General features: G+C 70.8%; 62 protein-coding genes and 1 tRNA gene. 49 read left to right on the top strand and 14 right to left on the bottom strand.

Annotation, left to right across the window (positions count from 1 at the left end):
• Positions 1-1612 (bottom strand): FAD-binding oxidoreductase (locus VFL28_11745; protein HET7265335.1); only part of this gene is annotated, 1612 nt, incomplete at its 3' end.
• A 217-nt stretch (positions 1613-1829) separates the two neighbouring features.
• On the opposite strand from VFL28_11745, the gene VFL28_11750 reads away from it, so the two are divergent.
• The 4 genes from VFL28_11750 (at position 1830) to VFL28_11765 (ending at position 5355) form a co-directional block, all read left to right on the top strand.
• Positions 1830-2453, top strand: a complete 624-nt coding sequence (locus VFL28_11750) for a hypothetical protein (GenBank protein ID HET7265336.1) — start codon at positions 1830-1832, stop codon at positions 2451-2453.
• A gap of 173 nt (positions 2454-2626) precedes the next feature.
• Positions 2627-3547 carry an NADP-dependent oxidoreductase gene (locus VFL28_11755; protein ID HET7265337.1) on the top strand — a complete coding sequence of 307 codons (921 nt, stop codon included), beginning with the start codon at positions 2627-2629 and terminating at the stop codon, positions 3545-3547.
• 340 nt (positions 3548-3887) lie between these two features.
• Positions 3888-4610: a sortase gene (locus VFL28_11760; protein HET7265338.1), complete on the top strand. Its 723-nt coding sequence runs from the start codon at positions 3888-3890 to the stop codon at positions 4608-4610.
• Positions 4597-5355, top strand: a complete 759-nt coding sequence (locus tag VFL28_11765; GenBank protein HET7265339.1) for a hypothetical protein — start codon at positions 4597-4599, stop codon at positions 5353-5355. Before VFL28_11760 ends, VFL28_11765 begins: the two co-directional genes overlap by 14 nt.
• A 156-nt stretch (positions 5356-5511) precedes the next feature.
• On the opposite strand, the gene VFL28_11770 is transcribed toward VFL28_11765, so the two are convergent.
• A complete protein-coding gene (locus VFL28_11770) occupies positions 5512-6042 on the bottom strand; it encodes a CAP domain-containing protein (GenBank protein ID HET7265340.1) in 531 nt (176 codons plus the stop codon).
• A gap of 284 nt (positions 6043-6326) precedes the next feature.
• On the opposite strand from VFL28_11770, the gene VFL28_11775 reads away from it, so the two are divergent.
• From VFL28_11775 to VFL28_11810, 8 genes are all read left to right on the top strand, one after another.
• The gene (locus VFL28_11775) at positions 6327-7112 is read left to right on the top strand and encodes an IclR family transcriptional regulator (protein ID HET7265341.1); all 786 of its coding nucleotides are present in this window, start codon (positions 6327-6329) and stop codon (positions 7110-7112) included.
• On the top strand, positions 7109-7591 hold the full coding sequence (locus VFL28_11780) for a (2Fe-2S)-binding protein (protein ID HET7265342.1): 483 nt from the start codon (positions 7109-7111) through the stop codon (positions 7589-7591). The genes VFL28_11775 and VFL28_11780 overlap by 4 nt, the downstream gene beginning before the upstream one ends.
• Positions 7591-10008 (top strand): molybdopterin cofactor-binding domain-containing protein, encoded by a 2418-nt coding sequence (locus VFL28_11785; GenBank protein HET7265343.1) that lies wholly within the window; start codon positions 7591-7593, stop codon positions 10006-10008. Before VFL28_11780 ends, VFL28_11785 begins: the two co-directional genes overlap by 1 nt.
• Positions 10008-11027: an FAD binding domain-containing protein gene (locus VFL28_11790; protein HET7265344.1), complete on the top strand. Its 1020-nt coding sequence runs from the start codon at positions 10008-10010 to the stop codon at positions 11025-11027. The genes VFL28_11785 and VFL28_11790 overlap by 1 nt, the downstream gene beginning before the upstream one ends.
• Positions 11014-11304, top strand: a complete 291-nt coding sequence (locus tag VFL28_11795) for a hypothetical protein (protein ID HET7265345.1) — start codon at positions 11014-11016, stop codon at positions 11302-11304. Before VFL28_11790 ends, VFL28_11795 begins: the two co-directional genes overlap by 14 nt.
• 121 nt (positions 11305-11425) lie before the next feature.
• A complete protein-coding gene (locus tag VFL28_11800) occupies positions 11426-12547 on the top strand; it encodes a nitronate monooxygenase (GenBank protein HET7265346.1) in 1122 nt (373 codons plus the stop codon).
• Between the two features lie 42 nt (positions 12548-12589).
• Positions 12590-13612, top strand: coding sequence for a thiamine pyrophosphate-dependent dehydrogenase E1 component subunit alpha (locus VFL28_11805; protein HET7265347.1), 1023 nt, complete (start codon positions 12590-12592; stop codon positions 13610-13612).
• Between the two features lie 2 nt (positions 13613-13614).
• Positions 13615-14589, top strand: coding sequence for an alpha-ketoacid dehydrogenase subunit beta (locus VFL28_11810; GenBank protein HET7265348.1), 975 nt, complete (start codon positions 13615-13617; stop codon positions 14587-14589).
• A 43-nt stretch (positions 14590-14632) separates the two neighbouring features.
• Here VFL28_11810 and VFL28_11815 read toward each other — a convergent pair whose 3' ends face one another.
• The gene (locus VFL28_11815) at positions 14633-15817 is read right to left on the bottom strand and encodes an amidohydrolase/deacetylase family metallohydrolase (protein ID HET7265349.1); all 1185 of its coding nucleotides are present in this window, start codon (positions 15815-15817) and stop codon (positions 14633-14635) included.
• Positions 15818-15825: 8 nt separating this feature from the next.
• On the bottom strand, positions 15826-16416 hold the full coding sequence (locus VFL28_11820) for a gamma carbonic anhydrase family protein (protein HET7265350.1): 591 nt from the start codon (positions 16414-16416) through the stop codon (positions 15826-15828).
• Between VFL28_11820 and VFL28_11825 the strand changes: the two genes are divergently transcribed.
• Positions 16364-18154, top strand: a complete 1791-nt coding sequence (locus VFL28_11825) for a benzoate-CoA ligase family protein (protein ID HET7265351.1) — start codon at positions 16364-16366, stop codon at positions 18152-18154. The genes VFL28_11820 and VFL28_11825 overlap by 53 nt on opposite strands.
• Before the next feature lie 30 nt (positions 18155-18184).
• Positions 18185-18964: an enoyl-CoA hydratase/isomerase family protein gene (locus VFL28_11830; protein ID HET7265352.1), complete on the top strand. Its 780-nt coding sequence runs from the start codon at positions 18185-18187 to the stop codon at positions 18962-18964.
• Between the two features lie 28 nt (positions 18965-18992).
• Here the strand turns inward: VFL28_11830 and VFL28_11835 are convergent, their stop codons facing one another.
• Positions 18993-19868 carry a GNAT family N-acetyltransferase gene (locus VFL28_11835; GenBank protein ID HET7265353.1) on the bottom strand — a complete coding sequence of 292 codons (876 nt, stop codon included), beginning with the start codon at positions 19866-19868 and terminating at the stop codon, positions 18993-18995.
• Positions 19865-20749, bottom strand: a complete 885-nt coding sequence (locus VFL28_11840) for a PaaX family transcriptional regulator C-terminal domain-containing protein (GenBank protein HET7265354.1) — start codon at positions 20747-20749, stop codon at positions 19865-19867. Before VFL28_11840 ends, VFL28_11835 begins: the two co-directional genes overlap by 4 nt.
• Before the next feature lie 101 nt (positions 20750-20850).
• Between VFL28_11840 and VFL28_11845 the strand changes: the two genes are divergently transcribed.
• From VFL28_11845 to VFL28_11880, 8 genes are read left to right on the top strand one after another with little or no spacing between them, the layout of a single operon-like run.
• Positions 20851-21786, top strand: coding sequence for a Phenylacetic acid catabolic protein (locus VFL28_11845; protein HET7265355.1), 936 nt, complete (start codon positions 20851-20853; stop codon positions 21784-21786).
• Positions 21787-21788: 2 nt separating this feature from the next.
• Positions 21789-22139, top strand: a complete 351-nt coding sequence (locus tag VFL28_11850; GenBank protein HET7265356.1) for a metal-sulfur cluster assembly factor — start codon at positions 21789-21791, stop codon at positions 22137-22139.
• Entirely contained in the window at positions 22139-22366 is a 228-nt protein-coding gene (locus VFL28_11855; GenBank protein ID HET7265357.1) for a hypothetical protein, read from the top strand. Before VFL28_11850 ends, VFL28_11855 begins: the two co-directional genes overlap by 1 nt.
• Positions 22367-22372: 6 nt before the next feature.
• A complete protein-coding gene (locus VFL28_11860; GenBank protein HET7265358.1) occupies positions 22373-23143 on the top strand; it encodes a Phenylacetic acid catabolic protein in 771 nt (256 codons plus the stop codon).
• Positions 23140-23367, top strand: a complete 228-nt coding sequence (locus VFL28_11865) for a hypothetical protein (GenBank protein HET7265359.1) — start codon at positions 23140-23142, stop codon at positions 23365-23367. The genes VFL28_11860 and VFL28_11865 overlap by 4 nt, the downstream gene beginning before the upstream one ends.
• Before the next feature lie 18 nt (positions 23368-23385).
• Positions 23386-24300, top strand: coding sequence for a CoA-transferase (locus tag VFL28_11870; protein HET7265360.1), 915 nt, complete (start codon positions 23386-23388; stop codon positions 24298-24300).
• Complete coding sequence (locus VFL28_11875) at positions 24297-25070, top strand: CoA-transferase (GenBank protein HET7265361.1); 774 nt, start codon at positions 24297-24299, stop codon at positions 25068-25070. The genes VFL28_11870 and VFL28_11875 overlap by 4 nt, the downstream gene beginning before the upstream one ends.
• 46 nt (positions 25071-25116) lie before the next feature.
• Entirely contained in the window at positions 25117-26580 is a 1464-nt protein-coding gene (locus VFL28_11880; protein ID HET7265362.1) for an aldehyde dehydrogenase family protein, read from the top strand.
• A gap of 132 nt (positions 26581-26712) precedes the next feature.
• Here VFL28_11880 and VFL28_11885 read toward each other — a convergent pair whose 3' ends face one another.
• Complete coding sequence (locus VFL28_11885) at positions 26713-28470, bottom strand: adenine deaminase C-terminal domain-containing protein (GenBank protein ID HET7265363.1); 1758 nt, start codon at positions 28468-28470, stop codon at positions 26713-26715.
• Between the two features lie 128 nt (positions 28471-28598).
• On the opposite strand from VFL28_11885, the gene VFL28_11890 reads away from it, so the two are divergent.
• Positions 28599-29285 (top strand): aquaporin, encoded by a 687-nt coding sequence (locus tag VFL28_11890; protein HET7265364.1) that lies wholly within the window; start codon positions 28599-28601, stop codon positions 29283-29285.
• Here the strand turns inward: VFL28_11890 and VFL28_11895 are convergent.
• The 4 genes from VFL28_11895 to VFL28_11910 all read right to left on the bottom strand — a co-directional run bounded on the left by VFL28_11895 (position 29261) and on the right by VFL28_11910 (position 33779).
• Positions 29261-30754, bottom strand: a complete 1494-nt coding sequence (locus VFL28_11895) for a leucyl aminopeptidase (GenBank protein HET7265365.1) — start codon at positions 30752-30754, stop codon at positions 29261-29263. The genes VFL28_11890 and VFL28_11895 overlap by 25 nt on opposite strands.
• A 118-nt stretch (positions 30755-30872) precedes the next feature.
• Positions 30873-31655, bottom strand: a complete 783-nt coding sequence (locus VFL28_11900; protein HET7265366.1) for a divergent polysaccharide deacetylase family protein — start codon at positions 31653-31655, stop codon at positions 30873-30875.
• A 334-nt stretch (positions 31656-31989) separates the two neighbouring features.
• Positions 31990-32865, bottom strand: a complete 876-nt coding sequence (locus VFL28_11905; protein ID HET7265367.1) for a hypothetical protein — start codon at positions 32863-32865, stop codon at positions 31990-31992.
• Between the two features lie 17 nt (positions 32866-32882).
• Positions 32883-33779, bottom strand: a complete 897-nt coding sequence (locus VFL28_11910; protein HET7265368.1) for a hypothetical protein — start codon at positions 33777-33779, stop codon at positions 32883-32885.
• 57 nt (positions 33780-33836) lie between these two features.
• On the opposite strand from VFL28_11910, the gene VFL28_11915 reads away from it, so the two are divergent.
• The 4 genes from VFL28_11915 to VFL28_11930 all read left to right on the top strand — a co-directional run bounded on the left by VFL28_11915 (position 33837) and on the right by VFL28_11930 (position 36360).
• Positions 33837-34799 (top strand): hotdog domain-containing protein, encoded by a 963-nt coding sequence (locus VFL28_11915; protein ID HET7265369.1) that lies wholly within the window; start codon positions 33837-33839, stop codon positions 34797-34799.
• Complete coding sequence (locus VFL28_11920) at positions 34789-35247, top strand: small multi-drug export protein (protein HET7265370.1); 459 nt, start codon at positions 34789-34791, stop codon at positions 35245-35247. The genes VFL28_11915 and VFL28_11920 overlap by 11 nt, the downstream gene beginning before the upstream one ends.
• 47 nt (positions 35248-35294) lie before the next feature.
• Positions 35295-35771 (top strand): adenosylmethionine decarboxylase, encoded by a 477-nt coding sequence (speD, locus tag VFL28_11925; protein HET7265371.1) that lies wholly within the window; start codon positions 35295-35297, stop codon positions 35769-35771.
• Positions 35772-36015: 244 nt separating this feature from the next.
• Complete coding sequence (locus VFL28_11930; GenBank protein HET7265372.1) at positions 36016-36360, top strand: cupin domain-containing protein; 345 nt, start codon at positions 36016-36018, stop codon at positions 36358-36360.
• Between the two features lie 163 nt (positions 36361-36523).
• Here VFL28_11930 and VFL28_11935 read toward each other — a convergent pair whose 3' ends face one another.
• Positions 36524-36796: a YggT family protein gene (locus VFL28_11935; GenBank protein ID HET7265373.1), complete on the bottom strand. Its 273-nt coding sequence runs from the start codon at positions 36794-36796 to the stop codon at positions 36524-36526.
• Positions 36797-36798: 2 nt separating this feature from the next.
• Between VFL28_11935 and VFL28_11940 the strand changes: the two genes are divergently transcribed.
• The 11 genes from VFL28_11940 to VFL28_11990 all read left to right on the top strand — a co-directional run bounded on the left by VFL28_11940 (position 36799) and on the right by VFL28_11990 (position 46533).
• Positions 36799-38043, top strand: a complete 1245-nt coding sequence (locus VFL28_11940; protein ID HET7265374.1) for an alanyl-tRNA editing protein — start codon at positions 36799-36801, stop codon at positions 38041-38043.
• Positions 38044-38088: 45 nt separating this feature from the next.
• On the top strand, positions 38089-39294 hold the full coding sequence (locus VFL28_11945; protein HET7265375.1) for an ArgE/DapE family deacylase: 1206 nt from the start codon (positions 38089-38091) through the stop codon (positions 39292-39294).
• Positions 39269-40066 (top strand): SAM-dependent chlorinase/fluorinase, encoded by a 798-nt coding sequence (locus VFL28_11950; GenBank protein HET7265376.1) that lies wholly within the window; start codon positions 39269-39271, stop codon positions 40064-40066. Before VFL28_11945 ends, VFL28_11950 begins: the two co-directional genes overlap by 26 nt.
• A gap of 91 nt (positions 40067-40157) precedes the next feature.
• Positions 40158-41537, top strand: a complete 1380-nt coding sequence (locus VFL28_11955) for a S41 family peptidase (protein ID HET7265377.1) — start codon at positions 40158-40160, stop codon at positions 41535-41537.
• 185 nt (positions 41538-41722) lie between these two features.
• Positions 41723-42304, top strand: a complete 582-nt coding sequence (locus tag VFL28_11960; protein HET7265378.1) for a LemA family protein — start codon at positions 41723-41725, stop codon at positions 42302-42304.
• A 74-nt stretch (positions 42305-42378) separates the two neighbouring features.
• Positions 42379-43206, top strand: coding sequence for a TPM domain-containing protein (locus tag VFL28_11965; GenBank protein ID HET7265379.1), 828 nt, complete (start codon positions 42379-42381; stop codon positions 43204-43206).
• Between the two features lie 4 nt (positions 43207-43210).
• Positions 43211-43603: a TPM domain-containing protein gene (locus VFL28_11970; protein ID HET7265380.1), complete on the top strand. Its 393-nt coding sequence runs from the start codon at positions 43211-43213 to the stop codon at positions 43601-43603.
• Positions 43600-44205 (top strand): LemA family protein, encoded by a 606-nt coding sequence (locus tag VFL28_11975; GenBank protein HET7265381.1) that lies wholly within the window; start codon positions 43600-43602, stop codon positions 44203-44205. Before VFL28_11970 ends, VFL28_11975 begins: the two co-directional genes overlap by 4 nt.
• A 35-nt stretch (positions 44206-44240) precedes the next feature.
• Positions 44241-44699 (top strand): DUF4149 domain-containing protein, encoded by a 459-nt coding sequence (locus tag VFL28_11980; GenBank protein HET7265382.1) that lies wholly within the window; start codon positions 44241-44243, stop codon positions 44697-44699.
• Positions 44700-44780: 81 nt separating this feature from the next.
• Positions 44781-45524, top strand: a complete 744-nt coding sequence (lipB, locus tag VFL28_11985; protein HET7265383.1) for a lipoyl(octanoyl) transferase LipB — start codon at positions 44781-44783, stop codon at positions 45522-45524.
• Between the two features lie 52 nt (positions 45525-45576).
• Positions 45577-46533, top strand: a complete 957-nt coding sequence (locus tag VFL28_11990; protein HET7265384.1) for a M14 family metallopeptidase — start codon at positions 45577-45579, stop codon at positions 46531-46533.
• Here VFL28_11990 and VFL28_11995 read toward each other — a convergent pair.
• Both VFL28_11995 and VFL28_12000 read right to left on the bottom strand, forming a co-directional pair.
• A complete protein-coding gene (locus tag VFL28_11995) occupies positions 46469-47173 on the bottom strand; it encodes a methyltransferase domain-containing protein (protein HET7265385.1) in 705 nt (234 codons plus the stop codon). The two genes, VFL28_11990 and VFL28_11995, sit on opposite strands and share 65 nt — an antisense overlap.
• A gap of 92 nt (positions 47174-47265) precedes the next feature.
• Positions 47266-47418: a hypothetical protein gene (locus VFL28_12000; GenBank protein HET7265386.1), complete on the bottom strand. Its 153-nt coding sequence runs from the start codon at positions 47416-47418 to the stop codon at positions 47266-47268.
• Positions 47419-47963: 545 nt separating this feature from the next.
• Here VFL28_12000 and VFL28_12005 point away from each other — a divergent pair.
• The 11 genes from VFL28_12005 to VFL28_12055 all read left to right on the top strand — a co-directional run.
• On the top strand, positions 47964-49106 hold the full coding sequence (locus VFL28_12005; GenBank protein HET7265387.1) for a peptidoglycan DD-metalloendopeptidase family protein: 1143 nt from the start codon (positions 47964-47966) through the stop codon (positions 49104-49106).
• Between the two features lie 331 nt (positions 49107-49437).
• Positions 49438-49710, top strand: coding sequence for a ubiquitin-like small modifier protein 1 (locus VFL28_12010; protein ID HET7265388.1), 273 nt, complete (start codon positions 49438-49440; stop codon positions 49708-49710).
• Positions 49711-49778: 68 nt separating this feature from the next.
• Positions 49779-50591 (top strand): hypothetical protein, encoded by an 813-nt coding sequence (locus tag VFL28_12015; GenBank protein HET7265389.1) that lies wholly within the window; start codon positions 49779-49781, stop codon positions 50589-50591.
• A 3-nt stretch (positions 50592-50594) separates the two neighbouring features.
• Positions 50595-51530 carry a cysteine synthase gene (locus VFL28_12020; protein HET7265390.1) on the top strand — a complete coding sequence of 312 codons (936 nt, stop codon included), beginning with the start codon at positions 50595-50597 and terminating at the stop codon, positions 51528-51530.
• Between the two features lie 45 nt (positions 51531-51575).
• The gene (locus VFL28_12025) at positions 51576-52010 is read left to right on the top strand and encodes a M67 family metallopeptidase (GenBank protein HET7265391.1); all 435 of its coding nucleotides are present in this window, start codon (positions 51576-51578) and stop codon (positions 52008-52010) included.
• Entirely contained in the window at positions 52007-52435 is a 429-nt protein-coding gene (locus VFL28_12030) for an Rrf2 family transcriptional regulator (GenBank protein ID HET7265392.1), read from the top strand. Before VFL28_12025 ends, VFL28_12030 begins: the two co-directional genes overlap by 4 nt.
• Positions 52432-53097 (top strand): sigma-70 family RNA polymerase sigma factor, encoded by a 666-nt coding sequence (locus VFL28_12035; GenBank protein ID HET7265393.1) that lies wholly within the window; start codon positions 52432-52434, stop codon positions 53095-53097. Before VFL28_12030 ends, VFL28_12035 begins: the two co-directional genes overlap by 4 nt.
• Positions 53094-53318 carry a mycothiol system anti-sigma-R factor gene (gene rsrA / locus VFL28_12040; protein HET7265394.1) on the top strand — a complete coding sequence of 75 codons (225 nt, stop codon included), beginning with the start codon at positions 53094-53096 and terminating at the stop codon, positions 53316-53318. The genes VFL28_12035 and rsrA overlap by 4 nt, the downstream gene beginning before the upstream one ends.
• A gap of 36 nt (positions 53319-53354) precedes the next feature.
• Complete coding sequence (locus VFL28_12045) at positions 53355-54281, top strand: hypothetical protein (protein ID HET7265395.1); 927 nt, start codon at positions 53355-53357, stop codon at positions 54279-54281.
• A gap of 89 nt (positions 54282-54370) precedes the next feature.
• Positions 54371-54447, top strand: a tRNA-Met gene (locus VFL28_12050).
• A gap of 81 nt (positions 54448-54528) precedes the next feature.
• Positions 54529-54927, top strand: a 399-nt coding sequence (locus VFL28_12055) for a hypothetical protein (protein HET7265396.1), incomplete at its 3' end; no start/stop codon positions are given.

A 54927-nucleotide genomic window follows, 5' to 3' on the forward strand; every position in this document is an offset into this window, starting at 1 on the left:
CGCGGCCGGCGGCGCGGCGGCCCCCGCGCCTCGAATGCGGCGCGGCACCTGCGCGCGCTCCGGCGCCGCGGATCCCGTTCTTGCCGGGCGCGATGATCTCGTTGGGGTCGAGCGCGCGCTTGATCCGGCCGCAGACGTCCTGAAAGACCGGGTCCAGGCGCCGCATGGTGTGGTCCATGAAGGCGACGTTGGTCCGGTAGGGCAGGTAGCCGCCGTCGCAAAACGCGTCGGTCAACTCACCGTAGCAGGCCACGGCGCGCGGCATCTCGTCCGGCTGCTTGTGCAGCAGCATCATCACGTGGTGCTGATCGCGCGACGCGGCGATGAACTCCCCGATGTAGTCGAAACCGTGCTTCCAGAAGATCGGGCGGGCGATCTCCATGTGCGTGCGCGCTTCCTCGCCGAAGAGCGGCACCACCGGGGCGACGAATGCGTTGCCGCCGCCGCGCCACGACAGCCGGCTGTACTCGATCATCGACGGCACGCCGGTCATGTTGCGCACTTTGTGATCCCAATAGGGGCTCTCGCGGGCGGCGTCCACGTCGAGCAGGGTCGCCTGCGGCAGCTCGGCCGCCACGCGCCGCCGGACCGTCTCCGCCAGCTCGTTCACGACGGCCGGCGCGCCGTACAGGCAGCCGGCGATGTTCCAGATGCCGAGCATGCGGGCGCGCGCCTGCTCGCGGATCCAGTCCTCCGGCACGGGCCGCGTGCCGCCGGTGAGGTGCCGCGGATATTCCGCCTCCGCGGCCAGGGCCAGCAGCGCGTGCGCGACCACGACCGCGCTCGGCAGCAGGTGCGACACTTTGAGCGGCCGCAGGAAATCCATGATCGCGACGATGTCGTCTTCGCGGTCGCACGTCATGAGGATCGGGCGGTACGCCGGCGGCTCCGGCATCAGCCAGATGCCGAGCCGCGTCACGATACCGTAGTTGCTGGCCGTGAACAGGCCGTCTAGATACGGGCCGTAGCCCCACTTGAAGATGTGCCAGGTCCGGGAGCCCGGCAGCGCCCCGGATCCGGTCCGCAGCAGCCGCCCGTCCGGCAGCACCACCTCCATGCCGCACGAAAACAGGAAATGCTCGCCGTAGGGCGTGTAGCCGACGCCGCGCTCGACCGTATTGCCGAGCGGGCCCGCGGCGGGGGCCGTGGCCGGCGGGTCCAGCCACAGCGGCAGGTCGTTGTCCCGAAGATGCTTGTAGAGCTGCGCGTAGGTGACCCCGGGCTCGACGACCGCGTAGGCGAGTTTGTCGTTGATCTCGAGGATGCGGTTCATGCGCCCGAGGTCGAGCACCACGTTGCCGGGCTCGACCGCCATCATGCGGCCGTAGGCGATGTTCTTTCCGGTGCTGACCGGCCAGAGCGGGATGCGCAGGCGGTTCGCGATCCGGACGACGCGCTGGGTTTCCTCGACAGAGGCGGGACGCACGACGGCGGAGGGCCAGATCGGCGGCACCATGATGACGTCGTGGGCGTAGGGGACGAGCTCGGCCGGCGAGATCGAGACGTTGCGGTCGCCCACGATGGCGGTAAACTCGCGCACCGCGCGCGCGAAGGTCTTCTCGTCGATCCCTTTCGGCCGCCGCGTCCGACGTCCGTTCGATTCGGCCGCCACTCGTCACCGCCCGCCGGCCGCCGCGACGCCGTTCCAACCAACGGAACGGCATCCCTCGTGCCGGAACCCCGAAGTAATTTTTCGGGTTACGCGCGTCTTTGCGGAAACCCTCCCCCGAGCGCCGGCGTCGATCGAGCGGCGCGGCGGGGTGGACCGGCGGAGAAAGTGGGCATAGATTACTATGCACGTAGTCAAGCAGGCGTAATCGGAGGGTGGCATGCGATACCTTATCGTTGCGGGTGTGCTGGCGGCGCTCGTCGCCACCGCGGCCGTGGTGCTCGCGCAGCCGAATGGGGATCTGCCGGTCTCGGGCACGGTCGCGCCTGCGGGGACCATCAACGGCACGACCACGATCGGCGGCGTTACGGGGACGATGACCTCGAGCGTCGGCGATTGGACCTTCACCGTCGGCGGTGCGAGGTTTGCCGGCGGAACCTACTCATGCTCGGGCGATTCCTGCAGCTATACCGGAACGGTCTCGGGATCGACGCGGACTCTAAGCTTTACGACGAGCGGCACCGCGGGCACGGTGAGCCTCGCGACAGGGTTCCGGACGCACGGCGCCTGGGTTTCCACGGTGGCCCACTTTGCCGCCGCCAACCGGCCCGCTCTGACGGGGATCGGGACGAATTCCGGCCACTTTGTGTCCGGCGCGGCACGGGATCCGGCGGGCGGCCATTCGCGCGGTTTGGGCGGAAATCATAATTCCGGCGGGCCCCAGGCCGCCGACCTTGGCGGTCGTCACGCCGGCGTTGGCAACGGTCGCGCGGGCGCCGTCGGCTTGGATCACAGCGCCGCGGGTGTTGATCGCGGCGGCGGCGGTCGTGGCGACAAGCGTTAGTTGACGGTCCGCGTGTCACACTGGGGGGAGCGGCACGGCCGCTCCCCTTCCTGCTGCCGTGAGAGTCCATTGCCAGCCTCGCGACTTCACTCATCATGCACTCGCCGAATGGCCAAAAAACGCGGTTTGGGTTTTGACGCTACCGGCGAGTCGGTCAAGAGAAGGGATGAGCGATGAAAGCTGCAAGGATTCACAAATTCGGTGGGCCGGACGTGATTGTCATCGACGAATTGCCGCGGCCGGAGCCTGGCCCAGATGAGGTTCTGGTCCGTGTTGCGGCAGCCGGGGTAGGCCCCTGGGATGCGTTGATCCGCGCGCGCAAGAGTGTCGTCCATTCACCCTTGCCCCTCACTCTCGGCTCTGATCTGTCGGGAGTCGTCGAGGCCAGAGGAGCAGGGGTCAAGAAATTCAATCTGGGTGATGAGGTGTTTGGGGTCACCAACAAAGAGTTCATTGGAGCTTATGGGGAGTACGCGCTGGCATCCGCAGAAATGGTCGCCGCGAAGCCAGAATCGCTCGACTATCTCGCAGCGGCTTCTGCGCCCGTGGTCGCGGTGACGGCTTGGCAGATGCTGTTCGATTATGCCGGCGCGAAACGCGGCCAGACGGTGCTGATCCATGGAGCCGCAGGCAACGTGGGGGCATATGCGGTGCAGCTCGCTAGTCAAGCTGGTTTACATGTGTTCGTAACGGTTGGCTCCAAGGACACAGAGTACGTTGGAAAGCTTGGAGCCGCTACGGTTATCGACTACAAGGCTCAGAGTTTCGAACAGGTGGTTCCGCGTGTGGACATCGTTCTCGATCTGGTTGGCGGAAATACGAGAGATCGATCGTTCGCCATTATCAAGCCAGGCGGCATCCTCGTGTCGGTTGTGTCGGAGCCAATGCCCAACCCCAACGGCGTGCGGGCTGTCTTTTTTCTTGTCGAGGTCACGACGCAGCGGCTCGAACTGCTTGCGAAAATGTTCGACAGCGAGAAGTTGGTCTCGCAGGTTGGATCCGTCTTGCCACTGGAGCACGCTCGAGCGGCTCACGAGATGCTCGCGGGCGCGCCCCACAAGCGTGGCAAGATCGTTCTCGCAGTCACGAATTAACATTAGCCTTGGATTCAATGTCGGTCGGGGGCGCGGACCGCCCGCCCGGGCTCCGGGGTGGCGCCTGGTGCCGAAATGTCCGGTTAAAGCTTCGCTCTAAATTGCAACATTGCCGTTAGGAACTTCCCTGTAAGTGAAATAAAACTATCAGCAATACTCCGCACGGAATCTTCGGTAACCTGAAGGGCTACGCTGCCCCGCTCGGATCAACGGTGTGTGAGCGACCTCCAGCGCGGGTTCCCGAGGATACGCTGAGGGACCGTGCAGATTCACCGCACGGCCCGGGGGTGGCTTCCTTCCCGAGGGCTGGCCTCTGTGTGCCGCGCGTTTGGGAGCCGGGATGCGCCAGATCCACGGAGACGCCTCACCTAAGCAGAGAGCGACGAGGCTTGTCGCCCTTCTGTTGATGGCGGCGGGCGCGTTACTGGCTCTTGGCCCGACATTTGCCATCAACGCGTGGGACGCTCGCCTCGCCAAGCTGCAGCGGGCCGACACCGGCCGGTGGATCGCCTCGCACTTGGACCCCGCGGCGACCCGCCGGCGGCGCGATGGCGCGCGCAGGACGGTGATGTCCGGGCGAGCGGGGTACCTTCTCGAGATCCCCCGCATCGGAGTCCGCCTCGTCGTCCATTTGTTGGAGCCCGGTGTGTTCCGCGGACTCAACACACCCGACTTGTACCGCTACGGCGTCGGCCAGGTCCCGTTCACGACCGCCCTCGGCGACGTCTCCCCGGGAGCGGCCGGCACGGCGGTCATCACCGGGCACCGGACCACCTCAGGCGCCCCGTTCCGACACCTCGATCTCCTGAGGCCCGGTGATCTCATCATCCTGCGCCAAGGCGCTGCGATTCAGAGGTGGCGCATGGTCGGCGCCGCCGTGATCGCGCCGACCGACGTCGACGCGATCCGATCGCGGTCCGGGGTCCCGCGGTTGGTCCTGCTCACCTGTACGCCTCCATTCAGCGCACGTGCACGCCTCATGGTAGACGCGCGTCTTGCGCAAGCCGACGCCGCGAATACGATCGCGATCAAAGGAGGTAGGATGGCTCATGAGACTCCTTAACTCGACGCTGGCACGCTTTTTTCTCGTCGTCGCCGTCGCGACGGCACTTGCCACGCCCGCCATGGTCTATGCCGGCGCTCGTGACGGCCGTGGGGGACAGGACGCCGGCGGAGCGGCGGGGGGTGCGGCCGAATCCGTCGGCGGGGCACACGCCGGCAACGTCGATGGCCTCACCGACGGCCAAGGCGATGAGCGGATCGGCGACGTGAGATCCAACCAGACGGGGGCGGGTCCGCATACCGGCGCCAAGGGCCTCGGCGCCGGGGGCGAGGACGTGCTCCACGCCGTTGCGGTGACGGGCGGGGGCGTGACAACCGGGACCCACGCTACGACCGGGGGCCACACGACCGTCACCGGTGGCACGACCGCGGGCGGTACCGCGACGGCCGGCTTCCACACAACGGCGACACCGGCCGCCGTCGGGCCGAGCACCACGACCGGTGAAACAAGCACCGTCGGCACAGGCGAAGTAGCCGCGACCACGACCGAGACCGCTGTTGTGACGCCGCCGGCCGCGGCGGCTCCGGCAACAACGCCGCCCCTGGGGGCGCGGCAACTCGCGCCCGCCGCTCCGGCCCTGCAGCAGGTGGCGCTCGGCACGTCGCAGGCCAAGCCGCGCACGCTTCCGTTCAACGGCCTCTCGCCGGCGTGGGCGGCGCTCATCACGGACGGCCGCTGGGCCGGATCGCTATTGAGCATGCTCGGGCTGCTGCTCTTCGTTCGCGGTTTGCGGAAGCCCGCATAGTGTTCCCAGATTCCGGGGAACGAGGCATTCGCTTCGTGACCCGCGCGGGCTTCGTCCCGCGCGGGTCACGCGTGTACAGGCCTCGAAGGCGCCGCGGAGATTTCGCAACGCGCTGCGGCCGGCGGTGACGCGCCGCGGACTGTGCGAGGGAACCGCCTAGTCCGTGAAATCCTCGACGACGATTACGCCGTCGGCGCCGCCGTCCATCACGCCGATGCCGATCCGGCGGTACACCGGCGACAGAATGTTTGCGCGGTGGCCAGGGCTGTTCATCAGCAGACGGTGGGCGTCCGGAACGGTCCGGGCGTACGCGAGGTTCTCGCCGATGTGCCACGGCGAGAGGCCCGCGCCTTCAATCCGGTCGAGCGGCAGCCGGCCGTCGCGCGATTGGTGCGACAGGTACCCGTGTGCGAACATGTCCGCGCCGTGCGTGCGCGCCACCCAGCGAAGCGTGGTGTTGGCCCATAACGGCCGCAGCCCGACGGCCCGACGGGACTGATTGAGCAGGGTCAGCATCACCGTTTCCATTGCGTCCGACGCCGGAGCTTGCGCGATCCGGTAGGGTAGGGTGTAGCTCCGGGTCAGTTCCGTGCGGTTGGGTGCGGGCGCGGAGGCGATCGCGCCGGACCCCGCGATGACGACGATGACTGCAAGCAGGGCGGCGGCACATGTCCAGGTTCTGCGCATCGCTCTCTCCCCCCGATGAAGCATGCCCCGAGTCAAGTCGGTAATCTAACGGATCTATTCCCGGCTTTGCCATCGGTCGGCCGCCCGATTATTGCCGGTGTGAAGCGCCGGCGCCCTTACAACAGTTCCGCGGAACAGCTCGGCGCTGGGCGGCAACAGGATTCCCGGCGGGCTCGGTGTAGTTCTATCCTTTGAACAATGGTTCGTATGGTCGAACCGGATTTTTGAGCGGCCCTCGGCAGTCGGGCCAGGAGAGGGGACGAGTGTCGGAGACGGCCGCAGGCATGCCGCATCCTTCCGTGCCGGCCGTCGCGCGCGCGGCGGGCATGCTCCGCGCCCTCGCGGGCCGCCGCGAGGGCAGCCTGACCGATCTCGCGCGAGCGGTGGGGATCCACAAGAGCACGGCGCACGGTATCCTCGGAACGCTCAGCGCCTTCGGTTTGGTTGAGCGGGATCCCGCAACCCTGCGCTACCGCCTCGGCTCGGGGCTCGTCACGCTCGCCCGGGCGGCGCGCAATGCCGGCGATCTCGGCGCCCTGGCCGGACCCCATCTCGTGCCGCTGGGCCGTCACTGCGGCGAGACCGTCGCGGTCCACGTCCCCGACGGCGAGGGCTCCGTCATCGTCGCCAGCGAGGAGTCCTCGCGGCCGCTCAGAGTCTCGGCGCCGGTCGGGTTTCGGATGCCGCCGTACGCCGGCGCGGTGGCAAAAGTCCTCGAGGCCTTGGACGCGTCGCCGCGCGCGCTGCCCGACGCGCTGCCGGCGTACACGACCCGGTCAATCACGCAGCCCGGCCGGTGGCGCCGGGAGCTCGACAAAGTGCGCCGCGCCGGCTTCGCGCTCGACGACATGGAGTTTCAGGATGGGATCCGCGCCGCCTCCGTGCCGGTGATACTCGAGGAGGCGGGGCGGCGCGAGTTGGTCGCGGCGTACTCGATCATCGCAGCCGCGTCGCGCGTCTCGATGGCGGCCCTTCGGGATTGGGTGCCGGCGCTGACGTCTTCGGCGGGCGCGCTCGCCGAAGACGTGCGCCGGTCGCGGACCTTCGAACACGGAGGGCACCGATCGTGAAGACCGCCCTCATGCTTCGGGTGAACGGTGAGACGCGTGACCTCATCGCCCCGGTGCACAAGACGCTGCTCGAGGTGTTGCGCGAAGATCTCGGATTGACCGGCACCAAGCACGGCTGCGAACTGGGCGAGTGCGGTACCTGCACGGTGCTCGTCGACGGCGAGCCCGTGTTGAGCTGCCTCACGCTCCCGGTCGACGTCCAGGACGGCGAGATCACCACGATCGAGGGCGTCGCCTCGCCCGCCGCGCCGCACCCCCTGCAGGCGGCGTTCGCCGAGCTCGGCGCCGCCCAGTGCGGGTACTGCACCCCCGGCATCGTGCTGGCGGCCAAGGCGCTGCTCGACCGCAATCCCGCTCCGTCCCGCGAGGTGACGGCGTCGTGGCTCGCCGGCAATCTGTGCCGCTGCACCGGGTATCTGAAGATCCTCGAGGCGGTCGACCTGGCCGCCCGACGCATGCGCGACGGTGAGGGCCGCTGATGGCCGCCGACGGCGGGTTCCGTGTCATCGGCCGCCGCTGGCGGCGGGTGGACGGCCCGGCGAAGACGGCCGGCCAGACCGTCTACGCCGACGACCTCGTGCTGCCGCGGATGCTTCACGGCCGGCTGCTGCGCAGCCACCTGCCGCACGCGCGGATCCGGCGGATCGACGTGACCCGCGCCCGGGCCATGCCGGGCGTCCACGCCGTGATCACCGGCGACGACCTCCCGATCAAATTCGGCATCATGCCGAGCAGCCAGGACGAGGAGACGCTGTGCCGCGATAAGGTGCGCTACGTCGGGGATCCGATCGCCGCGGTCGCCGCGGTGGACGAGGAGACCGCGGAGCGGGCGTGCGAGGCGATCGACGTCGAGTATGAGCCGCTCACGCCGGTCATGTCGATCGAAGAGGCCGCGGCCGGCGGGGGCACCCCGGTGCAGGAGTACGGCGACGGCCCCGGTCCCCACGTCCACAAGAACGTCTCGCTCGAGTTCGGCGACATGGCGGCGGGGTTCGCCGCGGCCGAGCACGTCCGCGAAGACGTGTTCTTCTTTCAGGGCAACACGCATCTGCCGATGGAGCAGCACAGCGCGGTCGGCCAGCGCGACGCGGCCGGGCGGGTGATCCTGTGGACGTCCTCGCAGACGCCGCACTACGTGCACCGGGCGCTCAGCAAAGTGCTGGAGCTGCCGATGAGCGCGATCCGCGTCGTCGCGACGCCCGTCGGCGGAGGCTTCGGCGGCAAGAGCGATCCGTTCAGCCACGAGATCTGCGCGGCGAAGCTCGCGCTCGCGACCGGCCGGCCGGTAAAGATCACACTCACACGCGAGGAGGTGTTCTACGCGCACCGCGGCCGCCATCCGGTGCTGATGTGGATCCGCACCGGCGTCCGGCGCGACGGCCGGATCACCGCGTGCCACATCCGCACGTTCCTCGACGGCGGCGCCTACGGGTCGTACGGGGTCGCGACCACCTACTATACCGGCGCGCTGCAGACCGTGACCTACCGCATTCCGGCGTACAAGTTCGAAGGGGCGCGGTTTTGGACGAACAAGCCGCCGTGCGGTCCGAAGCGGGGCCACGGCACGCCGCAGCCGCGGTTTGGCATCGAGCTGCAGATGGACAAGCTCGCCGAGGATCTCGGGATGGATCCGGCGACGATCCGGCTCGTCAACGCCACCGCGCCGTTTACGCGGACGGTGAACCACCTGCGGATCACGAGCAACGGCCTTCGCGAGTGCATCGAGCGCGTCGCCGCGGCGAGCGGCTTTCGGGAGAAACACGGCCGGCTCCCGGCCGGGCGAGGCATCGGCCTCGCCGTCAGCACGTACCTGAGCGGCGCCGGCCTGCCGATCTACTGGAACGACATGCCGCACAGCGAAGTGCAGCTGCGCGTCGACCGCGGCGGCGGCGTGACCCTGTACTGCGGCGCGATCGACATCGGCCAGGGTAGCGACTCGGTGCTGGCCGGCGTTGCCGCGGAAGCGCTGGGCCTCGATCCGCATGAGATCAGCCTCGTGACCGCGGACACCGACCTCACGCCGATCGATCTGGGCTCCTACAGCAGCCGCGTCACCTTCATGGCCGGCAACGCCGCGCTCGCGGCGGCCACGAAGGCCCGCGATCTCCTCGTCGCGGCGGTCTCCGAGCACCTGGAACTCGAGCGGGACGAGCTCGTGGTCGGCGATCACCGCATTCACGCGGCGGCAGATCCGTCCCGGGGCGTGTCGTTTGCCGACGCCGCGGCTCTTGCCGAGGCGATGTTCGGCACGCTGACCACGGTCGGCTCCTACCGGCCGCCGCGGCTCGCCGGCCCCTTCAAGGGCTCCGGCGTCGGGCCGTCGCCCGCCTACTCGTTCTCGGCCGCGGCCGTCGAGGTGGGGGTCGACCGGGGGACCGGCGAGGTGCGGGTCGAGCGCGTCTGGATCGCGCACGATATCGGCCGCGCAATCAATGAGACGCTCGCGATCGGACAGATCGAGGGCGGCGTGTACATGGCCCTCGGCGAGGCGCTGATGGAAGAACAGATCTTCCGCAAAGGCCTGCACAAGATTCCGTCGATGCTCGAGTACAAGAGTCCGACGTTTCTCGAGATGCCTCCGGTGGAGACGATCCTCGTCAACACGGACGATCCCGAAGGGCCATTCGGCGCGAAAGAGGCCGGGCAGGGCCCGCTGCTGCCCGTGATCCCCGCGGTCGCCAACGCCGTGTACGACGCCGTCGGCGTCCGGATCGACGAGATTCCGATCTCGCCGGACAAGGTGCTGGCGGCGCTGGAGCAGCGCGCGAAGGGCGCGCCGGCGCGGATCGGACCGCGGGGGGTTCCTCCGTTCGTCTTTCGGAAGCCGCTCGCCGTCGAGCCGCCCGCCGGGTGGGAGACGCCGTGGCGAAGCGCCGCCGGCGCGGAGGGCCGCTGATGCTGCGCCTTCCTCCGTTCACGTATCTTGCGCCGCGCACGCTGGCAAAGGCGGTGGGATTTCTCTGGGAGACCGCGCCCGACGGCATGGCCGTCGCGGGCGGAACAGACCTCTATCCGAACATGAAGCGCCGGCAGTTCGAGCCGAAGACGCTGATCGGGCTGCGCGGCATTCCCGAACTCCGACGCCTCGCGGGCGATCCGGAGCGCGGAATCGCGGTCGGGGCCTGCGTGACGCTGACCCACCTCGCGGCGGCGCCCGCCGTCGCGGAGGGGTATCGCGCGCTGGCGCTCGCGGCCGGCTCGGTCAGCACGCCCCCGTTGCGCAACATGGGAACGATCGGCGGTAACCTCTGCCTGGATACGCGGTGCAACTACTACAACCAGACGTACCATTGGCGCAAGTCGATCGGTTTCTGCATGAAGAAGGACGGTGACATCTGCCTCGTTGCGCCGGGCAGCCCGCGCTGCTGGGCGGTGTCCTCGACCGACACGGCGCCGGCGGCGATCGTGCTCGGCGCGCAGCTGCGCCTCGTCGGGCCGGCCGGGGAGCGCACGGTCCCGGCCGCGGCATTCTACCGCGACGACGGAATGCAGTACCTCGCCAAGTCAGCGGACGAGCTGCTGGTGGAGGTGCTGCTGCCGCCCGCCGACGGCTGGCGGTCGACCTACTGGAAGCTGCGGCGCCGAGGTTCGTTTGACTTTCCGATCCTCGGCGTGGCCGCGGCGGTCCGGATGGAGCCGGACGGGCGCATCGCCGAGGCGCGGCTCGCGCTCAGCGGAGTCGCCTCGCACCCGGTGGAGGCGCCGGAGGCCGCCGCCTTGCTGCGCGGTCAACGGCCGACCGAGGAACTGCTCGCGCAGGCTGCGCAGGCGGCGTCCCAGCCGTCGCGTCCGCTCGACAACACCGATCTGACGATCGGATACCGGAAAAAAATGACCCGAGTCTACGTGGAGCGGGCGCTGCGTGAGCTCGCCGGCCTGCCCTATGAGGGCGCGGCCGGCGGTGGTCCGCACTGACCCAGTATTCGGGCGGCGCGTAGACGTTGACGGTGACGGTGACGAGCGGTTCGTCGCCGCTGTTGCGGATTTCGTGACGCTCTCCGGCTTCGATCAGCAGCAGCTCGCCGGTTCCGATGCCGACCGTCCGGCGTTCCACGGTGGCTTCGCGGTGGACTCCCCGGGTTTGAGCGCCATGGTGGCGGCCTGTGACCGGGGCGCGCCGGCCACCACGTCGAAGAACCCGCGCGCCGCGGCCGCCCGGACCGTCTTCATGGCTGCGTCACCCGCTCGATGAGACGTCAGTCTCGTTGCTTGCCGGCGCGCGGCACCGGCGCGGCTCGTCGGACGAGGCGGGCTTCGGCCCGTTGTCGAAGGGAGCCGCGGCCGGGCCTGCGGGCGCGGTACGGAGGTGGCGCGTGAATCGCGGCCTGCGGACACCGCTGTGCGATCTTCTGCGCATCGACTATCCGATCATTCAGTCGGGCATGGGCGGCATCGCCGGGCCCGAGCTCGTCGCCGAGGTGTCGAACGCCGGCGGACTCGGCGTGCTCGCCGGCCTCAACGTGCCGGCCGACGAACTGCGCCGGCGCATTCGCCGGGTTCGTGAGCTGACAGACCGGCCCTTCGGCGTCAACCTCTGGCTCCACACCGAGTTGCGGCCGCCGATCGATCCCGCCGCCATCCCGGCGGAGACCGTCGGCGCGGTGCAGGCGACGTTGAATCGTTTCCGCGAGCGTCTCGGCCTGCCGGCGAAGCAGGCCCGTCCGGCACGCCCTCCGGATCTGATCGACGCGCAGTTCGAGACGATCCTCGAAGAACGCGTGCCGGTGTGGAGCATCGGTCTCGGCGACCCCGGTCCGGCGATGACGCAGCGGTGCCGCGACCGCGGCGTCATCGTCATGGCGATGATCGCGCGTCTGGACGACGCAAAGGCCCTGGCGCGGTCCGGGGTCGACGTGATCGTCGCGCAGGGCAGCGAAGCGGGCGGACACCGCTCGACGTGGGTCAAGACCCCTACGGCGGAGGAGGCGGGCATCGGCCTCGTCGCGCTCGTCCCGCAGATCGTCGAGGCCGTCTCAGTCCCCGTCGTAGCCTCCGGCGGAATCGTGGACGGCCGCGGCCTCGTCGCGGCGCTCGCGCTTGGGGCGCAGGGGGTCCTGCTCGGCACGCGGTTTGTCGCCACCCGTGAATCGTCCGCGCCCGAGTTCTACAAGCGGGCGCTGCTCGACCGTGACGCCGGCGCGACGGTCGTGACGGACACGTTCACGGGGCTGTACGCCCGCGCGATCGGCAACCGGTACGTCGACGAGTACCGGGCGTCCGGCGCGCCGGTGCTGCCGGGTCTCACGCAGCGCGCGACGGCGCAGGACGTTTACGACGCCTCGGCCGCGCGTGGCGTCGGGGACTACTATCCGATGTGGGCCGGGCAGAGCGTCGGCCTCATCCACGACCTGCCCGGCGCCGGCGACGTCGTTCGGAGCATCGTCGAAGAGGCGCGAACGGCGCTGGCCGGACTTCGAGAGCGGGTGCGGCAGTGAGCGCGGAGCGGCCGATCCGGGCGGCGGAGGTCTTCCATTAAGATGGCGAAGTCCACGCGCCTCTCCAACGACCGCCCGTCGCCGCGCGATGGGCGCGCAGCCGGGGTGCCGCCCGACCGGCAGCTGGAGATGCTGTACTACATGCGCCTGCAGCGGGCGGTCGAAGACCGGGGCGTCAAGCTGTACTATCAGGGGCGCATCCCGGGCGCCTACTTCACCGGCTGGGGCCACGAGGCGATCGTGGTCGGCGCCGCGGCGGCCCTCGGTCCCGACGACCTACTCGCGCCGATGCACCGGGACCTTGCCGCGTACATCATGCGCGGGATTTCGGTGGGAGAGGTGTTCGCCCAGTTTCTCGACCGGGAGGGCGGGCCGACGCGCGGCCGTGACGGCAACGTCCACATGGGCGACCCCCGGCGCGGCATCCTGCCGTTCATCAGCCACATGGCGGCCTCGGTCCCGGTCGCGGCGGGGATGGCGCTCGCGTGCCGGCAGCGGGGGGAGCCCCGCGCCGTGCTGACCTACTTCGGCGACGGCGCCACGAGCACCGGCGCGTGGCATGAGGGCGTCAACTTCGCCGCCGTGTTCCGCCTGCCGCTGGTGCTTGTGCTGGAGAACAACCAGTACGCCTACTCCACACCCCTCGACCACCAGACCGCGGCGCGGGCGTTCGTGGACAAGGCCGCGGGGTACGGGATTCCCGGCGTCGCGGTGGACGGTAACGACGTGCTCGCGGTCTACGACGCCGTGGCGGAGGCGGTGGCGCGCGCGCGGAGCGGCGGGGGCCCGACGCTCATCGAATGCCGCACGCTGCGTGTGCGGGGGCACAGCGAAGCCGACAAATTTTCATACGTGCCCAAGGCGTTGCTCGACGAGTGGGCGGCACGGGATCCACTCGCGTCCTTCGAGCGGCGCCTGCGGACGTCGGGCGTCCTCACCGATGAGAACGACGAGGCGATGCGCGCCCGCGTTGCCCAGGAAGTGGAGGACGGGCTCGCCTGGGCGGAAACGAGCCCGGACCCGGATCCGCGGACGGTCGCGGACGGCGTGTACGCGCCGGACTGATCGTGCCGCAGCTGACCTATCTCGAAGCGATCCGGGAAGGGCTCCGCGTCGAGATGCGGCGCGACCCGCGCGTGTTCATCCTTGGGGAAGACATCGGCGTCTACGGCGGCGCCTTCAAGATCACCGAGGGCTTCCTCGATGAGTTCGGTCCTTGGCGCGTGATCGACGCGCCGCTCGCGGAGACGGCGAACGTCGGCGCCGGCATCGGCGCGGCGGTGATGGGCATGCGGCCGGTGATCGAGATGCAGTTTGCCGATTTCGTGACGGACGCGTTCACGCAGGTCGTGAACATGGCCGCGAAATACCACTGGCGGACTCGGATGCCGCTGCCGCTCGTGCTGCGCATGCCGTACGGCGGCGACGTCAAAGGCGGGCCGTTCCATTCCCAGTGCATGGAAGCCTGGTTCGCCCACACGCCGGGGCTCAAAGTGGTGGTCCCGGCGTTCGCAGAGGACGCGAAGGGCCTTCTCCTCGCGGCGATCCGCGATCCGAACCCCGTCCTGTACTTCGAGCACAAGCATCTCTACCGGCTGCGCCGCGAGGAGGTCCCGGCCGGGGAGTACGTGACGCCGATCGGGCGCGCCCGGCTGGTCCAGGAAGGGGCCGCGCTCTCGGTCATCTCGTACGGCTGGATGCTGCACAAGTGTCTCGACGCGGCGGAGCTGGCGGCGGCGGACGGCATCGCCGCGGACGTCCTCGATCTGCGAACGCTCGCGCCGCTCGACCGCGAAGCGGTTCTCGGCTCCGTCCGCAAGACGGGCAAGGCCCTGGTCGTGCACGAGGCGACCCGCACGGGCGGCGTCGGCGGAGAAATCGCGTCGCTGATCGCGGAGGAAGCCTTCGACTCTCTCGACGGCCCCGTCGTGCGTCTCGCGAGCGAAGACGCGCCGGTGCCGCACAACCCGGGGCTCGAAGCGGCGTTTCAACCCACCGTCGGAGAAATCGCGGGCGCGATCCGCCGGCTCGCCGCCTACTGATTCTCCATCGGGCTGCGGGTAGCGCGGAGGAGATTTCCGCCGGTCAACTCGAGGCGCCGGGCGCCCCGCACGGCCCGAGGACCTGACCGCCGGCGACCGTGAGGACCGGCACAAGCCGCCGGCGTCCCGTCATGGTCCGCCCGGTAACGTCCATGTACTCGAACGCCCCCGTGCGGTCGTCGAGCACGGTGACGTCGGCGGGCGCCCCCGGCGTCAGCGTGCCGAGGTCCGGCCGGCCGATCGCGCGGGCCGGTGCCGCGGTCGCCGCGGCGATGACCCGGCCGAGCGGCATCCCGAGGCTCAGCAACTTCGACATCGTGGTGGGCAGATCGTACGCCGGACCGCCGATACACAGCGCGTGCACGTCGCTGCTGATCACATCGGGCAGGAACCCCTGCGCCAAACACGCCTCGGCGCTCTCGAACGAGAAGCTGCCCATGCCGTGGCCGATGTCGATAATGACGCCGCGCGCGCGCGCCTCCCACAGTTCCGGCAGGATGCGGGCGGTGACCCCGGGATCGACCGTCGGCCCGTTCGGAAACGGCCGGAACGCGTGGGTCAGAATGTCGCCTTTTCGCAGCAGCGGGAGCACTTCGCGCCGCGTCGGCGGCGGGTTGTCCGTATGCACCATCATGCGCACCCCGAGCGCCTCCGCGGCCTGAAGGGTGTGGTGCAGCGGCGGTAGCCCCCGGCCCTCGCCGGCGATCAGGCCGAGGCGCACCTTCATGCCGAGGATGAGGTCACGATGCTCCTGCCCGACCTGCACCGCTTCGTGGACGTTGAGCAGCCGCATGTCGATCGATTCGCCGACCATCACGCGCCGCGAGAAAGCGAAGATGCCGGCGAAGCTGATGTTGAGGAACGGAAGAATGCGCACGCGCGAGCGCTCGATGAGATGGCGCCGGAACCCGAGGAAGTTTCCCGGCCCGGCGCTGCCCGCGTCCACGTGGGTCGTGACGCCCGAGGAGGCCGACAGCGCGTCGGGATCGACGCCGAGCGAGGTGCCGCCCCAGTACACGTGGGTATGAAGGTCGATCAGCCCGGGGGTGACCAGCCGGCCCCGGACGTCGACCGTCCGCGCGGCGCGATCGCGCGGCAGCGACGGGCCGACCGCGGCGATCCTGCCGCCCGCGATCGCCACGTCGGCGGTGCGGGGAGAGGCGGCATCGCCGTCCGCGGGCGGGTCGAGGACCGTACCGCCGGTCAGCAGCAGATCGTACCCGGCCATGCGCGGCGCTACCCCGGGACCGGGCCTTCGGAGGCCCGGCCGTCCGCGCGGGATACGCCGGCGGGAGGCGCGCCCGCGGCGCCGGACGCCGCGCGCTCCTCGAGATACCGGCGCGACAGGCGCACGTAGGCCGGGCCGGCTCGGGCAATCCACTGCGCCGCCACGCCTTCGAGCGGCTTGCGCACCCGGCACGGCGAGCCGGCCGCGAGCGTCCGCGCGGGAATCTTCGTGCCGTCGGTGACGACGCTCCCGGCGCCGACGAGCGCCTCCTCACCGATCACCGCGTCGTGCAGCACGACCGCGTTCATGCCCACCAGCGCGCCGCGCTCGACGGTGCAGCCCTCGAGCACCGCCCCGTGGCCGATCGTGACGTCGTCGCCGATCACGGTGGCGACGCGGTCGGTCGTGTGCAGCACCGCGTTGTCCTGCACGCTCGAGCGCGCGCCGATCTCGATCCGCCCGACGTCGCCGCGCAGGACCGCGCCGAACCACACGCTCGCCTCTTCGCCGACGGTGACGTCGCCGATAATCGCGGCGGTCGGCGCGATGAACGCGCTGCGGGCGATGCGCGGTGTGCGTCCGCGGAACGGCAGGATCATCGGGGGACCTCCCATCACGGCGCGGCCTTCGGGGATTCCGCTTCGCGGGCGGGCCGCGGCCGGCCTGCCCGAAGGAGACGATCGCGGCATCCGCGAAACCGACCGCGCGATGTCCGTTTCGCTCGAGATCCCCGACGCGTTCAACGTCACGACCGCGTTCGTCGATCACAACCTCGAGGCGGGCCGTGGCGATGCGGTCGCGATCCACGCGGGCGACCGCCGGATTTCGTACGGCGAGCTGGCCGCGCAGATCAACCGGGCCGGCAACGCGCTGCGCGGGCTCGGCGTGCGTCCCGAGGAGCGCGTGTTCATGCTCCTGCTCGATTCTCCGGAATTCGTCTACGTGTTCTGGGGCGCGATGCGGGCCGGCGCGGTGCCCGTTCCGACGAACACCGCGCTGCGCCCCCACGACTACGCGTACATGCTGCGCGACAGCCGCGCGCGGACGCTCGTCGTGAGCGCCGATCTCGTGCCCGTCGTCGGCCCCGTGCTCGAGCAAGCGCCCGACCTCCGCCACGTCGTGGTCGCGGGCCGCATGGCGGCGGGCGCCGCGGCGGCCGGGCCCCCGGCAGCCGCACACGCCGGCGGGCATGCCCCGGCGTGGCACGCGCTCGACGACCTGCTGTCCGCGTCCAGCGACCGGCTGGCGCCCGCCCCGACGCACCGCGACGAGCCGGCGTTTTGGCTGTGGAGCAGCGGCAGCACCGGCGCGCCGAAGGGGACCGTGCACCTCCATCACGACATGCTCTGGTGCGCCGAACTGTACGGGCGCCGGGTCCTCGGCATCGGGCCCGGCGACGTCTGCCTGTCGGTCGCGAAGCTCTACTTCGCCTACGGGCTCGGGAACGCGGGGTACTTTCCGATGCGGGCCGGTGCGTCCGCCGTGCTGCACCCCGGCCGCTTCGATCCGGCGGCGTATTTCGGGCTGATCGAGCGGTACCGTCCGACCCTCTTCTTCGGCGTCCCGACCGCCTACGCCGCGATGCTCGCGGCCCGCGGTCACGAGTCGCTCGGCGCCGTGCGGCGGTGCGTCTCGGCCGGCGAGCCGCTGCCCGCGGCGATCTTCACCCGGTGGCGGGAGCGGTTCGGCGTGGAGATCCTCGACGGCATCGGGTCGACCGAAGCGTGTCACATCTACATCAGCAACCGGCCGGGCCGCGCGCGGCCCGGCAGCAGCGGGGAGGTCGTGCCCGGCTACGAGGTCCGGATCGTCGACGAGGGCGACCGCGACCTGCCCGACGGAGCAATCGGCGACCTGCTCGTCAACGGCGAGAGCGTCGCCGCCTACTATTGGAACAAGCACGCGCAGAGCCGGCGCGCTTTCGCGGGCGAGTGGTTCCGCAGCGGCGACAAATACCACCGCGACGGCGACGGGTACTATTGGTACTGCGGCCGCACCGACGACATGCTGAAGGTCGGCGGCCAGTGGGTCTCGCCGGCCGAAGTCGAAGCCACCCTGATGGAACATCCCGCGGTGCTCGAGTGCGGCGTCGTCGGCTGCGCGGATGCGGACGAGCTGGTCAAGCCCTACGCGTTCGTCGTTCTCAAGACGGACTCCGCGGCGTCCGACGCGCTCGGACGCGAGATTCAGGCGTTCGTGCGCGACAAGATCGCGGCGTTCAAATATCCGCGGTGGCTCGAGTTCGTGCCGGAGCTTCCGAAGACGGCAACCGGCAAGATCCAGCGGTTCCGGCTGCGCGAGCGCGTGGCGAAGACGGCCGCTTCCGCGTCACCGTAGCGGCCGCCGGAGGCGGAGGAGGCGAGTCTAATGGGAGAGATGATCAGCCTGGACCGCGAGGGCGGCGTTGGGGTGATCTCGCTCCACCGCGCGCCGGCCAACGCCTACAACCCGCAGTTCGCCGACGAGCTGAGGACCGCCGTCGACGGCGCGCGCGACGATTCCGCGATCCGGGCGGTCGTCGTGCGGAGCACCCTGCCGAAGTTCTTCTGCGCCGGGGCGGACGTGAAGTGGTTTGCGTCCTCGACCCTCGACGAGAAGATCCTGTTCATCACGCACATGCACGAGGTGCTGCGGCGCGTCGAGACGACCCCGAAGGTGTTCATCGCCGCGATCGCCGGCCACTGCCTCGGCGGCGGCATGGAGATCGCACTGGCGTGCGACCTGCGGTTCGCCGCGGCGGGCGGCTTCGGTCTCGGCCAGCCCGAGATCGCGCTCGGCATCATCCCCGGCAACGGCGGCACGCAGCGGCTGCCGCGGTTGATCGGGAAGAGCCGCGCCCTCGACCTGATGGTCACGGGACGCTCCGTCAATCCAGACGAGGCGCTCGGGCTCGGGCTCGTCGACCGGGTAGTCCCGGCGGAGGAGCTGTTCAAGAAAGCGGCCGAGTACGCGGACGGTTTGGCGCGGGGCGCGGGCGTCGCGATCGGCCTCGTCAAGCTGACCGTGAATCGCGGCCTCGAGATGTCCCTCGACGACGGACTCGCCTACGAGCGCGAGGCGCTGTTCCGGGCGTTCATCAGCGAAGACGGCGTCGAAGGCGTGCGCGCGTTCTCCGAGAAGCGGCCGGCGGAGTTTAAGGGGCGCTAGTCGACGCCGGCGCATCGGGTGACTTGGGTCACGCCGTTTGCGCATCTTTGACGAATCGATACTCGACGACGTCACAGACCGGTTCGTAGCCGATGCGCCCGTAGATACGGTTGGACGCTTCGTTGGCGAGGTCGGTGAAGAGCATGCAGAACCGCCGGCCGCCGTCGAGCAGCCTCTGGCTCAACGCCGCGACGCACGACGTGCCGTACCCGCGGCCGCGATGTTCCGGGGGCGTGTACACGGGCCCGACCTTGACGCCGTGACGGGTCGGCCCCCCGTAGCCGGCGACGCAGCGCGGCCCGCCGTCCTCCCACAGCACAAACCCTTCGCCCGGGGTTGCGAGGCGCGTCTCGAGCACCCGCTCGGCCTCCCCCGGCGGCCGGGTGTCGTTGCCGAAGGCTTCTGCGCCGAAGGCGCGCAGCCACTCGAGCAGAACCGGCCGATCGTCCGACGCCGCGGACCTGAGCCGGCCCGGCGCGGCGGGCAGTGGACGGACGGCGTCCAGGCGATGGATCCGCTCGCGGAGCGCCAGGCGGCTTTGTTGGCCGGTGAGCTGTTCCCAGGCGACTGCGAACCGGGCCGCGACCGGATCCGGCCCCTGCACCCCGGGCGGCGAGGGGCGCAGCGTCGCCACATCGCGCGCCAACGCGGAAATCGCGGCGGGATGAGAGGCCTGGGAGAGGACGAGCCGGTAGGGCGGCGTGACCATGGCGGCGGCGGCGGGCTCGCCGTGGTCGACGGCCGCCGCCAAATACACGTCGGGTGCGGCTGCGCCGGCGCTCGCCTGCACGATCATCCGCGACGGAACGCCGAGCAAGAGGTTGTGCGTCGCTTCGTCGCGGAGCAGAAACGGCTCGACGGCGTCGAGGAAGGCCCGCGGCGCCGGGTAACGGATGACGTTCATCGGCGCGTGTCCGCGCCGTTCATCATGCGCGCCACGAACCGGTCGGCCCGCGGGGCGAGCAGGCCGTAGGTCCGGCGGAACAGCGCCGCCGCTTCGCGGTCGGGACGCCGCGAGGGCAGCAGCCGGTCGGGCAGTCCGGGATCGACGAACAGAAACTTGCGGTATTCGTCGACCAGCCGGATCTTTTCGGCGAAGCAGGCGCCGTCGGAGATCGTGCCGGCCGCGGCCCGCCGCCGGAGCGCGGCCGCGCGCGGCCGCGTCGTCGCGATGAACCGGCGATAGCGGGCGGCGATCGCGTCGAGATCCCAGCACCGTTCGACGAGCGCCCGGTCTCCGGCCGGCCCGAGGTTTCGTCCCTCGAACAACGCCACGGCACCGTCGAGCCCGCGCGCCTCGCTCAACCGTCGGAGCACGCCGGCGAGGTCGCGCGTGGTCACCCAGGTGCTGCGGGAGAGCGGGGCGAGGCCGAGCCAGAGGAGCTCCCGCCGAAGCCGGTCGCGGGCGGCCCGCCGTTCTTCCGGGATGACGTAAGTGAAGAGGCGCCAGCGGCCGTCCCACGGCTCGGCGCCGGTCCGGTACACGCGGCGAACGCCCTGCTCGAGCCGGAGCGCGCCGCCGGCGGTCAGCGCGTAGAAGGCCCGCCGGCCCGCCCGGCGGCGGCGCAGCCAGCCGCGGCGCGTCATGCGGGACAGCGCGGCGCGCACCGCGCGCGCGGAGACGCCGAGCGGTGCCATCAGGCGGATCAGCGGGGCGGCGCCGATCTCGCCGCCCCGCGGACGGACGGTGTCGCCCCAGATCGTCACGAGCAGGGAGCGGGCGCTCGCCGTCTGCGCGCGGCCGGCGACGCCCGGGCGTTCGCGATTCCGCGCGCGGCTGGCCATGTGGTATAATAATTGTACACGAATTTCACGTCGTTCGTGCAAGAATTGTAGCATATCCAGGCCGCCGCGCGGGCGCGGCCGGCCCGGCCCGGAGGTCGAGCATGGCGGCGCCGACCGATGCGCAGCTCGTCGAACGCATCCAGCAGGGCCACATCATCGAGACCCCCGACGAGATGAGCGAAGACTACCGTCGCACGCTCATCCACATTCTCACCATCTCCGCCGATACGGAGATGATCAGCGCGCCGAGCTATTACACGGCGGCGAAGGACTCGCCGTCGATGAACAACCTGATCTCCGCGCTGGCGATCATCCAGGACGAGTTGAGCCACGCCCACATCGGATACCGGATTCTGCAGGACCTCGGCGTGGACACGGAAGCCCTGATCTACGATCGCGCGCCGACCGCCTTCAAGCATCCGTACGCCTTCGACGTGCCGCTGCGGTCGTGGGTCGAGCTGATCGTCGCGAACGCCTTCTACGACCGCGCCGGCTTCGTGCTGCTCGGCGACGTGTACCGCAACTGCAGCTACGGGCCCTGGCGGCGGGCGCTCGCGAAGGTCGACAAAGAAGAAAACTTCCACCTCCGCCACGGCGAGAACGGGATGCGCCGCCTCGCCGCCGGTGGGCAGCGGGACGAGGTCCAGAAGGCGATCGACTGGATGTTCCCGATGACGGTCGAGTGGTTCGGGCTGCCGGACAACCTGAAGACGCACGGCCGGCAGATCGCCTACAAGCTCAAGGGCAGCACGAACGACCAGCTCCGCCAGCAGTGGCTGGGTACCGCGGTGCCGCTCTGCGAGAGCCTCGGGTTCACGGTGCCGGCCCACCGCGACGCGGCGGCGGGGACGTACGCCCTCGACTATCCGCTGCCGGTCGACTTCGACGAGGGCGAGCGGCGCTGGCTGATGGACCGGCCGATCACCTGGGACGAGGTGCTCGTCCGGTGGAAGCGGCGAGGGCCGGGCAACGGGATGTTCGTCGACATGCTGCAGCGCGGCCGGAAACAGATGAAGGCGCTCGCGGGCGTTCACTGACGATGGCGGCGAACCCGGGCGCGGCCGGCGGTTCCGGCGCGGCGGTCACGCCCGAGCAGGTGTTCGCGGCGCTGCGGGACGTCGCCGATCCCGAGTGGCCGGTGAGCATCGTCGACATGGGCCTCGTCTGCGGGGTCGCCGTCGAGGACGGCGTTGTGCGCGTCACGCTCACCTTCACTTCGACCGCGTGTCCGTGCATGGACATGATCATGGACGACGCGCGCGAACGGCTGCGCCGGCTGCCGGGCGTGCGGGACGTCGCCTTCACGACCACCTGGGATCCGGTCTGGACGAAGCACCGGCTGAGCGAGGCGGCGCGGCGGCAGTTCCGCCGTTGGGGCGTTGCGGTCTGATGCGGACCATCGGCGACGAGCCCGTCTACGAGGTCTTCGCGCGGCGCGCGGAGGGGGAGCCGCTCCGCCACGTCGGATCGGTGGCCGCGCCCGGCGACGCGCTGGCCCGCGTCTACGCGCGCAGCATCTACGACGAGGAATCGTGGCTTGAAATGTACGTGGTCCCGCGCCGCGCGATCATCGCCGTGGACGACGTTCGCGGTGAGGCGGTCGACGCGCATGCGTAGCCGCCGGTGAGCACGCCCCTGCTCGACCGGCCGTCCGCGCTGCCGGCCGGGTGCGTTGCGCCGCTCGTCGACCTGGTCACCGCGCTTGCGGACAACAAGCACGCGCTCGGCCTCAGGTACGCCGAGTGGTGCAGCAGCGGGCCGACGATCGAGGCCGGCGTCGCGGCGACCGCGATGGCGCAGGACGAGCTGGGCCACGCGCGGGTGCTGTACGGGCTGCTCGAGGAGCTGCCCGGCGCGCCGCGCCGCTCGGAGCACGAATGGTCCGCCGCCGACGCCCGGACGGTCGCCCTGGTCGAACGGCCGTTTCCGAGCTGGCCGCATCTCATCGTCGCGAACTTGACACTGGACCGGGCGCTCGCGACCGTCCTCGAGGCGGCGCTCGACTCCCGCTACCTGCCGCTGCGCCAGCGGGCGCGGAAGATCATCGACGAAGAGCGGTATCACGCCATCCACGGCCGGAGCTGGCTTGCGCAGCTTGCCGCCGAAGGCCCCGAGGTGCGGGCGCAGCTCGCCGCGGCGCTCCGCGAGGTCTGGGACGACGCGGTGTGCTGGTTCGGGCCCGCCGGGGGCGGGGCGCTGCGTGCGCTTGTGGACGCGGGCGTGCTCGCCGACGCCGGCGACGCGCTGCGCGCGCGGTTCCTCGGACAGCTGGCCCCCGCGCTGGCGGACGCCGGCGTGCCGGCGTCCGTGCGCGGCAGGGACGGCCGCTGGGAGCCGTCCCCGCCGCTCCCGTGGAGCCGGTGGGACGAGCGCGGCCGGAGGGTCCGCCGATGAAGCCGAAATCGCCGGGCGGGCCGGGGGCGGGCGCGCCCGAGCAGACGATGCCGCCGGCCCCCGCCTGCCCGTTTTGCGGGTCGGAGGCGACCGAATTGATGAGCCTGTTCGGCTCGTCCGCGCTCACGTCGCAGTACTACTGCCGGGGCTGCCGCAGCGCGTTCGAATCGGTCAAGTGGGGGACTCTCGCCGCGGCGGACCGCCGCGCGGCGCGGGGTTCCTGAGAGAGCGGAGCGCGCCCCGTGGCCAAGGTGATGGCCCTTCGCGATGCCGTGTCGCAGTACGTCCGCGACGGCGCGGTCATCGCGATGGGCACGGGCCTCGAGTCGTGCATTCCGTTTGCCGCGGGGCACGAGATCATTCGCCAGGGCCGGCGCGAGCTGACGCTGGTCGGCCCGATCTCCGACATCCTGTTCGACCAGCTCATCGGCGCGGGCTGCGTCGGGCGCGTGATCGCGGCCTGGGTAGGCAACGTCGGGTCCGGAATCGCCTACAACTTCCGGCGCGCGGTGGAAGAGCAGATCCCGCGACCGCTCGCGATCGAAGATCATTCCAATATGACCGTCGCGCTGGCGCTCGACGCGGCGGGCCGCGGCGTGCCGTTTCTGCCGTCGCGGACGGCGCTCGGAAGCGACATCGCGCGCGGCCACGGCCGCCTGCGCGAGACGACCTGCCCGTTCACCGGCGAGCGCCTGCTCGCAGTCGCGGCGCTCGAGCCGGACCTCGCGATTCTGCACGTGCCGCGCTGCGATGCGGACGGCTACGCGCATCTGTGGGGCAACCTCGGCGTCACGCTGGAAGCGGCGCGCGCGGCCCGGCACGTCCTGCTCACATGCGAGGAGCTGGTGGACGAAGACGTCATCCGCAGCGATCCCAACCGCACCTTGATTCCCGGCTTCCTCGTCGCCGCCGTGTCGGTCGTGCCGGCCGGCTCGCATCCGTCCCCGACCCAGGGCTACGTCAACCGCGACGACCGGTTCTACGACGAGTACCACGCGGAGACGAAGACGCGCGACGGATTTCTCGGCTGGCTCGAGCGCATGGTCACCGGCGTCCCGGATCACCAGGCGTATCTCGCGCGGCTCGGTGCCGCGCGCGTGGAGGGTTTGCGGCCGCGGAGCCCGCGTCCCGCCGCGCCTGCGAATTACGGGCTGTGACGCGGGCGGAGACGCCGGCCGCCACGCGCCGGCAGATCATGGTCGTCGCCGCGGCCCGGCAGATCCGCGACGGGGAGATCGTCTTCGTCGGGATGCGCCTGCCGCTCTTGGGCTTCGCGCTCGCCAAGGCGACCCACGCCCCGCGGGCGATCGGCCTGTTCGAAAACGGCGTCATCCGCGACACGCCGCCCGCGGGCGCGCTCATCACGATGGGTGATCCGTCCAACATCGCCGGCGCGGCGATGTGCACGACGCTGCTCGACGTGATGGGCCACCTGCAGCGCGGCCGCGTGGACCTCGGCTTCCTCGGCGGCGCCCAGGTCGATCGATTCGGCAACCTGAACACCACTTGGGTGGAAGAGGGCGGGCGGCGCGTGCGCCTGCCCGGCAGCGGCGGCGCCGCGGACATCGCCGCGCTCTCGCGGCGAACCGTGGTAATCATGCAGCACGAGCGGCGGCGGTTCCCGGAGCGCGTCGGCTACCTGACCTCGCCGGGATACGGCACCGGCGGGGCGTGGCGGCGGGAGGTCGGGCTCGTCCGGGGCGGGCCGGCGCGCGTAATCACCAACCTGGCGGTGCTCGGGTTCGACCCGGAATCGGGCGAGATGGTGCTGGAAAGCGTGCACCCGGGGGTCGCGGTCGACGAGGTGCGGGCGCACACGGGCTGGGATCTTCGCGTCCCCGCGCGGCCGGCGATTACGGCCGAGCCGAGCGCGGCGGAACTCGCGGCCCTGCGGCGGTTCGATCCGGACGGTGAGTGGACAGGATAGCGCCGGCCGGTCCCGATAGGGACCGCGGCCGATAGGGAGGGACAGAATGGCGACGGCTCAACAGACGGCGACCTACAAGAACTTCATCGGCGGCGAATGGCGCGACTCGGAAGGCGGTGTCTTCGACGTCCGCAGTCCCGCCAACGGCGAGCTGCTCTACCGGGCGCAGCGCTCAACCGTCAAGGACGCGCACGCGGCGATCGAGGCGGCGCGGCGCGCTTTCGAATCGACGGCGTGGCGCGAGGATACCGCGTTGCGCACGGCGGCCATCACCAAGTTCTCGGAGGCGGTCCGCGCGCGCCATCAGGATCTCGCCACACAGCTGACGCGCGAGAGCGGCAAGCCGTTCCCGATCAGCCGCGGCGAGGCGCTCCGGCTCGCCGAGACGACGAGCTACTACGCGGGGCTGACGCGGTGGATCTTCGGCCGCTCCCAGATTCCGCAGCCGAACAGCATCAGCATGATCATGCGCGAACCGGTCGGCGTGGTCGCGATCATCGTGCCCTGGAACGCCCCGCTCGCGCTGCTGGCCCGCGCGATCGCGCCGGCGCTCGCCGCCGGTAACGCCGTCGTCGTGAAGCCCGCGAGCTACACCGCGGGGTCGACCGTGGAGCTCGGCCGCATCATCGAGGGAATCGAAGAGTTTCCGAAGGGCGTCGTCGACATCGTCACCGGGCCCGGCGATCCGGTCGGCGCGGAGCTGGCCCGGCACGACGACGTGGACATGGTCTCGTTTACCGGCGATACCTCCACCGGCCGTGAGATCATGCGGCTCGCCGCCGGCAACCTCAAGAAAGTGTCGCTCGAACTCGGCGGCAAGTCGCCGACCATCGTCTTTGCCGATTCCAACTTCGACCGCGCGATCCGGGGCGCGATCAACGCGGCGTCGTTCTACAACGCCGGCCAGATCTGCATCGCCGGCACGCGCGTGCTCGTGGAAGAGAGCGTGCACGACGAGTTCGTGTCGCGCATCAAGGAGATGGTGCCGAAGCTGAAGGTCGGGCCCGGCTGGGAGAAGGGCGTCGAGGTCGGGCCGGTCATCTCCGAGTCACAGCTGGAAAAGGTCACGGGCTTCATCGAAACCGGCAAGAAGGAGGCGCGTCTCGTCGTCGGGGGCCGGCGCCTCACGGACGGGGAGCTCGCCAAAGGCTACTTCATGGCGCCGACGGTGTTCGACGAGATGTCGCCGGACGCGAAGATCGCCCAAGAGGAGATCTTCGGTCCCGTCATGGGGATCACGACGTTCAAGGACCTGGACGACGCGATCCGGATCGCCAACAACACCCGCTACGGGCTGGTGGCCGCCGTGTGGACGCGCGACATCAATAAGGCGATGAAGATCGCGACGCGCGTGCGGGCCGGCTCCATCTGGATTAACACCTTCGGCAAGATGTATCAGTCTACCGAGATGGGCGGCTTCAAGCAGTCCGGAGTGGGCCGGCAGTACGGCCTCGAAGGGCTTTTCGAATACACGGAGCTGAAACACGTAAACATTCAGATCGAGAAGTAGCAGATCTATGACCGGAGAACTCTCGCGCGCCGCGCGGGTGCGTCCAAGCGCGCCGTTCGGCGTCGCCACGAAGAGTGAACCCGGCTGACGGGCCGGTTCTGAGTCGGTCGGGGTCGGGTCTTTGAAAGCGTGCTATAGATCTTGTCTCGGTGTGATCACTCTGTTCCGTCTCACGTCCCATACTCCGCGATAAGTCACCCGCACGTCGGGCAGCGAGTCGAGGGTCAGGAACAGCAACGTATAGTGCGGGTCCGTGTGCGGGTACCCCCGCGCCCGGAGGAAGGCGGCGAGCGCCGATGCCCGTTCGGCGACCGCGGCGAAGGGCTCGGGCGACATGATGCCGCCGATCGGCAGCGGAAATTCGAACGCCGTGCGGCCGTCCTCGACCGCGACGATGCCGCCGCCGAGGTCGAGGACGCGGCGGGCCGCCCGCGCCATGTCGCCAGCGTCCCGGCCGAGCACGGTCAGATGCGCGGTGACGTTGAACGTGCAGGCGAGGCCGCCGAGGCGCTGGACGAAGTTGCCGAGCGCGCTGCGAACGATCCACCGTCCGCGCGGGTCGACGAGAGCGAGGTGGACGAAGGATGCCGGGAGCGCGAGGCGGCCGTCGTGCGCCGCGGCGGGCACGTCCTGGCGGCGCGTGATCACGCTGTTCTCGAGGACGAGCGCGGGCACCGCCGCGCCGCCGGGACCGGCGGCCGCGGGAAGGTCGAACAACGCCGGCGCCGGATCCCATTCCGGCGCGAAGCGCCGCGGAATGACCTCGGCCCACGCGATCTTCGGAAACGGCGCCGTGCATGCGCCGTTCTCGGCCGCGATCCGGCCGTCCGCGAAGACCGTCGACGGGCGCGGCTCCCGGAGGTCGTCGAGCACGACGATGTTGGCGCGCCGGCCGGCCGCAATGCCGCCGAGGTCCTCGTCGAGTCCGACGTACGCCGCCGGCGCGATCGTCGCCATCTGATAGGCGAGCACCGGCTCGATCCCGGCGGCGATCGCCTGCCGGATCACGTGGTCGAGATAGCCCTCCCGCGCGATCGTCGCGGCTTCCGGGCCGTCCGCGGTGAACATCAGCCGGCCCGCCCGCGCGCGCTCCGGCGTAATCGCCCGCGCCAGCGCCGGGACGTCCGGGCGCAGCGACGAGTGCCGCAGCATCGTGTAAAGGCCGGCCCGCAGCCGGTTCGTGATATCGGCGGCGGTGATCCCTTCGTGGTCGGACGACCAGCCGGCCGCGGCCAGCGCCGTGAGCCGGTCGTAGGATGCGCCGGGCGCATGCCCGTCGATGCGGCGGCCCGCCGCGAGCGCCGCGGCCATCTTCCGCAGCAGATCCTCGTCGCCGTGGTAGACGGCGGGCCAGCGGGTGACTTCGCCGACCGAGCGCACCGCGTCGAGCTCGAGCAGCGCGCGCACCCGGTCCAGCGAGAACATTTCCTCCTCCGGCAGGTGCGAGGACAGATGGAGACGCACCGCCCACAAGAGGCGCACCGGCATCGCGGAGAGCGACTCGAGGAGCGGGACGAGCCGCTCGGGCGGCGTCTGCAGCATCAACTGCATCGCGTCGGCGACGAGCGTGGTGGTGCCCGTTCGAAGCACTTCGCGCGCAAACTCGACCGGAGTCGCCATCCCCGTGACATGCGTGTGCGGATCGATGTAGCCGGGCGCCAGGATCTTGCCGGGGTACGTCCGGACCTGCGTCTCCGGCCCGATCATGCCGCGGTTCGATCCGACGTAAGCGATGCGGCCGCCCGCGACCGCCACGTTCGCGGGGTACAGCTCGCCGCTGTACACGTTGAGCAGCGTCGCGCCGTCGAGATACAGATCGGCTGCCCGGCGTCCGGCCGCGACGTCGAGCAGCAGCCGCAGGTCTTCCAGCGTGCGGGTCGTGCGCCTCACGATGGCCCAAGTCTAGCACGCGCCGTAATGACCTGACGGCGGTGTCGCGCGGCCGCGGGCGGCGTTTCCGACGAGGACTTACCGGCGTGCGGCGCCAACACTAGGCGCCGGGATCCGGGGAGGTGGGTATGGACTCACAGCCGCTGTGGAAGCCGGTGCTCGCGGAGTTGATCGGCACGTTCACGCTGATTTTTGCCGGCGCGGGCGCCATCATCGCGAACGAGGCCACGCACGGGGGCGTCAGCCTGCTCGGCATCGCGCTCGCGCACGGGCTCGCGATCGGGGTGATGGTGTCGGCGCTCGGGGTGATTTCAGGCGGCCACTTCAACCCGGCTGTGACGGTCGGCTTTCTCGCAGCGGGACGCATTGCCGCCGCGAGGGCGTCGGCGTATCTGATCGCGCAGCTGGCCGGAGCGACCCTCGGCGGCCTCGCGCTCCTCGCGACGTATCCGAGCGGTCCCGCCGCGGCGGCGCACCTCGGCACGCCCGCGCTGGCGCCGGGGTTGTCGAGCGGCGCGGGCATCCTGTTGGAGGCGATCGGGACTTTCTTTCTCGTGGCGGTGGTCTTCGGGACCGCCGTGCATCCCGGAGCGCCGCGGCTCGGCGGGCTCGCGATCGGCCTGACGATCACCATGGATATTCTGGCGTTTGGGCCGCTGACCGGCGCGGCGGTGAATCCGGCGCGGGCGTTCGGGCCGGCGCTCGTGTCCGGCGCCTGGGCCGATCAGCTCGTCTATTGGATCGGCCCCTTGATCGGAGGCGGTGTGGCCGGCGTGCTCTACGGCGGCGTTTACCTGCCGGCGGCCTCCAAGTAGCGCAGCAGGGTCCGCACCCCGTACCCGGTCCCGCCGAGCGCCACGTACGGCGGACCTTTGCGGTCCTCCGCGAAAGCGGGGCCGGCGATGTCGAGGTGCGCCCAGGGGGTCGTTCCGGCGAAGGCGGCGATGAACGACGCGCCGCGCTCGGCGCCCGCTGCCCGGCCAGCCGAGTTCTTGAGGTCGGTGAACTCACCGCGCATCGCCTCGGCGTACTCCTCGTACATCGGCAGCTGCCAGAGCTGCTCGCCGGAGGCCGTCGCGGCGGCCAGCAGGCGGTCGGCGAGCGGTTGATCGTTCGCCATCAGCCCGGCGGTGTGGTCGCCGAGCGCGACGACGCAGGCCCCGGTCAGCGTTGCAAGATCGATGATCTCGCTCACGCCCTCCCGGACGGCGTAAGCGACGGCATCACCGAGGACCAGCCGGCCCTCCGCGTCCGTGTTGTTGATCTCCACCGTCTTGCCGCCGAGGCCGCGGACGATGTCGCCGGGCCGTGTCGCGCGGCCGCTGATCATGTTCTCCGTGGCGACGGCGATGCCGAGCACACGCACCGGCACCGCGAGCTCCTTCAGGGCGCCCATCGCCCCTAGGACCGCGGCCGCGCCGGCCATGTCGGTTTTCATCGTCGCCATGCCGCTCGCGGTCTTGATCGAGTACCCGCCGGTATCGAAGGTGATGCCCTTGCCGCACAGCGCCACCGTTCGCGAATCCCGCGCGCCGGACGCCGGTTTGTAGTCGAGCACGATGAACTTCGGCGGCTGGTCGCTCCCGGCGGCGACGGCGGCGAAGAGACCCATTCCCATCTTGCGCGCCTCGTCGAGCTCAATCACCCGGCAGCCGAGCCCGTCGCGCTTCGCGATGTCGCGCGCGAGGTCCGCGAGCGCAGCCGGCGTGATGACGTTGGCCGGCTCGTTCACGAGGTCGCGGGCGCGGCACGTAGCAGCGACCGCGATCCCGGCGAGGCCCACCGCGCCTTCGAGCGCCTTGCGATCACCCTGCGCGAGGAGGACCGCGTCGTCGGGTCCTTTGTCCTCAGCTGTGCGATACTTGTCGAACCGGTAGCCGGCGAGACCGGCGCCTTCGGCCGCCGCGCGCACGCGCTCGGCGGGGGAGCCGGCCGCGCCGGCCGGCTCACCGGCGGGTACCGCGATCGCCAGCCGCCCCGCCTGCACGCCGCCGGCCTGTCGCGCCGCCACCGCCGCGAACCGGCGCACGGCCTCGGCATCGCGGCCGTTTCCCGTCCCCACAAGCAGCGTGCGCCGGAACGGCGCGTCGAGCGTGTGCAACAGCAGCGTCCGACCCCGCTTCCCGGTGAAGCCGTCGGCGCGGGCCGCATTCGCGAGCCGGCCGCCGAGCTGCTTGTCGACCGCGGCCGCGTCCCCGCCGAGCGTGCCGGGTTCGGACACCGGTAGCGCCAGGAGATCGCAGGGGGTGGCGGCCGGGAGTGTATCGGCGAGCGTCACGCGCATGGGTCCCTCCGTAAGGGCATCGTTCCGCAAAAATCGGCCGGCGCGAGGCGCCGCACGGGCGGTCCCCGCGGCCTCTCGTGGATGTGTCGGACTACTCAGCCGATTGTAGCAAACCGCCTCAGCGCACCAAGGCGGACACCGGGACCAGCTGAATCCCGGCTTCGTCGAACTCCGGCAGCATGTCGCGGAGGACGCGCGCGGTCACCTTGCCGACGTGGCCGATCGCGATCGCCTGCCCGCGCGTCTGCGCCACCCGGATCAGCGCGTGAAACTGCGCGCGCACGTACGTCTCGTCGTCCTGGTTGTCGAGAAAGACCGCGCGGACCGCGGTCGGCACGCCGACCGCGCGCGCGGTCTCCGCCGCGATCGACCGCGGCGAGGTCAGGCTGTCGACGAAGAACAGCCTTCGGGCCTTGACGACTCCGAGGATCGCGCGCATGACGCGCAGATCGGCGGTGCCGCGGGAGCCCATGTGATTGTTTGTGCCCACCGCGCCGGGGACGGTGGCGAAGTCCTTCGCGACCGTCTTCGCGATCGCGTCGTCGGACATGTCGACGGTGACGCCCCCGGGTCCGAGGTCGAGCGCCGGGTCGTCCGGTTGAACCGGCAGGTGGAGGATGACCTGCACGCCGCGCGCCGCCGCTTCTTCGGCGATCGGCGTTGAAAACGGCAGGCCCGGCAGCACGGAGATCGTGACCGGCCGCGGAAGCGCCATTACCTCCCGCGCGGTGTGCAGGCTGTAGCCCGCGTCGTCGAAGATGACGGCGACCCGGGGATGATCCGGCGTGGCCGGCGAGGACTGCGCGGGCACGACCACGGGGGTCTGCGACTGCTCGGGGTTGTCGCGCGGAAGGCGGGGGGCGGCGGTCCGAGCGGGCGGCGCAGCGCGGCGGGGCGGCACCGGCACGGCCGGTGCCGCGCGCGACGGCCTGGACACCGCGGAAGTCGGGGCCGGTGCGGGCGGCGCCGGCCGGAAATGCCACCCCGCGAGAAAACCCAGGACGAGCCCGGTGCCCGCGAGCATGCCGAGCAGAAACCCGGGGCCGCGCCGGCCTCTCGCCCTCCCGCCTGGCCTGCCCCTGTGTGAGTTTCGCCGCGCCATTATGGTGTAATGACCTGCCTCCACGAATGCCGCATCGAATGCTGCGATGAGGACGGCGCCGAGCGTGCCGGGTGCTACTACGCCGGACCGTCCGCAACTCCTCCCGCCGGGGGCCGGTCCGGCGCGGGCGGGGTCAGAGCCAGATCTCGCTGATCGGCGCTTCGCGGGCGGCCAGGCCGAGCGCCGGCAGGCCCCAATTGTCGGTCATCGTGCGGCAGAACCCGTAGTGCGTGTGCCGGATCGCGGATGCCGCGCCACGGCGCACGCCCCGGCCCCAGAACGCCGCGAAGACGTGGTTGTCCGTGTGGAAGTCGTCTTCGTCGTAGCAGAAGAAGAAGGCCGGGTAGCGGCCGCCCTCGTCCGGCGTCGTGAACCACGGGGAGCCGGCGAGCGCGTCGAGCAGGGTGTTCAGGTTGGCGTCGGCCCGAAGCGGGTGACCGTTGTGCATCTCGTTGTCGTCATCCCAACCGACGTAGACGAGGCAGCGATCGGGTAGGCCCCCGGGCCCGCCGCGCAGGTCGGCGCGCAGCGCCTCGAAACCGGCGCGCGTGCGCGCGATCGGCGCGCGCAGGTCCGCGAGCGGGTTGTGTTTGGGAGCGATGGTGCCGGCCAGATGATACACGTAGGCCGGGACCGGCGGCGATGCCTCGGCGCCGACGCTTGCCACCGTCGGATGAAACGTGGTCACGACCTCGTTCGTGCCCCAGAGTTCTCCCGAGGCCATCGCGCGGTAGTTGGGTCCGGACGGGTGCGACACCGCGAAGTATTGCGTGAGCACCGCGCCCTCACGGGCAAGGCGGCGGTGCGACGCGAGCGACGAGACCTGGGAGTAGGTGTGGTTTTCGAAAACGCCCCACACGAGGCTGCTCCACCATCGGGCGGTCGCCTCGGCGTGGGCCGGACGGCCCATCCCGCCCGCCGCGACCGTTGCGGCCGCGAACCGGAGCAGAGCACGACGGGTCAGGCGCGGTGGGGCGGCGCCCCGCCGGATTGGGTCGTGGTCGGACACGGCCGCGTCCTCCGGCGTCAGGCCGTCACGGCGCTGACGAACGCGGCGAGGCGCCGGGGCGCCGGAATCGGGTGCGCAAAAAACTCCGTCCAGGCTTCGGCGACCCGCGAGGCCGTTTCAATCGGCAGCGAGGCCGGCGGCACACCCGACACGTCTTCCCACGGCGGGCCGTCGAGCCTCAGCCCGACCTGGTCGACGTAGTCCATCGCAGCGTCCGCTTCCGTCCTGATCGCGGCGGCGCCCTCCAGCGCGAGTCCGGTGTTGTCCTCGTAGACGTCCACGAGGACCCTCGTGAGGGCCGCCAGTCCCGCGATGGCGCGCAGCGTAGTCCACTGATCCTGGATGCTCGCGGTCGGATCCCACAGCGCGCCCGAGCCCGCGCCGTTCCCGGCGGCGGGTCCGGTCTGGGCGGCCGCCGGCAGCGGCAACAACCGCTCACCGGCGGCGATCACGGCGAGCCACCGGTCGAGAAGCGACGCGCACCGGATCGCCGCCCGGCGCAGGCTCGGCGCTCCATCCCGGAGCGTGGCGCCGCAAAGACGCGCCGCGGCGGCGATCACCTTCGGCGCGAGATCGCGGGAGGCCAGCCGAGGCGCGCGCACATCCAGCGCGACGAACCATTCGACCATCAGGGCGATGTCTTCCGGCGACGTGTAACGATCGGGGCGCTCGAGCAGCCCTCTCTGCAGCGAGGCCCTCCACCGCGGGCCCGCGGTCTGCAGCACCTCGACGGCGATCCGGATCGGCGCGAAGACGCAGACGAGCCACGCCACCGACACGAGAAAGAAGTGGCGCCCGCCGTCCGCGACGAGCGTGACCGCGGCGCCGGCCAGACAGATCCACAGCCACGTCCGGCCGAACGCGCGGCGCGCGTCGGCGCGTTCCAGGCGGCTGAGCGCGTAGCGGAGCGTCATCGGCGCCCCTATGGTACCATACAGCCTGTGCCGACCATCGCCGAGACGCGTTTTCAGATGGTCCAGCTCGTTTTCCCCGAACACGCCAACCCGCACGGCACCCTCTACGGAGGCCGCATGATGTCGTGGATTGCGACGGCGGGCACGCTGGCCGCGTCGCGCTTCGCCCACGGTCTCGTCGTGCTCGGCGCCATGGACGACCTGGATTTTCTTACGCCCGTGCACGTCGGTGAGATCGTCACGATCGACGCGCAGGTTGAGTACGCCGGACGGACCTCGATGGAGGTCGGTGTCGCGGTCCAATCCGAGGCGCCGGGCCGCTCCGCGCCCAGGCGCACGACGTCGTCCCACCTGGCCTTCATCGCGCTCGACGATCGGGAACGTCCGCGTTCGGTCGGGCAGACGGTGACCCCGAGCTCGCGCGCCGAGGCGGCGGTGCACCAGGCGGCTGAGGCCCGCAAGGCGGCGCGCCGCGCGCGGGTGCAGGCGCACGGCCCGGCGGAGGGGATCCCGGCCGCGGATGTGCCCGCGGCCGGCCTGGGGGCCGGCCGCGCGCCGCGGACGCATCTCGCCCACCTCGTGACGCCCGAAGACGCCTTCAGCGGCACGCTGATGTTTGCGGGCAAGGTCCTGACGCTGCTCGACGAGGCGGCCGCGATCACGGCCGCCCGCTACGCGCGGGGTCCCGTTGTCACCGCCTCGCTTGATACGGTGTACTTCTACCATCCGCTGCGCGTGGGGGAGATCGCGGACGCGGCCGCGGCGGTGACCTTCGTGTCGCGGACGTCCGCCGAGATCGGCGTGCGCGTAGACGGAGAGCAGCCCGGGCGGGAGCGGCATCACACCTGTGCCGCGTACCTCACGATGGTGCACGTGGACGACGCGGACCGGCCGGCGCCGATGCCGTCGTTGCCGGCGCCGGCGGGCGCCGCGCGGCGCGCCTGGCTGGCCGCGGCGATGCGCACCCGCGCGCGGAAGGAGCGGGTGGCCGCGCTGCGTGCCGGATGCGATGCTCATTAGGTTCGTTCACGTGATGGTGCTGTCGGTCGTGCCCTGGGTCGAGCTGCGGCTCGCCATCCCGTACGGGATCGCCCGCGGGCTGTCCCCGGCGATCGCGTTCTGTGCCGCAGTGCTCGCAAGCTGGATCATGATCATCCCGGCGTTCGTGGCGCTGGACCTCTTCTACGAGCGGCTGCTGTCGCGGTCCGCGTTCGTGCGGCGCCTGATCCAGGAAGTCCGGCACCGCGGACGAAAATATGTGGAGCGGTGGGGGGTCGTCGGCGTGGGCATCTACGTCAGCCTGCCGTTTCCCGGACCCGGAATCTATTCGGGCGCCGTCCTCGCCTGGACGTTCGGCCTGCCGCGGCGTCAGGCGGTCGCCGCGCTGGCGGTGGGCGTGCTGGTCAGCGCCTTTCTGGTCACCCTGATCAGCACCGGCCTCATCGCGGTCATCAGACGGTTCGTGTGAGCGCGCGGGGGCGACGCGCGCACATCGCTGTCCTGGGGGGGTGACCGGTGGACACGGTCGGGCACCACTACATCGTCGAAGGCTCGGGCTGTAACCCCGACGTGATCAGCCGGGTGGAACAGGTCGAGCAGGTGCTCGTCCGCGCGGCTGAAGCCGCCGACGTGCAGATCTGGTCCATCTCATTTCACCGGTTCCGGCCGATGGGCGTCAGCGGCGTCGTCGTGATCTCGGAGTCGCATTTGTCCGTGCACACATGGCCGGAGGTCGGCTACGTCGCCCTCGATATCTTCACCTGCGGCGACCGGGCGAAGCCTGAGGCCGCGGTGCAGCACGCGCTGAAGGCTTTCGGCGCGACCAACATGCATATCACCGAGGTTACGCGCGGGCTGCAGGAAGGCGACAAGGTGTTCTTCCACAGCATGATCACGTGGGAGGAGCGCCTGCCGGAAAACCTGATGAACCACGAGCGCAAGCGCCGGCGTCCCGCGCGGCGACGTCGCGCGAAGGTGATGTCGACGTCGTAGGCGCGCGTGATGCGTCGGCAGATGCTCCTCGGCGACGCTTCGGGTCCACAAGGGGGCTCTCGCTCGGCTCCGGCGCGCGGTCCCTACCGATTCGCCCGACGCTGTGTCGCGCCCGCGGTTCAACGTTGCCCGACGACGCTACGGCAGCGTCTTGGTCGCGCGCACCCCGGTACGGACGGTCCGGCGGCCGCGCGCCTCGAACGCGGATACATCGCTACCCGGGAAGCGCGGAGAGGAGAGCACGATGAGCAACGAACAGGCGGCGCCTGAGACGAAGGGTGTTACGGTGAAATTGCTGGCAACCGTTGACCTTGGGCCGGAGATCGAGGGCATGGCTGGGCGCCGGCTTCGAATGCGCATGGTGACCATGGAGCCTGGAGGCGTCTTCGGCCCGATTCACGACCATAAAGACAGACCGGGCACCGTCTACATACTGCAAGGAACGATCACCGACCATCGAAACGGCGTCGCGACGGATTACGGGCCGGGAGTGGGCTGGCCCGAGGATAGGCACACCACACACTGGCTTGAGAACCGAGGAACGATTCCGGCTGTGGAGATCTCGGTCGACATAGTCAGACAAGCGTGAGTCTCGGCGCGCGGTCCAGGGGGGACTACCACGGCCTGAGCGAACTGAAACGCGGAACCACATCCGTGGGGCGGAGTTGTTTCGCAGGGCTGCACCACGAACGCAAGCGCCGGCTTTGCGCGGCAACGCGGCGCGAAGGTGATGTCGGCGTGCTAGCGGCAGCTTAGACGCCGAAGGCGGCGGCGACGATATTGATCAGCAGGTAGCGGGCGACCTGGATCAGGAGGAGCGCGGCGATCGGCGTGACGTCCATCCCGCCGAGCGGCGGCACGAACCGGCGGATCGGCAGCAGGATCGGGTCCGTGACGCGGACGATCCCCCGCACGACCGGATGGTGGTAGTCGACCGACGGGATCCACGTCAGCAGGGCCCGCACAATGATCAGCAGCGCCAGCAACTGGGCCGCGTCCGAAATGAGCGAGATGAGGAACAACACGCATGTATTCTAGCACAGGCGCGGACGGACCGGTGCCGCCGGGCACGGCGGCGACGGAACGGCTCTACTACAACGACGCCTACCGTCGGACGTTTCTCGCCGGTGTGCTGGCCGCCGTCCCCGCGTCCGGCGGACGGACCGGCGTTGTCCTCGACCGGACCGCGTTCTACCCGACGTCCGGCGGTCAGCCGCACGACACCGGCACCGTGGCCGGGATACCGGTCGTCGACGTGGTCGATGCCGGCGACCACGTCGTGCATGTCCTCGAGCCCGGCAGTGCGCCGCCCGGCGTCGGCGTCGAGGTGGAAGCGGAGATCGACTGGGACCGGCGGTACGACTACATGCAGCAACACACGGCGCAGCACCTGGTCTCCGCGGCCTTCCTCCAGCAAATTCGCGCCGAAACGGTGTCCGTGCATCTCGGTGATACGTCTACCGTCGACTTCGAGCGCGCCGCGCTGTCCCCGGACGACGCGCTGGCGGTCGAGGATGCACTCGCCCAGGCGGTCTACGACAACCGCGCCGTCACCGTGCGCTTCGTCGATGCGGACGAGGCGGACCGGCTCGGCCTGCGGCGTCCGGCGAAGCGTGCGGGGATGCTGCGCGTGATCGAGATCGAAGGCTTGGACCGCTCCGCGTGCGGCGGGACACACGTGAGGGCCACCGGGGAGCTCGGGCCGATCCTGCTGCGGCGTTGGGAGCGTGCGAAGGGGCATCTCCGGGTGGAGTTTTTGGCGGGCTGGCGCGCGCTTCGCGACTACCGCTGGAAGCACGGGTTCGTCGCGGAATGGGCCGCGCGTCTTACGGTGGGCGACCGCGAGCTTCCGGGGGCGTTGGGGCGGCTCAGCGTCCGGCTCGAAGAACGTGAGCGCGCGCTCGCGGCCTCGTTGAAACGCCTGCTGGCGTACGAAGCGGCGGAGCGGCTCGCCGCGGCGCCCGCGGGTGAAACGCCGAAGGTGCTTCGACTCGAGTTTCCCGAGCGGGACCAAGACGAAGTCCGGCTGCTTCTGCGCGAGCTCACCTCGCGCGAGCCCAGCGTCGTCTTCGCCGGCGTGGTCGCAACCGGGCGGCTGTATTTCGCGCGGTCTCCCGGTGTGGCGGCGGACATGGCGGCCGTGCTGACCCAGGCGGCGCGCGCGGTCGGGGGCCGGGGCGGCGGAACGGCGGAGGCGGCCCAGGGCACGGCCCCGCCGGCCGAAGTCGGCCGCGCCCTCGATCTTGCCGTCGCGCAGATGCGCGGTGGCTGAGCCGCCAGCTGCCCCGATAACCTTCCATACTAAGGTGGGCTTACCGTGACCGCGTCCATGCGTCCCCGCGTCCGACCGGAGGCCGTGATCGAGTTGGCGGAACGGCTGGTCGCCGTCCCTTCGGTCAATCCGCTCCTGGTGCCGGACGGCGAAGGTGAGGCCGAGATCGCGACGACGCTGGCCGCGGCCTGCCGCGCGCTCGATCTCGAGGTCACGCTGCCGGAGGCGCTGCCCGGCCGGCCCAACGTCGTCGCGGTCCTGCGGGGCGCCGATCCCCGCCGCGGCCGATCACTGATGTTGAACGGCCATACCGACACCGTCGGCGCGGCCGGCATGGAGGCGCCGTTTTCCCCGGAGCGCCGGGGCGACCGCCTGTATGGGCGCGGCGCCTACGACATGAAGGCCAGCCTCGCCGCGATGGTCGGCGCGGTGGCCGCGCTTCGCGAGGCCGGCATCGTCCCCCTCGGCGACGTCGTCCTGACCTTCGTCATCGACGAAGAGTACCTGAGCGCGGGCACAGAGGCGGTCGCGCGCCGCTGCCGGACCGACGGCGCGGTTGTGACCGAGCCCACCGCGATGCGTCTGTGCCTCGCGCACAAAGGCTTCGTGTGGGCGCGCATCCGCACCGAGGGACGGGCCGCGCACGGCAGCGATCCCGTCGCCGGCGTGGACGCCATCGCTCACATGGGCCGCGTGCTGGCCGCGATCGACCGGCTCGATCGCGAGGTCCTGCCCGTCGCCGTCCACCCGCTCGTGGGACGGCCGTCCGTCCACGCGTCGCTGATCCAGGGTGGCGAGGGACTCAGCACATATCCGCCGGCCTGCACGCTCGACGTGGAACGCCGGACGCTGCCCGGCGAGACCGCGGCCGGCGCGCAGCGCGAGCTCACGGCGATCCTGGAAGGCCTGCGTGCGGTCGACCCGGCATTCCGGGCTACGCTCGAAATCACCGGCAGCCGGCCCGGCCTCCAGGTGGAACCGCAGGCGCCGATCGTGCGCGCGCTCGAGGATGCGTGCCGGCGGGTGACGGGACAGTCTCCGCCGCACATCGGCGTCGCGTATTGGTGCGACGCGGCGCTCCTGGCGCAGCACGGGGTCCCGGCCGTCGTGTTCGGTCCGTCCGGCGAGGGGGCGCACGCCGCGGTCGAGTACGTCGATCTGCCGTCCGTGGTCACGTGCGCGCAGGTGTACGCGGAGACGATCGCGGCGTTCTGCGGAACCGGCGATGGGGCTGCTGACGCTCCTCTCTGATTTCGGCCTCGACTCTCCATATCCGGCCGCGATGAAGGCGGTCGCCGCCGGAATCTGCGACGCGCGCTTCGTCGATATCACCCACGCCGTACCGCGGCACGGCGTGCGCACCGGCGCGTACTTGCTGTGGTCGGTGGCGCCGGCGTGTCCCCCGGGGACGGTGCACTGCGCGGTCGTCGACCCCGGCGTCGGCACCGCGCGCGCGCCGCTCGCCGTCGCCGCCGGCGCGCAGATCTTCGTCGGACCCGACAACGGCCTCTTGCTGCCCGCCGCGAAGCGGCTCGGCCACGCGCACGTCTATCGCCTGACGAACCCCGCCTACTGGCGCCACCCGGTCTCGGCGACGTTTCACGGCCGGGACATCTTCGCGCCCGCCGCGGCGTATCTGGCGTCGGGCGTGGCGTTGGAGGCGCTCGGCGCGCCGGCGCCGGACTACGCCGACCTGACGCTCGAGGAGGGCGGCTGGGACGGATCGGTTCTGCGCGGGACGGTACTCTGGATCGATCCGTTCGGCAATCTTGTCACCAGTATCCCGGCGGCCCTCCTGGCCGGTCTCGCCGGCGCCCGGCATGCCGCCGTGGAGGTGGGGTCCAGGACCGCCGCCGCGGTCGTCGGACGTACGTTCGGCGATGTGGAGGTCGGAGAGGCGGTTATTATGAAGGGCAGCGACGGATTGGTGGAGGTTGCGCTCAACCGGGGACGCGCCGCAGATGCCCTGGCGGCGTCCGCGGGCGTTCCGATCCGGCTTCGTGCCGCGGATATCGGTTCCTGACACGATACATCCGCCGGGGAGACCGTGATACTATACCGAATACTTTGACCCACATCCAGCGTCAGACACGCATCTGGGGGGAGAAGATCTGATGGCTCTGCGCTTCCGTCTCACCTCGCTGGCCCTCGCCGCCGCCCTTGCAGCCGTTCTTGCGACCCCCATCCTGCCCCACGCCGACGCCGCGTCGGCGCCGTTCGTACTCGCCGCGCTCAAGACGCTGCAGAAGAACTACGTCGACCAGCTCGCCGCGGCGCCGCTGCTCAACGCCGCGCTGGCTGCGGCCGAGAAGAAGGCCGGTGCCGGTGCCGGGACGCCGATCCCGGAAACCGCCACCGACGAGGAGGCGTCGTCCCTATTCTCCCAGCGGTTCTCCGAGCTCACCGCGCAGGCGGCCGGACGCATCGCGGAGACCGACCTCGCCTACGTCGCGGTCGACGGGATGCTTCAGAGCCTGCACGATTCGCACACCGGGTTCGTGCCGCCGGCGCTCTACCAGGAGATCAAGCGCCGCGAAGCCGGACAGGCCGCGTTCACCGGAGTAGGCATCGTGCTGCTGCACCGCGACGGCCAGTATTACATCAGCGAGATCTATCCGGGCGGTCCCGCCGAGCGGGCCGGCATCCGGGTGTTCGACCGGGTCGTCGCCGTCGACGGCCACGCCACGAACAGCCTCGCCGACGACGAAGTCTCGAGGATGATTCGCGGCACGGCCGGCAGCCAGGTGACGCTGACCGTACTGCGCGCGGGCGCGTCGGATTCGATCGACGTGACCATTACGCGGGGCGCGATCCACGTGCCGACCGTGACCGACCGCATGCTGCCCGGCGAGATCGGCTACATCCGGCTGTTCGAGTTCGTTCCGGGGGTGGGCGCCAGCATCCGCAACGCGATGCAGGACCTCCGAGGCGGGGGGATGCGGGCGCTCGTCCTCGACCTGCGCGGCAACCCCGGCGGGCTGGTAAGCGAGCTGCGCGACATCGCGTCGGCGATCCTGCCGGAGGGCTCCGCGGTGCTGCAGATGCGGACGCGGACCGGAAAGAGTATCGTCATGCAGACGCCGAGCGCGCCGATCGTGCCGGCGAGCGTGCCGATCGTCGTGCTGGTGGACGAAGGCACGGCTTCCGCGGCGGAGCTGCTCTCCGCGGCGATTCAGGAGTCGGGACGCGGCGTGGTCGAGGGTACGAAGACCGCGGGCGCCGTGGAGATCGGGATCACGATCGACCTGCCGGAAGGCGCCGGGATGAGCGTGACCGTCGCCCGCGTGTTCACCGGCAAGGGCACGCGGCTCGAAGGGCAGGGTGTCACCCCGGACACGCCGGAGTCGCTCACGTCGCAGGCGATGGACGAGGGGCATGACAGCCAGCTGGACCGCGCGATCGAGATTATCAACACGCAGCTCGGCGTGAAGCCGCCGACTGACGGCATCGCGCCGACGAGTGGCCACGTCATGCCCCGGCTGCGCGCCGCCTAACACCGGCGGGAGCCGGCCGCGGCGCCGGCACGACGTCCAGACGGCCTCTCCTCCGGGAGGGGCTGTTTTGTTGCGGTGGCCGGCGGGTCCCGGCCCGTCGGCCACGCAGGCCCTTGATCGCGCTCGTATACTGATGATGGTCCGCGCGGGGCTCGGAAGACGCGCGGGTATCGGGGGGTCGCCTCATGCGTGCCGCGCTCATCGCGGTGCTCGCCGTCGTACTGATCGGCGTCGTGTCCGCCTCATCGGTTGCGGGCGCGTACAATCACCTCGTGCAGCTGCGGCAGCAGGTGGACGCCGCCCAGGCCGACGTGGAGACCCAGCTGCAGCGCCGCTTCGACCTCATCCCCAACCTGGTCGAGTCGACCCGCGCCGTGCTGGCGCAGGAGCGCACCGTGTTCGAGGCGATCGCGCGGGCGCGGACGCAGTACGCCGGCACCCAGCCCGGCACGCCGCAGCGGATCGACGCGGCCAACAATCTGCAGGGCGCGCTCGCCCGCCTGTTGGTCATCGTGGAGAACTACCCCGTCCTGCGCAGCAACGAGACGGTGCAGTCGCTGATGCAGCAGCTCGCCGCGACGGAGAACCAACTCGCGTTCGCCCGCCGCCGGTACAACGGCGCGGTTCAGGTCTACGACACCACGCTGCAGACGTTTCCGACGACGCTCGTCGCGTCCGCCTTCGGATTCCAGCCGCGCCCGTACTTCCAGGCGCAGCCGGGCGCACAGGAGGCTCCGCGCGTCAATCTCGGAGTGCCCACGCCCTGACCCCGCGCGTTCTTCTCATCGCCGCGGCGCTCGTCGCGGCGGCGACGTTCGCCGCCGCTGCCGCCGCGCCGGGCATGCCGGCGTTCCCCCCGCCGCAGGGCTATGTCTCGGATCTCGCGCACGCGCTCGACGCCGGGGCGCGCGCCTCGCTCGACGCCCGCCTCGCGGCGTACGATCGGGCCACCACCAATCAGATTGCGATCGCGCTGTTTCCGAACCTCGGCGGGGTGCCGATCAACGAGTTCGCGGTCCGCCTCGAGGAAGCGTGGAAGGTCGGACGGCGCGGCCGCGACAACGGCATCCTGGTGCTCATCGCGCTGAAGGAGCGCGAAGTCCGCATCGAGGTGGGATACGGACTCGAAGCCAAGGTCCCCGACGCCGCCGCCGGCCGTATCATTCGCGACGACATCGCGCCGGCGTTCCGGGCGGGGCGGTACGCCGACGGCCTCAACGCCGCGGTCGACGCGCTCACGGCGCTCATCGGCGCGCCGGGTGCGCCCGGCGCGGGTGCGGTCCAACCGGCGGCGCCGGTCCCGCCGGGCGCGGCGGGCGCCGGATCGGGCCGGTCCGGCGGGGGAGGCGGCCTCGCCGTCCTGCTGTTCCTCGTTTTCATCGCGATCGCGACGTTGGCGTCGCGGCGCAGCGCCCGGCGCTGTCCCCGGTGCGGCGCGATGATGCGCCTCGAGTCGGCGACCGGCTCCGCGGCAGTCGGCGCGGTCCAGTGCTGGACATGTTCCCGGTGCGGGTACAAGGACAAGCGGCTCGTGCAGCGTGCCGCGGTGATGCCGGTGCCGTACTTCGTCGGCGGCGGCTGGGGTAGCGGCGGCTTCGGGGGTGGGGGTGGCTTCGGCGGGTTCGGCGGCGGCGCGTCGGGCGGCGGGGGCGCCTCCGGAGGATGGTGACGCCGTGATCGGCGGGATGCACCGTCTCCTGAGCGCGCCCGACAAGACGCGCCTGCGGCGTCTCACCGAGGCGATCGAGCGGGAGACCGGCGTCGAGATCGCGGTGCTCGTGGTCCGCCGCGCGGACGACGCACCGGCGCTCGCGCGCGGCTACTTCAACCACGTCGGCATCGGCAAGCACGGGCGCGACAACGGGGTCCTCGTGCTCGTGGCAGTGGATAACCGGGCCATTCACATCGAGCTCGGGCGCGGGCTCTCGGGCGTCGTCGATCCCGCGGACGCGCAGCGCATCATCGACCACGTCATCGCGCCGCAGTTCCGGCGCGGCCGGTTTGGCGACGGGCTCATCCGGGGTGTCGAAGCGATCGGCCACCTGGCGCGGCGCGCCGCCACGTGATCACCGGCCGTCCCGATCCGGCCCGCACGCCGGGCGCGTGGGCGGTGGCCGCGCTGCTCGCGCTGGCCGTGGTGCTCGGCTGCGCCGGCTGGTGGATCACGACGTACAACCGGCTCGTGCAGGCGCGAGCCGCGGTCGACTCGCAGTGGGCGCAGGTCGAAGCCCAGTATCAGCGCCGCGTCGATCTGGTTCCGGCGCTCGTGGCGGCGGCCGCCGGCTCGCTCGCGCAGGAGCGGCAGGTCTTTACCGCGATCGCCGCGGCCCGCGCGGCGTACCTCGCCGCGCCGCCGGGATCGCCGGACCGGGTCCGCGCCGCCACGGCGCTCGAAGCTCCGGTCGGGCGGCTCATCGGCGTCGTCGAAGCGTCTCCCGACCTGCGCAGCCGGGCGGCCGTGGCCGCGCTGATGGACGAACTGGCCGGGACGGAGAACCGCATCGCCGTCGAACGGCGGCGCTACAACGACCGGGTGCTCGCCTACAACACGCCGGTGCAGCAAGTTCCGTCGGCCTGGGTCGCGTCGGCGGGCGCATTCCGGTCGCGGCCGTACTTCGAAGCCGAAGGGCCCGCCGCCGCGCCGCCGACTGTCCGGCTGCCGCCCTAGAGGGTCCGGTCGCGCCCGCGGGCAAGAGTGCCGGTGTGAGCGCCTTCGCCGCGGTTGTCCGCACGGTGGCCGTCGCGTTGTGGATCGGCGGGATGGCGGCGCTCGATTTCATCGACGCGCCGCTCCGGTTCGCGACGCCGGCGTTGACCCGCAACCAGGCCGTCGCGCTTGGCCAAGCGGTGTTTGCGCGGTTCAACCGGATCGAAATCGTATGCGGCGTCGCGGCACTCGCCGCCGCGGCCGCCGCACGGTCGGCCCGCTGGACGATCGCCGTGACCGCGGTCATGCTGATCCTCGCGGCCGCGCAGACCTTCTACCTTACGCCGGAGATCACGCGCCTCGCCGCCCGACTCGACTTCGTCAACCGCACACCCGGGGATCCTCGGTACGCCGCGATCCGTTCGCTGCACGGCGTCTACGCGATCGTCGAACTCGCGATCTTCGGCGGCGGCCTCGCGGTGCTCGCCGGCTGGTCGCTCGCCGCGCGGCGCTAGCCGTTCTGCACCGGCGGGCGGCCCAGGGATCGCTCCGCGCGGCCGTCGAAGCACGCAGCCGGAGGCGGAGGGGCATCGGAAATGCGAACGGCGTGGTTGGTGCGGTGCGGACGCCTGGCGTATGGCGACGCGTGGGCGTTGCAGAAGTCGCTGCTGGCGGCGCGCCAGGCCGGCGCGATCCCGGACGCCGTCGTGCTCCTGGAGCATCCGCCGGTGATCACGCTCGGCCGTGCCGCGCGCCCCACCAACGTGCTCGCCGGGCCGGCGCTGCTCTCGGCGCGAGGCATCGAGATGTTCCAGATCGAGCGTGGCGGAGACGTCACCTACCACGGTCCGGGCCAGTTGGTTGGGTATCCGATCGTCGACCTCCGCGCGTTCAATGAGGACATCGGCCGTTACGTGCGCGCGCTCGAGGCCGCGCTGATCTCGGCCCTTCGGACCTGGGAGATCGCCGCGGAGCGCCTGCCGGGCTTTCCCGGCGTCTGGGCGGGCGGGGCGAAAGTCGCGGCGATCGGCGTGGCGGTGAAGCGCAAGGTGACGATGCACGGCTTCGCCCTGAACGTCGATCCGGACCTCGGGGCCTTTGACCTGATCAACCCGTGCGGGCTCGGGCGGCCCGTGACCTCGATCGCGCGCCTGCTCGGCCGGCCGGTATCGCTCGACGAGGCGGCGCTGCCCGTCGCGGGCGCGCTCGCGGACGCGCTCGACGTGCGGTGGGACGAACGGAAACTCGAGGATGTTCGCGCCGCCCTTGCCCCGGCGCCGGACGGCGGCGCCGCGGCCGCGATATTCGCGCCGGCGGACGAGCGGCCCGCCGCCACGTAATTCAAGCCGGCGTCTCCGTGACCCCGGCGATGAACGTCCGAAAGGAGTGCCGATGGGACAGGATCTCGTAACGCTAGGACCGCTCCGCGCCGCGCCCGGTGCGAAGGTGACCGGGTTTCTCCCCGTGCCGGGGACGCCGATCGAGATGCCCGTCACGATCGTGAACGGCGCGGCCGCGGGGCCGCGGCTCGCGATCACCGCGGGCGTCCACGGCGGCGAGTATCCCGGCATCGAGGCGGCGATCCGCACCGCGGCCGACCTCCGGGCGGGGGACGTTCGCGGCACCGTCGTGATCGTGCACATCGTCGACGTGCCGTCGTTCGCCGCGCGCAGCATCTACATCTGTCCGCTCGACGGCAAGAATCCGAACCGCGTCTTCCCCGGCAAGGCGGACGGCACCGCGAGCGAGCGACTCGCGCACACGTTGTTCACCGAAGTGATCGCGCCGAGCGACGCGTACGTCGATCTGCACGGCGGGGACATCAACGAGGCGCTCGTGCCGTTCACGATCATCGTCGAGACCGGCAACGTCGAGGTCGACGCGCGCGCCCGGGATCTCGCGCGTGTCTACGGCATCCGGTACGTCGTGCGGGGACGCGTCGGCGGCGGAACGTACGCGGCCGCGGCGCAGCGCAACATCCCCGCGATCCTGACGGAAGCCGGCGGGCAGGGCCTCTTGGACGAACCGTCGCTCGCGGCGCACGTGAGGGGCCTGCGCAACGTCCTGCGCCACCTGCGTCTTGTCGAAGGCGCGCCCGAGCCCGCCGGGCCGGTGACGGTGCTCACCGAGATGCACTGGGTCCGGTCCCAGCACACCGGGCTGTCGTACTTGAGCGTGAAGCCCGGCGACCGCGTGGAGCAGGGGGTTCGGATTGGCGAGGTTCGCGACTACTTCGGCCGCCGTCTCACCGAGCTGCACGCCCCGGCGTCGGGGATCGTTCTCTTTACCGTGACGACCCCGGCGACGAACCCGAACGATCCGCTGTTCGCGGTGGCCGTACCCGAGTAACGCCCCCGCGGGGGCGGGACCAGCCGGCGGAATGCGCCGGCGTTGCCGGCCGGCGCGCGACGATGCGCCCGAGCGCCAGCACGCGCCGTCCGGTGCGGCCCAGTCCGTCCTTTACGTAGAGCATGTCCCACCCGCGCAACGCGCGGCGGAGTTCGCCGGGCCGCAGCCGGAACCGACGGCCGGGCGGGCTATTCCCCGGGTCGTTGTCGCGGGCCAGATGCGTCTCGAAAACGATCACGCCGCCGGGCCGCACCGCCGCCCGTAGGGCGGGGAACAGCCGCCGGTTTAGAAAGAAGGCGTTGACCACGACGTCGTAGTGCGCCCGCGGCGGACGCCACCGGTCGAGGTCGGCCGCGATCCAGCAGATGCCGCGGAGGCCTTCTCGGCGCGCACGCCGCGCGGCTTCCCGCAAGGCGGTGGGCGAGATGTCGACCGCGTCGACCCGATAGCCGGCGCGGGCGAGCAGTAGGGCGTTGCGGCCGAGTCCGGTGGCGACATCGAGCGCGGTTCGCGCCGGCCCCCGTCTGCCCGCGGGGATCGCCTTCGGCAGCCAGCGCCGGAGCAACTCCGACGGCGGCCCGTCGTGCGGGCGGTCGCCCCCGCGATAGCGGGCTTCCCAGTTCGTTCGATCGGCCTTCACAGTTCGATCATAGCGCGCGGACAAACGGTGGAGGCGCGGACCGAAGGCCCGCGCCTCCACCGAGCCCATGAGCTTTATCGGTGAAAAAGGTGCTACATCGGCTCTTCGTCTTCGTCGTTTTCGGTCTCGGCCTCGTGGTCTTCCGTGCCCCACATCGGCCGTGCCGGCGCGGGATTGATCGGCGACGGCGCGATCGGTGGAAGCCCCGGCGTCAGGGTGCCGAGCGTCGTTTGCTCTGCCGGCACCGACGGCGCCGCGGCTCGACGGGCCCGAGGGGCCGCCCGCTTCGTCCGTGCGCCGCCGCTCTTTCCGGCGCCGCCGCGCTTTGCGGCCGTGCGCCGGCGGGTCGTGCCGGCGCGCTTCACGCCCGCGCGGCGCTTCCGGGTCGAACGGGCCGAAGACCGGCCCTTCGCCGCGCGCGCGCGGCGAGGCCGTGCGCTGGCGCGGCCCTTGCGGGACGACGTCTTCGCCCGCTTCTTCCGCCGGGTCCTGCTCGCCATACCTGAACCTCCCTTGTCCGCCAGGACGCTAAGTCGACTGCACGGTGCTGTTGATGCGCGCGGTCCTTCGACGGTCCCTGAGCATTTCCTTTCGCCTCCGCGGGCTCGCGGCGGCACGTCTGACGCGGGGCCGACGTGGGCAGTATGGATGGACAGCACGCCGGGGGGGCGTGCGGGAGGAGTTTCACAGACCGCGACGAACAATCGCCCCGGCACATAGCGGGGCCGCATTCGCCCCTCGATACCGATTCGTCGCAGTTCGTCATCATAGCACCGGCCGAGGCCAGCGGATGCGGAGCCGTCTCCGGGTCCTGATAGGGTGTGTCGCGCTCGTCGCGACCATGGTCACGTGGACCGCGTCCGCGTGGCCCGCCGCTCCCGCTTCGCCCCAAACTCAGCTTCGGCACGTGCAGCAGCAGCTTGCCGACCGTCAGCGCCAGCTCGTCAAGACCCGGCACGAGGAACACCGCGTCCTGGGCGAGCTGGCCCAGACCGAGCAGCGCCTTCACGCCGCGGAGACGCAGCTGCACCAGACCACGGCGGCTCTTACCGGCACGCGACGGGCCGTCGCCGACGCGCGCGACGCGCTGCGCACCGTCTCCGAGCGACTGACTCTGCACGAGCAGCTCATGACGGAGCGCCTGCGGACGTTCTACAAGGACGGTCCGCTCGGGTACCTCGACGTGCTTCTCGGTGCGACCGACTTTCGCGACTTCGTCGTGCGCTCGTACCTGGTCGGGATGATCGTGTCGCAGGACCTCAGACTGTATCAGCAGGTGACCGAAGAGCGCGACCGGCGCGACGCCGTGAAGACGACGCTCACGCGGCGGGAGGCCGATCTCGCGACGCAGCAGCGACGGTGGATGGTGAGCCGCCAGGAGACCGTGGCGCTCGCCACCCAGCGCCGCAAGATGCTGGCGCAGATCCGTACGCAGCGCGAGATGCAGGAAGCAGCCGTCCGCGAGTTGGAGGCCGAGTCGTTCCGCATCGCGGATCTGATCCGCCGCCAGCAACGGGGCGGGAGCCACGGCGGCCCGCGGCTCAACCTCGTCACCGGCTCGTTCGACTGGCCGGCGCGCGGGCCGATCACCTCCGGATTTGGGTGGCGGATCGACCCGTTCATCCACCGCCGGGCACTGCACACCGGCATCGATATCGCGGCGCCGATGGGCACGCCCGTCGAAGCGGCGGAGAGCGGGACGGTGCTGTACGTCGGGTGGATGACCGGATACGGCAACATGGTTGTGCTCGACCACGGCAACGGTGTCTCGACCGTCTACGCGCACCTATCGGCCTATCTCGTCCGCGTCGGTGAGTCGGTGGCCAAAGGGCAGGTCATCGCCCGCGTCGGCAGGACGGGGTGGACCACCGGGCCGCACCTCCACTTCGAAGTGCGTCAGGACGGCCAACCGATCGACCCGCTCGCCCCGTAGACGGGCCGTCCCCGGAGGCCGCCGCGTCTGGTTAGCCGCGTCCCGCTTGCTTGAAGTCCCCGCAGGCCCGTGCTACACTCCTCGCTGACGCGGAAATACGGCCACGTCCGGCGGCGTTTAGACGGAATGACATGGGAGAGCGAGAGACGCAGGTCGTGACTCGGATGCTCGGCTGCATCTGTACCAGCGGGAGCCGTCCGGCGGCGGAGAGATACCGCCGGGGTTAAGCGCGAGCGTCCGAATTCCCGCTTGGGCATTACAAACACCTCGGCCGCGGCGCTTGCGCCGCGGTTTGTGTTTTTCTCGAATGACTGAGGGAGGTGGATTGCCGATGGCGCAGGTCTACTTGCCGACGCCGCTGCGCCGGCTGACGAACGGCCGGGCGCGGGTGGCCGCCGGCGGCGGGACGGTGGCGGAAGCGCTTGCGGGTCTGGAGCGCGAGTTCCCCGGGCTGCGCGAGCAGTTGCGGGACGCCGACGGCGAGGTGCGGGGCTTCATCAACGTGTTCGTAAACGGGACCGAAATCCGGCACCTCCAGGGTGCCGCGACGCCGTTGCGGGAGAGCGACGAGATCTCGATCGTTCCGGCGATGGCCGGCGGATAGGCGTGGAGATCTCGCTCCGCCGACGTCCGGCGGCGCCGCAGCCCGCCCGGCCCTCCCCGGCGCCGGCCATGCCTCGGCTCCGGGTGTGGCCGCTCGACCGGCTGCTCCTGCACGAAGAGGCAGATCCAACCCGGGTCGCGCGCCTCGCGGAGGCCCTGCAGCGCGACGGGGTGCTGCGGAACCCGCCCGTCGTCGCGCCGATCGGCCGCGGCCGGGCGGTCGTGCTGGACGGCGCGAACCGCGTCACCGCGCTGCGTGCGCTCCGGCTGCCGCACGCGGTGGTTCAGGAGATCGCCTACGAAGATCCCGGCGTCCGTTTGTCCGTCTGGCGGCACTACGTGCCGGAGGATGTTCCGGGAACGCTTCGCGCCGCCGCGGCGACGGCCGCTCCCGATTCCACGGCCCGCGCCGGCGACGCGGCCGAGGCGGAGTCGCGGATCACCGCCGGCGAGGCTCTCGCCGCGGTCGTCGACGCGGAGGGCGGGGTGGTCCTCCTGCGCACGGGCGGCGATAAGTTCGGTACCGAGTTGCTGCGCCGGCTCGCCGCGCTCTACCGGGACGCACCCGCGGTGCAGCGGGTTGAGCGCGGCGCCCTCGCCGAGATGGAGGCCGCGTACGGGCGCGGGGCGCTGGTGATGTTCCGGCGGTTCGCGAAGGCGGACATCCTCGCTTTGGCCCGAGACGGCGGCCGGCTTCCGGCCGGCATCACCCGCCACGTCATTCCCGGACGGGCGCTGCGCCTGAACACACCGCTCGCCTGGTTGTCCGGCCGCGTCGACACCGCGGCGGCGCAGGCCGCGCTCGATGCACAACTCCGGCAGCGGTGGCAGGCGCACGGCGTGCGCTATTACGCCGAGCCCGCGTTCCTGTTCGACGAATAGACGATGAGCGTCGCGCGCGGGATCGAAGCCGGGACGTCGCTCCTCGACCGGATCGGCAACACGCCGCTGCTGCGGCTCGAGCGCGTGACGCGCGGGCTCCCACCGGCGGTCGACGTGTTCGTGAAGGCGGAGTGGTTCAACCCGGGCGGCTCCATCAAAGACCGCCCTGTGTTGAGAATGCTCTCCGACGCCGAGCGGGACGGCCGTCTGCGCCCCGGAATCACGATCCTCGACTCCACTTCCGGGAACGCCGGCATCGCGTATGCGATGGTGGGCGCCGTGAAGGGCTATCCGGTGGAACTGGTCATGCCGGCGAGCGCGAGCGAGGAGCGCAAGCGCATCATCGCCGCCTACGGCGCCCGCATGGTGTTCTCCGACCCCCTGGAGGGCAGCGACGGCGCGATCTTGCGCGCGCGGGAGATCCACGCCCGCGCGCCGGAGCGGTACTTCAAGCCTGACCAGTACAACAACCCTTCCAACCCGCTCGCGCACTACGACACGACCGCGGTCGAGATCCTCGAGCAGACCGCGGGGCGTGTCACCCACTTTGTCGCGGGCCTCGGTACGACCGGGACGGTCGTCGGCGCCGGGCGCCGCCTGCACGAGGCGGATCCCAAGATCCGCGTCGTCGCCGTCGAGCCCGACGCGCCGCTGCACGGCCTGGAGGGGCTCAAGCATATCGCGTCGTCGATCGTACCCGGGATCTACGATCCGTCGGTGCACGACGAGAAGATCGCCGTAACGACAGAGGCGGGCTACGCGATGGCGCGCCGGCTCGCCCGAGAGGAAGGCATGCTGGTTGGCGAATCCGCGGGCGCCGCGGTGGAGGCGGCCCTGCACGTTGCGGCGGGCCTTCGCCGGGGCGTCGTCGTCGTGATCGCCCCCGACGGGGGAGAGCGCTACTTCAGCACCGCGCTGTGGCGGGATCTCGTTTCCTAAGTGAGGATTCATGTTACAATCGTGGGCGGAAGGGACACCGATACGTTGGCGCTCAAGTTGAGTCGGTGGCAGTTCGAGCAGATGCTCGCCCAGGCGCGTACCGAGGCGCCGAACGAGTGTTGCGGCGTCCTGTTGGGCCTGGACGATACCGTCGAGGAGATCATCCCGGGGCGGAACATTGATGAAGAACCGCGGCGGCGCTATCTCATGGACCCGCGGGACGAGTTGCGGGCGTTCCGTCTGATGGACGAGCGCGGCTGGGGTCTTGTGGGGATCTATCACTCGCACCCGGCGACCGAAGCCTACCCCAGCGAAACAGACAGGCGGCGCGCGCACGACGAAGAGAACCGGCCGCTGTTTCCCGGAACACGCTACATCATCGTCTCGCTGCGGGAGCCGCACCGTCCCGAGGTTCGGGCCTTCCGCTTCGACGGCGCGGGCGCTTCTGAGGTCGTATCCGAGGATGTGGTCGTGACGTGAAGGTCAGCACCCGGGCGGAATACGGGATTCGTGCGTTGATCGATCTGGCCCAGCACTACGGTGAAGGGCCGGTGCAGAGCCACGAGATCGCGCGGCGCCAGGGACTCCCCGAGCCCTACCTCAATCAGCTACTCACGACCCTGCGGCGGGCCGGCCTCGTCCAGAGCAAGCGGGGTCCGAGCGGCGGCCACGTGCTCGCCCGGACGCCGGAGGGCGTCACGATCGGCGAAGCGTTTGTGGCCCTCGAGGGCAGCGTGGCGCCGTGGCTGTGCGTCGAAGAGGAAGACGCCCACTGCATCTACGCGCCCGGCTGCGGGCTGCGGCCGGTCTGGCAGGCCGTGAAGGCCGCGACGGAGGACGTCCTGAACCGTACCACTCTGGCGGATGTCATCGGGCGGCCGCTTGCGCCGCTGACCAAGGCGTGACGGCCTCGTCCGGCGGCGGCTGCTGTCCGCGCCTCGAAACTCCTCCGCGCACGGCCGCGCCGTCCGCGGGCGGGGCGTCGGGCGTCCCGAGCACGCGGGAGCTCTACGAAACGCTCGTGACCGCGAATCTCGACGGCCTCTACAGCACCGCCCGCCGCCTCACTCGTAACACCGCCTCCGCCGAAGACCTCGTGCAGGAGACGATGCTCAAGGCGTGGCGGTCGTTTCACACCTTTCAACCGGGCACGAACGTCCGCGCGTGGCTCTACCGCATCCTCATGAATACGTACTTCGACGCGCAGCGCAAGCACTCGCGCGAGCCTGAGACCGTGCCCGCCGACGACGTCGGCGATGCCTACCTGTACGGACGGGCACGCGACGGCGCCGCGCTCGGCGAATCCGGCAATCCCGAGTATCTGGTGCTCGATCACGTCATGGACACCGAGATGCGGGCCGGCCTCGAGGCCCTGCCCGCGCCGTTCCTCGCCGCCGTGCTGCTGGTGGACGTCGACGGATTCGCCTACAAGGAGGCGGCCGAGGTGCTCGGCATCCCGGTCGGGACCGTGATGTCGCGGCTGTACCGCGGCAGGCACGCGCTGCGCCGGCGCCTTGTCGAGTACGTCCGGCGCCGGCGTCTCGTCCGTGGAGAGGGCGAGGTATGAACTGCCGCGAGTGCACCGATCTCATGTGGCAGTACGTCGACGGCGAGCTCGATCTGGACTCCAGCGGTGAGCTGCAGAAGCACCTCGCGCAATGTCGCGAGTGTCTCTCCCAGGCCGAACTCGAGCGCCGCCTCAAGGAGACGATGCGGCGAGCATGCGGGGGTGAGCACGCGCCCGCACGGCTCCGCGAGCGCCTCGCGAAGATCCTTCAGCTTTATTAGCCAGATTCCGCCCCGCCGTCGGGGCGCCCGCACCGCATGACGCGTCGCGCGGCAATCGACATCGGCACCAACTCTGTCCGGCTTCTCGTGGCGGACGTGCCGGATGCAGGGCAGCCGGGCCCGGCCGTGCGCCCGGTGGACCGGCGGCTGGCGATCACGCGCCTCGGCGAGGGTCTCCACGACGGTGGGATCATCACGACCGCGGCGGCGGCCCGCACCACAGCGGCTGTTGAGGAGTACGTCGCCCGCGCACGAGCGCTTCAGGCGGGCGGTGTGACTGTGGCCGCGACCTACGCCGTGCGCGCGGCCCGCAATCCCGAGCTCCTGCTCTCGCGGCTTTCGGTGCCGGTGCGCATTCTGAGCGGCGAGGAAGAGGCCGCGGCCGGCTTCCGCGGCGTCGTTTTGGGCCTTGCCGAGCTCGACGGGGGCGAGCCACTGGTCGTGCTCGACGTCGGCGGCGGGAGCGTCGAAGTCACGTGGGGCACGGCGCGGCGCGGCATCCAGGGCGACCGCAGCCTGCCCGTAGGGTCCGTCGTGATGACGCACCGCGCGATCGCCCACGATCCGCCGCTGCCGGCCGAGATCTCCGCGCTCGCGGACACGCTCGCGGCCGCTCTCGATCCGGTGGTCGTGCCGCTGCGCGGCGGCCGCCGCCTCATCGGGGTCGGCGGGACCGTCACCACGCTCGCGGCGATGGCGCAGCGCCTGACGCCCTACGATCCCGATCGGGTGCACGGCTACGCGCTGACGGGCGGGGTGGTCGACGAGCTGCTCGAGACGATGTGCCGGGCGCCGCTCGCCGAGCGCCGGCGTCTTCCAGGCCTTCAGCCCGAACGCGCGGACGTGATCATCGCCGGCACGCTCGCCGTGCGCCGCGTGATGGCGTCGCTGCGGGCCGGGTCGATCATCGCCAGCGAGGCCGACATGCTGTGGGCCCTGGTCGCCGCGCCGCCGGTACGGTAGCGCGCGCTTTTCCTTTGACACCGGCAGGTCGCGTGGTATAATTCCAAATGTGCCGCGGTGACGCGGCATCACGTTTCAGGTGGTAGCGGCGCGGGGTGGAGCAGTCCGGTAGCTCGTCGGGCTCATAACCCGAAGGTCGCAGGTTCAAATCCTGCCCCCGCTACCAACCGTAGAGAGAGGACCTGCTCGGCACATCGGGCGGGTCCTCTTCTTATTTGGCATTGCCGCAATGACCATGCCGAGGTGCATGGTTCTTTACCGAATTGGAAACGACATTACATACTTGGCCCTTGGTTTTGGTGGTAGTCCAGAGAAACAACAACAACTGAAGAAGAAGTATCTTGAATGGGTCCGGGTCGTGCTGCAGATGATTCAAAAAACACGTGCCGATATGCGAAAGGTCGCGCAGCAGCAGACGGAAGTCGGCCGGCAGATTTTTCACCTGCGGGACATGGAAGCCGAGCACTGCGCCAGTACGCCAACAGCGGCGCAACCCGGCTCACCAAAGCCTGTTGGCTCGAATCCCCCGTCGTCAGGTCGGGTGGTGCCCTACCCGTACGGATGCACAACGCACGACAGTATCTCGTTCACCGTGGGTTCCCGTTCCGCCAAGTCGGTGAACTGCGGGAATACGTATCTCTCGACC

The organism is bacterium (assembly GCA_035691305.1).
Lineage (GTDB): Bacteria > Sysuimicrobiota > Sysuimicrobiia > Sysuimicrobiales > Segetimicrobiaceae > DASSJF01.

Bases quoted from the DNA above. Each gene is read 5' to 3' on its own strand.
- VFL28_11750 (HET7265336.1), top strand. From the start codon at position 1,830: ATGCGATACCTTATCGTTGCGGGTGTGCTGGCGGCGCTCGTCGCCACC.
- VFL28_11755 (HET7265337.1), top strand. From the start codon at position 2,627: ATGAAAGCTGCAAGGATTCACAAATTCGGTGGGCCGGACGTGATTGTC.
- VFL28_11760 (HET7265338.1), top strand. From the start codon at position 3,888: ATGCGCCAGATCCACGGAGACGCCTCACCTAAGCAGAGAGCGACGAGG.
- VFL28_11765 (HET7265339.1), top strand. From the start codon at position 4,597: ATGAGACTCCTTAACTCGACGCTGGCACGCTTTTTTCTCGTCGTCGCC.
- VFL28_11770 (HET7265340.1), bottom strand. From the start codon at position 6,042: ATGCGCAGAACCTGGACATGTGCCGCCGCCCTGCTTGCAGTCATCGTC.
- VFL28_11775 (HET7265341.1), top strand. From the start codon at position 6,327: ATGCCGCATCCTTCCGTGCCGGCCGTCGCGCGCGCGGCGGGCATGCTC.
- VFL28_11785 (HET7265343.1), top strand. From the start codon at position 7,591: ATGGCCGCCGACGGCGGGTTCCGTGTCATCGGCCGCCGCTGGCGGCGG.
- VFL28_11790 (HET7265344.1), top strand. From the start codon at position 10,008: ATGCTGCGCCTTCCTCCGTTCACGTATCTTGCGCCGCGCACGCTGGCA.
- VFL28_11805 (HET7265347.1), top strand. From the start codon at position 12,590: ATGGCGAAGTCCACGCGCCTCTCCAACGACCGCCCGTCGCCGCGCGAT.
- VFL28_11815 (HET7265349.1), bottom strand. From the start codon at position 15,817: ATGGCCGGGTACGATCTGCTGCTGACCGGCGGTACGGTCCTCGACCCG.
- VFL28_11825 (HET7265351.1), top strand. From the start codon at position 16,364: ATGAACGCGCTGCGGGCGATGCGCGGTGTGCGTCCGCGGAACGGCAGG.
- VFL28_11820 (HET7265350.1), bottom strand. From the start codon at position 16,416: ATGATCCTGCCGTTCCGCGGACGCACACCGCGCATCGCCCGCAGCGCG.
- VFL28_11830 (HET7265352.1), top strand. From the start codon at position 18,185: ATGGGAGAGATGATCAGCCTGGACCGCGAGGGCGGCGTTGGGGTGATC.
- VFL28_11835 (HET7265353.1), bottom strand. From the start codon at position 19,868: ATGAACGTCATCCGTTACCCGGCGCCGCGGGCCTTCCTCGACGCCGTC.
- VFL28_11840 (HET7265354.1), bottom strand. From the start codon at position 20,749: ATGGCCAGCCGCGCGCGGAATCGCGAACGCCCGGGCGTCGCCGGCCGC.
- VFL28_11845 (HET7265355.1), top strand. From the start codon at position 20,851: ATGGCGGCGCCGACCGATGCGCAGCTCGTCGAACGCATCCAGCAGGGC.
- VFL28_11850 (HET7265356.1), top strand. From the start codon at position 21,789: ATGGCGGCGAACCCGGGCGCGGCCGGCGGTTCCGGCGCGGCGGTCACG.
- VFL28_11855 (HET7265357.1), top strand. From the start codon at position 22,139: ATGCGGACCATCGGCGACGAGCCCGTCTACGAGGTCTTCGCGCGGCGC.
- VFL28_11865 (HET7265359.1), top strand. From the start codon at position 23,140: ATGAAGCCGAAATCGCCGGGCGGGCCGGGGGCGGGCGCGCCCGAGCAG.
- VFL28_11880 (HET7265362.1), top strand. From the start codon at position 25,117: ATGGCGACGGCTCAACAGACGGCGACCTACAAGAACTTCATCGGCGGC.
- VFL28_11890 (HET7265364.1), top strand. From the start codon at position 28,599: ATGGACTCACAGCCGCTGTGGAAGCCGGTGCTCGCGGAGTTGATCGGC.
- VFL28_11895 (HET7265365.1), bottom strand. From the start codon at position 30,754: ATGCGCGTGACGCTCGCCGATACACTCCCGGCCGCCACCCCCTGCGAT.
- VFL28_11910 (HET7265368.1), bottom strand. From the start codon at position 33,779: ATGACGCTCCGCTACGCGCTCAGCCGCCTGGAACGCGCCGACGCGCGC.
- VFL28_11915 (HET7265369.1), top strand. From the start codon at position 33,837: ATGGTCCAGCTCGTTTTCCCCGAACACGCCAACCCGCACGGCACCCTC.
- VFL28_11920 (HET7265370.1), top strand. From the start codon at position 34,789: ATGCTCATTAGGTTCGTTCACGTGATGGTGCTGTCGGTCGTGCCCTGG.
- VFL28_11930 (HET7265372.1), top strand. From the start codon at position 36,016: ATGAGCAACGAACAGGCGGCGCCTGAGACGAAGGGTGTTACGGTGAAA.
- VFL28_11940 (HET7265374.1), top strand. From the start codon at position 36,799: ATGTATTCTAGCACAGGCGCGGACGGACCGGTGCCGCCGGGCACGGCG.
- VFL28_11950 (HET7265376.1), top strand. From the start codon at position 39,269: ATGGGGCTGCTGACGCTCCTCTCTGATTTCGGCCTCGACTCTCCATAT.
- VFL28_11955 (HET7265377.1), top strand. From the start codon at position 40,158: ATGGCTCTGCGCTTCCGTCTCACCTCGCTGGCCCTCGCCGCCGCCCTT.
- VFL28_11960 (HET7265378.1), top strand. From the start codon at position 41,723: ATGCGTGCCGCGCTCATCGCGGTGCTCGCCGTCGTACTGATCGGCGTC.
- VFL28_11965 (HET7265379.1), top strand. From the start codon at position 42,379: ATGCCGGCGTTCCCCCCGCCGCAGGGCTATGTCTCGGATCTCGCGCAC.
- lipB (HET7265383.1), top strand. From the start codon at position 44,781: ATGCGAACGGCGTGGTTGGTGCGGTGCGGACGCCTGGCGTATGGCGAC.
- VFL28_11990 (HET7265384.1), top strand. From the start codon at position 45,577: ATGGGACAGGATCTCGTAACGCTAGGACCGCTCCGCGCCGCGCCCGGT.
- VFL28_12005 (HET7265387.1), top strand. From the start codon at position 47,964: ATGCGGAGCCGTCTCCGGGTCCTGATAGGGTGTGTCGCGCTCGTCGCG.
- VFL28_12010 (HET7265388.1), top strand. From the start codon at position 49,438: ATGGCGCAGGTCTACTTGCCGACGCCGCTGCGCCGGCTGACGAACGGC.
- VFL28_12015 (HET7265389.1), top strand. From the start codon at position 49,779: ATGCCTCGGCTCCGGGTGTGGCCGCTCGACCGGCTGCTCCTGCACGAA.
- VFL28_12020 (HET7265390.1), top strand. From the start codon at position 50,595: ATGAGCGTCGCGCGCGGGATCGAAGCCGGGACGTCGCTCCTCGACCGG.
- rsrA (HET7265394.1), top strand. From the start codon at position 53,094: ATGAACTGCCGCGAGTGCACCGATCTCATGTGGCAGTACGTCGACGGC.
- VFL28_12045 (HET7265395.1), top strand. From the start codon at position 53,355: ATGACGCGTCGCGCGGCAATCGACATCGGCACCAACTCTGTCCGGCTT.